Origin of the sequence: Streptomyces zingiberis (assembly GCF_012034935.1) — a bacterium.
Taxonomy (GTDB): domain Bacteria; phylum Actinomycetota; class Actinomycetes; order Streptomycetales; family Streptomycetaceae; genus Streptomyces; species Streptomyces zingiberis.
The window spans coordinates 166,790-219,934 of the sequence record NZ_JAATEN010000009.1 but is presented as its reverse complement, the minus strand read 5'-3'; the positions used below and the strand labels follow the sequence as shown (position 1 = coordinate 219,934).

45 protein-coding genes (1 of these 45 running past the window's edge) are annotated in these 53,145 nt (G+C 72.4%); 13 read left to right on the top strand and 32 right to left on the bottom strand.

The window, feature by feature from the left end:
• Positions 1–496: 496 nt before the first annotated feature.
• A complete protein-coding gene (locus HCK00_RS14675; RefSeq protein ID WP_168102350.1) occupies positions 497–2,911 on the top strand; it encodes a DEAD/DEAH box helicase in 2,415 nt (804 codons plus the stop codon).
• A gap of 126 nt (positions 2,912–3,037) precedes the next feature.
• On the opposite strand, the gene HCK00_RS14670 is transcribed toward HCK00_RS14675, so the two are convergent.
• Positions 3,038–4,087 carry an LLM class flavin-dependent oxidoreductase gene (locus HCK00_RS14670; protein WP_168102349.1) on the bottom strand — a complete coding sequence of 350 codons (1,050 nt, stop codon included), beginning with the start codon at positions 4,085–4,087 and terminating at the stop codon, positions 3,038–3,040.
• Positions 4,088–4,698: 611 nt separating this feature from the next.
• On the bottom strand, positions 4,699–5,442 hold the full coding sequence (locus tag HCK00_RS14665) for an SDR family oxidoreductase (RefSeq protein WP_168102348.1): 744 nt from the start codon (positions 5,440–5,442) through the stop codon (positions 4,699–4,701).
• Positions 5,443–5,536: 94 nt separating this feature from the next.
• Between HCK00_RS14665 and HCK00_RS14660 the strand changes: the two genes are divergently transcribed.
• Positions 5,537–6,097 (top strand): TetR/AcrR family transcriptional regulator, encoded by a 561-nt coding sequence (locus HCK00_RS14660; RefSeq protein WP_168102380.1) that lies wholly within the window; start codon positions 5,537–5,539, stop codon positions 6,095–6,097.
• 187 nt (positions 6,098–6,284) lie between these two features.
• On the opposite strand, the gene HCK00_RS14655 is transcribed toward HCK00_RS14660, so the two are convergent.
• The 6 genes from HCK00_RS14655 to HCK00_RS14630 all read right to left on the bottom strand — a co-directional run bounded on the left by HCK00_RS14655 (position 6,285) and on the right by HCK00_RS14630 (position 12,458).
• Positions 6,285–6,932 (bottom strand): phosphotransferase family protein, encoded by a 648-nt coding sequence (locus tag HCK00_RS14655; protein WP_168102347.1) that lies wholly within the window; start codon positions 6,930–6,932, stop codon positions 6,285–6,287.
• A gap of 485 nt (positions 6,933–7,417) precedes the next feature.
• Complete coding sequence (locus HCK00_RS14650) at positions 7,418–8,185, bottom strand: SDR family oxidoreductase (RefSeq protein WP_168102346.1); 768 nt, start codon at positions 8,183–8,185, stop codon at positions 7,418–7,420.
• 28 nt (positions 8,186–8,213) lie between these two features.
• Entirely contained in the window at positions 8,214–9,215 is a 1,002-nt protein-coding gene (locus HCK00_RS14645) for a transketolase family protein (protein ID WP_168102345.1), read from the bottom strand.
• Complete coding sequence (locus HCK00_RS14640; RefSeq protein WP_311765325.1) at positions 9,212–10,174, bottom strand: transketolase; 963 nt, start codon at positions 10,172–10,174, stop codon at positions 9,212–9,214. The genes HCK00_RS14645 and HCK00_RS14640 overlap by 4 nt, the downstream gene beginning before the upstream one ends.
• A gap of 25 nt (positions 10,175–10,199) precedes the next feature.
• Positions 10,200–11,558 (bottom strand): MFS transporter, encoded by a 1,359-nt coding sequence (locus HCK00_RS14635; RefSeq protein ID WP_168102344.1) that lies wholly within the window; start codon positions 11,556–11,558, stop codon positions 10,200–10,202.
• A gap of 177 nt (positions 11,559–11,735) precedes the next feature.
• Positions 11,736–12,458: a GntR family transcriptional regulator gene (locus HCK00_RS14630; protein WP_168102343.1), complete on the bottom strand. Its 723-nt coding sequence runs from the start codon at positions 12,456–12,458 to the stop codon at positions 11,736–11,738.
• A gap of 285 nt (positions 12,459–12,743) precedes the next feature.
• Here HCK00_RS14630 and HCK00_RS14625 point away from each other — a divergent pair, with 285 nt between their 5' ends.
• Together HCK00_RS14625 and HCK00_RS14620 are read left to right on the top strand one after the other, a co-directional pair.
• The gene (locus HCK00_RS14625) at positions 12,744–13,307 is read left to right on the top strand and encodes a DUF2231 domain-containing protein (protein WP_311765324.1); all 564 of its coding nucleotides are present in this window, start codon (positions 12,744–12,746) and stop codon (positions 13,305–13,307) included.
• 267 nt (positions 13,308–13,574) lie between these two features.
• Positions 13,575–13,970 (top strand): group I truncated hemoglobin, encoded by a 396-nt coding sequence (locus tag HCK00_RS14620; protein WP_168102342.1) that lies wholly within the window; start codon positions 13,575–13,577, stop codon positions 13,968–13,970.
• Positions 13,971–14,149: 179 nt separating this feature from the next.
• On the opposite strand, the gene HCK00_RS14615 is transcribed toward HCK00_RS14620, so the two are convergent.
• Both HCK00_RS14615 and HCK00_RS14610 read right to left on the bottom strand, forming a co-directional pair.
• The gene (locus HCK00_RS14615; RefSeq protein ID WP_168102341.1) at positions 14,150–14,812 is read right to left on the bottom strand and encodes a hypothetical protein; all 663 of its coding nucleotides are present in this window, start codon (positions 14,810–14,812) and stop codon (positions 14,150–14,152) included.
• Between the two features lie 790 nt (positions 14,813–15,602).
• Positions 15,603–16,115: a hypothetical protein gene (locus tag HCK00_RS14610; protein ID WP_168102340.1), complete on the bottom strand. Its 513-nt coding sequence runs from the start codon at positions 16,113–16,115 to the stop codon at positions 15,603–15,605.
• Positions 16,116–16,769: 654 nt separating this feature from the next.
• Here HCK00_RS14610 and HCK00_RS14605 point away from each other — a divergent pair.
• Positions 16,770–17,762 (top strand): site-specific integrase, encoded by a 993-nt coding sequence (locus HCK00_RS14605; protein ID WP_168102339.1) that lies wholly within the window; start codon positions 16,770–16,772, stop codon positions 17,760–17,762.
• Between the two features lie 77 nt (positions 17,763–17,839).
• Here the strand turns inward: HCK00_RS14605 and HCK00_RS14600 are convergent, their stop codons facing one another.
• From HCK00_RS14600 to HCK00_RS14590, 3 genes are all read right to left on the bottom strand, one after another.
• Complete coding sequence (locus HCK00_RS14600; protein ID WP_168102338.1) at positions 17,840–18,454, bottom strand: hypothetical protein; 615 nt, start codon at positions 18,452–18,454, stop codon at positions 17,840–17,842.
• A gap of 43 nt (positions 18,455–18,497) precedes the next feature.
• The gene (locus HCK00_RS14595; RefSeq protein WP_168102337.1) at positions 18,498–19,184 is read right to left on the bottom strand and encodes a hypothetical protein; all 687 of its coding nucleotides are present in this window, start codon (positions 19,182–19,184) and stop codon (positions 18,498–18,500) included.
• Positions 19,185–19,333: 149 nt separating this feature from the next.
• Positions 19,334–20,077: a DUF2589 domain-containing protein gene (locus HCK00_RS14590; protein WP_206320349.1), complete on the bottom strand. Its 744-nt coding sequence runs from the start codon at positions 20,075–20,077 to the stop codon at positions 19,334–19,336.
• Between the two features lie 592 nt (positions 20,078–20,669).
• On the opposite strand from HCK00_RS14590, the gene HCK00_RS14585 reads away from it, so the two are divergent.
• Positions 20,670–21,374: a hypothetical protein gene (locus HCK00_RS14585; protein WP_168102336.1), complete on the top strand. Its 705-nt coding sequence runs from the start codon at positions 20,670–20,672 to the stop codon at positions 21,372–21,374.
• A gap of 196 nt (positions 21,375–21,570) precedes the next feature.
• Here HCK00_RS14585 and HCK00_RS14580 read toward each other — a convergent pair whose 3' ends face one another.
• The 5 genes from HCK00_RS14580 to HCK00_RS14560 form a co-directional block, all read right to left on the bottom strand.
• The gene (locus HCK00_RS14580; protein ID WP_168102335.1) at positions 21,571–22,116 is read right to left on the bottom strand and encodes a snapalysin family zinc-dependent metalloprotease; all 546 of its coding nucleotides are present in this window, start codon (positions 22,114–22,116) and stop codon (positions 21,571–21,573) included.
• A gap of 328 nt (positions 22,117–22,444) precedes the next feature.
• Positions 22,445–23,740 (bottom strand): CE1 family esterase, encoded by a 1,296-nt coding sequence (locus HCK00_RS14575; RefSeq protein ID WP_168102334.1) that lies wholly within the window; start codon positions 23,738–23,740, stop codon positions 22,445–22,447.
• Between the two features lie 149 nt (positions 23,741–23,889).
• Entirely contained in the window at positions 23,890–24,912 is a 1,023-nt protein-coding gene (locus HCK00_RS14570) for a glycoside hydrolase family 10 protein (RefSeq protein WP_168102333.1), read from the bottom strand.
• 173 nt (positions 24,913–25,085) lie between these two features.
• Positions 25,086–26,726, bottom strand: a complete 1,641-nt coding sequence (locus HCK00_RS14565) for a glycoside hydrolase family 43 protein (RefSeq protein WP_168102332.1) — start codon at positions 26,724–26,726, stop codon at positions 25,086–25,088.
• Positions 26,727–27,513: 787 nt separating this feature from the next.
• On the bottom strand, positions 27,514–28,545 hold the full coding sequence (locus HCK00_RS14560; protein WP_168102331.1) for a radical SAM protein: 1,032 nt from the start codon (positions 28,543–28,545) through the stop codon (positions 27,514–27,516).
• Positions 28,546–28,668: 123 nt separating this feature from the next.
• Between HCK00_RS14560 and HCK00_RS14555 the strand changes: the two genes are divergently transcribed.
• A complete protein-coding gene (locus tag HCK00_RS14555) occupies positions 28,669–29,973 on the top strand; it encodes a type III PLP-dependent enzyme domain-containing protein (RefSeq protein ID WP_168102330.1) in 1,305 nt (434 codons plus the stop codon).
• Positions 29,974–30,104: 131 nt separating this feature from the next.
• On the opposite strand, the gene HCK00_RS14550 is transcribed toward HCK00_RS14555, so the two are convergent.
• The 6 genes from HCK00_RS14550 to HCK00_RS14525 all read right to left on the bottom strand — a co-directional run bounded on the left by HCK00_RS14550 (position 30,105) and on the right by HCK00_RS14525 (position 37,380).
• Entirely contained in the window at positions 30,105–30,935 is an 831-nt protein-coding gene (locus HCK00_RS14550; RefSeq protein ID WP_168102329.1) for a hypothetical protein, read from the bottom strand.
• A 212-nt stretch (positions 30,936–31,147) separates the two neighbouring features.
• Positions 31,148–32,014, bottom strand: a complete 867-nt coding sequence (couO, locus tag HCK00_RS14545; RefSeq protein ID WP_168102328.1) for a 4-hydroxyphenyl-beta-ketoacyl-CoA hydrolase — start codon at positions 32,012–32,014, stop codon at positions 31,148–31,150.
• Between the two features lie 41 nt (positions 32,015–32,055).
• Entirely contained in the window at positions 32,056–33,000 is a 945-nt protein-coding gene (locus HCK00_RS28490; protein ID WP_311765323.1) for a 3-hydroxyacyl-CoA dehydrogenase NAD-binding domain-containing protein, read from the bottom strand.
• A complete protein-coding gene (locus HCK00_RS14535; protein WP_168102327.1) occupies positions 32,997–34,967 on the bottom strand; it encodes an acetoacetate--CoA ligase in 1,971 nt (656 codons plus the stop codon). The genes HCK00_RS28490 and HCK00_RS14535 overlap by 4 nt, the downstream gene beginning before the upstream one ends.
• On the bottom strand, positions 34,964–35,785 hold the full coding sequence (locus HCK00_RS14530) for a crotonase/enoyl-CoA hydratase family protein (protein WP_168102326.1): 822 nt from the start codon (positions 35,783–35,785) through the stop codon (positions 34,964–34,966). Before HCK00_RS14530 ends, HCK00_RS14535 begins: the two co-directional genes overlap by 4 nt.
• Positions 35,782–37,380, bottom strand: coding sequence for an acyl-CoA synthetase (locus HCK00_RS14525; RefSeq protein ID WP_168102325.1), 1,599 nt, complete (start codon positions 37,378–37,380; stop codon positions 35,782–35,784). The genes HCK00_RS14530 and HCK00_RS14525 overlap by 4 nt, the downstream gene beginning before the upstream one ends.
• A 160-nt stretch (positions 37,381–37,540) precedes the next feature.
• On the opposite strand from HCK00_RS14525, the gene HCK00_RS14520 reads away from it, so the two are divergent.
• Complete coding sequence (locus tag HCK00_RS14520; RefSeq protein ID WP_168102324.1) at positions 37,541–38,032, top strand: MarR family winged helix-turn-helix transcriptional regulator; 492 nt, start codon at positions 37,541–37,543, stop codon at positions 38,030–38,032.
• Here the strand turns inward: HCK00_RS14520 and HCK00_RS14515 are convergent.
• From HCK00_RS14515 to HCK00_RS14500, 4 genes are all read right to left on the bottom strand, one after another.
• Positions 37,986–39,053 (bottom strand): YihY/virulence factor BrkB family protein, encoded by a 1,068-nt coding sequence (locus HCK00_RS14515; protein WP_168102323.1) that lies wholly within the window; start codon positions 39,051–39,053, stop codon positions 37,986–37,988. The genes HCK00_RS14520 and HCK00_RS14515 overlap by 47 nt on opposite strands.
• A 408-nt stretch (positions 39,054–39,461) precedes the next feature.
• Complete coding sequence (locus tag HCK00_RS14510; RefSeq protein ID WP_168102322.1) at positions 39,462–39,668, bottom strand: hypothetical protein; 207 nt, start codon at positions 39,666–39,668, stop codon at positions 39,462–39,464.
• Positions 39,669–39,829: 161 nt separating this feature from the next.
• The gene (locus HCK00_RS14505) at positions 39,830–41,269 is read right to left on the bottom strand and encodes a hypothetical protein (RefSeq protein WP_168102321.1); all 1,440 of its coding nucleotides are present in this window, start codon (positions 41,267–41,269) and stop codon (positions 39,830–39,832) included.
• 60 nt (positions 41,270–41,329) lie between these two features.
• Positions 41,330–41,806 carry a GtrA family protein gene (locus HCK00_RS14500; protein WP_311765322.1) on the bottom strand — a complete coding sequence of 159 codons (477 nt, stop codon included), beginning with the start codon at positions 41,804–41,806 and terminating at the stop codon, positions 41,330–41,332.
• A 93-nt stretch (positions 41,807–41,899) separates the two neighbouring features.
• On the opposite strand from HCK00_RS14500, the gene HCK00_RS14495 reads away from it, so the two are divergent.
• From HCK00_RS14495 to HCK00_RS14480, 4 genes are all read left to right on the top strand, one after another.
• Positions 41,900–42,940: a glycosyltransferase family 2 protein gene (locus HCK00_RS14495; RefSeq protein ID WP_168102320.1), complete on the top strand. Its 1,041-nt coding sequence runs from the start codon at positions 41,900–41,902 to the stop codon at positions 42,938–42,940.
• 261 nt (positions 42,941–43,201) lie between these two features.
• On the top strand, positions 43,202–44,662 hold the full coding sequence (locus tag HCK00_RS14490) for an aldehyde dehydrogenase family protein (protein WP_168102319.1): 1,461 nt from the start codon (positions 43,202–43,204) through the stop codon (positions 44,660–44,662).
• A 559-nt stretch (positions 44,663–45,221) separates the two neighbouring features.
• Positions 45,222–46,931, top strand: coding sequence for a SpoIIE family protein phosphatase (locus HCK00_RS14485; protein WP_311765321.1), 1,710 nt, complete (start codon positions 45,222–45,224; stop codon positions 46,929–46,931).
• Entirely contained in the window at positions 46,928–48,076 is a 1,149-nt protein-coding gene (locus HCK00_RS14480; protein ID WP_168102318.1) for a cobalamin B12-binding domain-containing protein, read from the top strand. The genes HCK00_RS14485 and HCK00_RS14480 overlap by 4 nt, the downstream gene beginning before the upstream one ends.
• A 311-nt stretch (positions 48,077–48,387) precedes the next feature.
• Here HCK00_RS14480 and HCK00_RS14475 read toward each other — a convergent pair whose 3' ends face one another.
• Complete coding sequence (locus tag HCK00_RS14475; RefSeq protein WP_240965566.1) at positions 48,388–48,804, bottom strand: YybH family protein; 417 nt, start codon at positions 48,802–48,804, stop codon at positions 48,388–48,390.
• A 114-nt stretch (positions 48,805–48,918) separates the two neighbouring features.
• Between HCK00_RS14475 and HCK00_RS14470 the strand changes: the two genes are divergently transcribed.
• Complete coding sequence (locus HCK00_RS14470) at positions 48,919–49,824, top strand: LysR family transcriptional regulator (protein ID WP_168102372.1); 906 nt, start codon at positions 48,919–48,921, stop codon at positions 49,822–49,824.
• Between the two features lie 649 nt (positions 49,825–50,473).
• Here HCK00_RS14470 and HCK00_RS14465 read toward each other — a convergent pair.
• The 3 genes from HCK00_RS14465 to HCK00_RS14455 form a co-directional block, all read right to left on the bottom strand.
• On the bottom strand, positions 50,474–51,307 hold the full coding sequence (locus tag HCK00_RS14465) for a restriction endonuclease (RefSeq protein ID WP_240965565.1): 834 nt from the start codon (positions 51,305–51,307) through the stop codon (positions 50,474–50,476).
• A gap of 89 nt (positions 51,308–51,396) precedes the next feature.
• A complete protein-coding gene (locus tag HCK00_RS14460) occupies positions 51,397–52,539 on the bottom strand; it encodes a site-2 protease family protein (protein WP_168102317.1) in 1,143 nt (380 codons plus the stop codon).
• 290 nt (positions 52,540–52,829) lie between these two features.
• Positions 52,830–53,145, bottom strand: partial view of an MFS transporter gene (locus HCK00_RS14455; RefSeq protein WP_168102316.1) — the 3' end only. It continues 1,088 nt past the right edge of the window; the window shows 316 of its 1,404 coding nt (coding positions 1,089–1,404); its start codon lies beyond the right edge, outside the window — the gene reads right to left on this strand; the stop codon is at positions 52,830–52,832.

Below are 53,145 nucleotides of genomic sequence, written 5' to 3'. Positions count from 1 at the left end.
GGCACGCATATTCCCGCGCAAGCGCGGGAATGGAATTCCGCAAGCGGAATTCGGAAAAGTGATGCAATTCGCGCAAGCGCGAATTGGGGGCGACCGCGCAAGCGCGATCACCCGGCTGGCTACGAGGGGAGGTGTATCGCGTGCGGGCCTGTGTAGGGCTTGGGGGTCCCAGCCGTCACCCCCGCAACGGAAGTGACGGATCGTCGGCCCGATCGAGTGTCGGCCTCGCCGCAGTGACGGGCTCCGCTGCGCTCCACCCGAACCCCTCCCCCACCCTCTAAACCGGCCGTTCACGTTCATCAATGCCCCGCCAGCATACCCTACGAACCGTGCCGTGAGGCAGGATTCGGTCAAGTATCACCCTACAGGGAGAAGCTGTCGCAGGGATGATGCATCACGGGTGCTGACTGTGTAGAGTCTGGGATCAGGCACCACCACCCCGGCCGGACTCTCATTCCTACGACGCGCCGCATTCGGCAAAAAAGGAGAACACGGAGTGGCCGTGAAGCTGCGTGAACACCAGATTGAGGCCGTAGCCGCCATCGTGCGTGGTCTCGATATCCCGCCGGGCGGCGTTCCCTGGAATGGTCTGCGCGGGCAGGTGCACGCCGCGTGCGGGACGGGAAAGACCATCATCGCGGCGGCCTCCGCAAAGCGGATTGTGCCCAAGGGCCGCATTCTCGTGGTGGTGCCGACCCTGGATCTCCTGGCGCAGACCGTGAAGGCGTGGCACGGCGCCGGGCACAGGGGGCCACCGGTCATGGTGTGCTCGCAGCTGGACGACCCGGAGCTGTTCCACCTGGGGGTGCGGTCCACCACGAACCCCGTGCAGCTGGCTCTGTGGCACTCCACAGGGCCGGTGACCATCTATGCCACCTACGCGTCGCTGGGCGTGCTCGTGGAGGCGTTCGAGGGCGCCTACGGGCAGAAGCTCGCCCCGGTGGACCTGGCGGTGGTCGATGAGGCGCACCGGACCAGTGGGTCGATGGGGAAGGCGTGGGCGGACATCCATGACCAGACGAAGATCCCGGCGCACCGCCGGCTGTACCTGACAGCAACGCCGCGGATCTGGGAGGAGCGGCTGAACCAGGAGGTCACCGAAGGGGTACGCGATCCGCTGCCGCGTGAGATGGCGGCCTCGATGGACGACGAGAAGGTCTTCGGACCGGTCCTCTACAAGCTGTCGCTGGCGTCGGCGGTGTCGCGGAAGCTGCTGGCGCGGTACCAGATCATCGTCCTGGAGCTCCAGGACCCCCTCGTCACGCCCGAGAAGCTGATGGGCGAGGAGCGGCACACCGAGGAGGTCCGCGGGCAGCGCCTCGGGGCGCTCCAGGCCGCGCTGCTGCACACGATGGCGCAGCACGGGCTCCAGACCTGCATCACCTTCCACCACCGGACAATGGAGGCGCAGGCGTACGCCGAGGGCCTTCAGCGCGTCGCGTCGAAGCTGCACGCCGACCAGCCCGAGAAGTACCCCGCGAAGATCTGGGCGGACTGGCTGTGCGGCGAGCACACCCCCGAGCGCCGGCGGGAGGTCCTGGGCGGCTTCGGTGCAACGGCACGGCGGGCGGTGCTTTCGAATTGTCGCGTTTTGGGGGAAGGCGTCGACATCAGGGCAGTGGACAGCGTTGCTCTTTTGGATCCCAAGGGCGCGCCGCATGACATCGTGCAGGCGATCGGCCGCGCGCTGCGTCAGAAGCCCGGAGAGGGAAAGCTCGCGTCTTTGATCGTGCCGGTATTTCTCCAGCCCGATGAATCGCCGGAGGATATGTTCACCTCGGGTTCGTACCGGCCTTTGGTGAAAGTACTTGAGGGCCTGCGGGCTCACGATGAAGAGGCCGTGGAATTGCTGGCGATCCCGCAGGAGCCTCAGAAGGACGTCGCGCAGCCCTCCGAATACATCGGTGCCGCGCCCGGTGATGACGAGGAAGAAACCCGTCTGCTGCTCCGTTTTGCGGCTCCGCGTGATCTGGTGATGGTCGCGAACTGGGTGTCCTTCAACGTGATCGACACCGAACGCCAGGACTGGGCCCGCGGCTGGGCGAAACTCAAGGACTTCGTCGAGCGTGAGGGCCATGCCCGGGTGCCGTACGAGCACAAGGAGGGCGCGTTCCCGCTGGGGACCTGGGTCGCGGAGCAGCGGCGGGTGTACGGGGCCGGGCAGATGACCGGCAGGCGTGCGGCGCGTCTGGAGAAGCTGGGCATGGCCTGGTCGGCGGCCGATGCGCGGTTCCAGGAGAACCTGGCCGCGGCCCGCGTGTACTACCAGGAGCACTGGACACTGTGCGCTCCCCGGTCCGCGGCCGCGCTCGACAAGCCCGTGGGGCAGTGGTTGAGCAACCTGCGCCGTCCCGGCGCGCTGGCCGACCACCCGGAGTGGGAGGCCGCGTTGGCGGCCGTGGACGAGGACTGGAACCCGTCGTGGCCCACCCAGTGGCAACGGCACTACACCGCGCTGCGCGAACTCGTCCGTGACGAGGAAGGACCGGCGAACGTCCTGCCCGGGGTCACCGTCCACGGTATGGACATCGGACGGTGGCTGGCCCGGCAGCGCAAACCCGAGGTATGGGAGACCCTGGCCGAAGGGCAGCGCGAGCGCCTGGAAGCCGTCGGCGTCACCCCACTCGCCCCGGCCCCGACACCGGTGGAGCCAGACGCGTCCGCGAAGCCGCCCACGGCACCCGTGAGCGCCTTCGAGCGGGGCGTTGCGGCACTGGCGCAGTACAAGACCCGCACCGGCTCTGTGAAGGTCCCCAGGGGTCACGTAGAGCGGCTGGAGGACGGGACCGAGGTCAAGCTCGGGGTGTTCCTCAGCAACAGCAAGAGCCGCCGGACCAAACTCACCCCCGACAAACTCGCCACCCTCGCCGGCCTCGGACTGGAGTGGGCCGCCACGGAAGGAGCGGCGTGACGCCCGCCCCCTGCACCGGCTGCCGCTCGGCAGCGTTGGCGGACTCGGCCGCAGCCCCGCTGTCGTCGACGTGTTCTCCTTGAACAACACCGATCGTTTGACTCCGATCGTGCTGATCGTCGCGCTTCAGGCGAACGCCGGCATGATCCGCTCGTGGATGAGGCGGAGCTGGGTGTTTACGTCGGCCGCCTCCGGGAGGTCACGGCCCGTGAACGCCTTGACCAGGGTGCGGTCGGTGATCGCGCAGATCATGTGGTTCACACCGCTGGGGGCGATGTCCCGCCCGATCCTCTCCAGGCATTCCTCCGGCGTACCCGCGATGGAGAGACGCTCGGCGATCTCCGGGGTGGTCATGTCGATGCCGCGCGCCAGGTTGCCGGCGTTGACCGCGTCGATGACCGGCTTCAGCTCCGCCGGGTCCACGCCGTTGCGGCGCAGTTGCTCCTCGGGCATGGAAGACGCGTAGATGCCGACCATGCTGCGCGCCGCCTCCTTGGCGACCACCGAGTCGGGACCGGTCGCGAAGACCACCCAGGCCCCGATGTCCAACGAACGCCAGTCCTTGCCCGCACGCTCCGCACCCCTGCGGATGTGCCGCACGGCGTAGTCGTAGGCCTCACGGGTGTAGCTCAGGGCATGGTGGCAGCCGTCCGACAGCTCGCCGGCCGCCTCGAAGGACTTCGGCCCCCGCATCGCACCGAGCTTCAAGGGCAACCGGCTCTGCACCGGCCGGGCGAACGTGAACAGGCCATCGTAGGAGTAGAACTCTCCGTCATGCGTGATGGCGCCCTCATCGAGGAACGTGCGCATCACCTGCAAGGCTTCCTTGACTCGCGACAGCGGCCTGGTATGGGCCCAGTCGATGCGATACTGCGCCAGCAGGCCGAAGTTACCGCTGGACACGACACCTTCGGCGCGTCCCCCGGACAGTTCGTCAAGCGTGGCCAGGGCCTGGGCGATCAGCGTCGGCTCGCGCAGCGTCACAGGGGAGACACTCGGACCGAGGCGGATCCGGCTGGTACGACCAGCCGCCGCCGCGAAGAGAAGCCACAGATCCTTGTGCCAGGTCTCGTCAGCGGCATAACACGCATGGAAACCGAGTTCGTCAGCGAGCTGGACAGACACCAAAGACTCGGCCAGAGGATAGTCAGGGAGCATGGCGTAACTGAACTTCACCAGCGCCACCTTCCGGTACGGACTACAGCAACCCGCTACGGGATACGGCACCTACCCCCCAAGAATGAACCTCCGGTCCACCCCTGTCCAGAGGCCCCCACTCCCCGCCCTCATACAAAACCCGGCACCCTCGAGCCATAAATGGAATGCCGATCAATGCAGTTGGATTTTGTCTCCTGGTGTTCGAAGGGAGCCCGGCGTGGCTGAACCAGATCATCACTGCCGGGAAGGGCGGTAAGGCGCTGTCATATTGTTGGGGGTGCCTGAGCCTCTTGGGCTTCCCTCGAACCTGAGATCGCCTCAGCTGCCATGCGGCACAACCCCACACCGGCATGGAACCTCCTCGGCACCAAGCTCGTCGATGACATGGTCGAGACAGCGGACGGGAAGGCGCTGACCAAGACCATCACCTGATACGGCCGATCGATCGTTTTGCGCATCGATGAGCTGGGATATGGGAAATTGAACCGTAGAGGGGGCTGAGCTGCTGCGGCCGGGGATCTTCTTGTGCGGACATCTTCGAGGGACGCTGAAATCGGCACCGCGGTGGTGACGGTGCTGGTCTGGTGTGGCCGTCCGGGTACGGGCTCGGGGAGCTCGGATGGCAGGTGTCATGCCTGGATTGTGGGGCGAACGTTGATCTCGCCGATCTCGACGTCACCGGGTTGCTCGAGGGCGAAGGCCACCGCGCGGGCGACCGCGGCCGGCGCGATGCCGGCCACGTCCATGTACTTGCGTGTCTGCTCGCGGATACGGGGGTCTGCCATGGAGTCGGCGAGATCGGTGCGGATGTATCCCGGCGAGATGGCTGTCGTGCGCACCACCCCGTCGGTGGACTCCCTGCGCAGCCCCTCGTGGATGGTGCGGACCGCGTTCTTGGTCGCGGCGTAGACAGCCATCGTGGGGGACGCGCCGTACAGGCCGGCCACCGAGACGATGCTCACCAGGTGGCCCGCTCCCTGCTCGCGGAAGACGGGCAGGGCGGCCGCGACGCCGTTGAGCATGCCGCGAAGGTTGACATCGATCATGGCCGACCAGCCTTCGGTGTCGAGGTCGGCCAGCGGGCTGATCGGGGCGATGCCGGCGTTGTTCACCAGCACATCGATACGCCCGTACTCGTCGAGGGTGGCGGAGACCAGGCGCTGCAGGTCTTCGGCCTTGGTGACATCGACGACGCACGTGGCGGCACGGCCCCCCTCCTCCCGGATGTCCTGCGCTATGGCGTCGATGCGCTCGCTCCGGCGGGCCGCGAGGACGACCGCGGCGCCGTGCCGGGCGAGCAGGCGGGCGGTTGCTTCCCCGATGCCGCCGCTCGCTCCGGTGATGGCGACGATCTTGCCGTGAAGAGAGAGCACTGCTGCCTCCAAGTAAAATGGACACGTGTCCGGTGCGCGCTTCACCTTACCGGACACGCGTCCACTTGTGATGACGGAACATCAGGAGATGCCCATGAGCGCGCCGGCACGCCGTCCGGATGCGGCGCGGAACCGGACCCGCATCGTGGAGGCCGCCCGCGCGGCCCTCGCCGAGTCCCCCCACGTCCACCTCAACGAGATCGCCAAACGGGCCGGGGTGGGACAGGGAACGCTCTACCGGAACTTCCCCAACCGCGAAGCGCTCCTCGCCGAGGTCTACCGGCGCGACGTCGAAGAACTCGTCACCGCCGCCCCCGCTCTGCTGGCAGAACACCAGCCCGTGGAAGCACTGCGTCACTGGCTCGACCAAGTGATCGACTACGCCGAGATCAAACGCGGCGTTCTGGCAGCGCTCGAGCCAACGGCGTGGCAGGACCTCGTCGTCCAGAGCCACAACCCCATCGAAGGCGCCCTCACCCACCTGCTGGATGCCGGGAAAACGGCCGGTTCCATCCGCACGGACGTGGACGCCCCCGGGGTCCTCCTGCTCATCGGCTACCTCAGCCGTCTGGAACGGAAGGAATGGAAAACCACGGCGCGGCCCCTGATGAACGTCATCCTCGACGGCCTTCGGCGACAGGACGCCGACCGGTGAGCACAGCAGACCACTGAGGGCATCCCGAAGAGCAACCCCAACGCCACCACACGGCAGGGGAAAGACACCGTCTCCCCCGCCGAGCGTTGTCAGCTCTCATCGGCATGCCGCGGCTCGCCGTTCGACGAGTGCTGCCCCAACTCGTCGGCAAGCGGTGTCCGCTCCCGCCTGCGAAGCCGGTCCGGCGTCACCCCGCCCGCAGTAGATCGCGTATCTCCCGCCAGTCACGGTCGATGGCCGCCGCCCGTTCGTCCCGCCATGCGGATGGGGGCACCACTCGGTGGCTGCGGAGTTCTCGCACGAGCAGCATGGCCCGGTTCAGGGTGAAGGCAGCGCGGACCGAGGGGGATCCGGCGGCCACCCGTTCCTCGATCCGTGGACGGGCCTCCGGAGTGGCGGCCAGGGCGATCCACAGAACCGCCAGGTCGTGACCTGGGAGGTAGTGTCCCGCGTGCTCCCAGTCGATCACTGTGACCTGTCCGCCGGGCCGGACCACGAAGTTGGCCGGCAGGGGGTCTCCGTGCCCTGGTACGAGGACGGTGCCGGCCTGGTGGAACAGGTCGGTCAGCGCCTGGTGTTCCTGCGCGGTGGTCAGGCCTTGGTGATGGTCCCGGTCCAGACGGGCGAGGTGGTCGAGGCTGCGGGTGAACGCCCCTGCGGGGGGATTCCATCGACCGAGGTCGGTCATGGCCGTCAGCATGCCGGTGACGTGGGCGGGGTCCAGTGCTCGTGGCGGGAACCGGTCGCGGCCCGGGGCCGGGGAATGGCCGCGGACGTGCTCGACGACCAGCACGTGGTGCCGGTCGTCGGCGGCGATGAAGGCGGGAACCGGCACCGGCGGGGCGCCGCGGCGAAGGTCCGGTAGGCGTCGATCTCCGTGCCGAACTTCTCGGCCCACCGTGATTCCGGGGTGGTCAGCAGTTTCGCGACGGCTGGCCCGTCCTCACAGTCCCCAGCAATGAGCAGGGACTTCTCGGTGCGGGCGAGAAACGCCGTGGGGCGGAAGTCCGGCCGTAGCCGGATGACCGGTGCGGCGGCTCCGGTGAGTTCGTCGGGCACGGGGCTCCTTGCTGTCCTGTGCACGGAGCGGCCTGGTGTTCCGGGCCGGCTCCGCGCGCAGCGGGGCGGTCTCACCGGTCCCTGATGAGAACGCTCTGATCATGCCGCCTGGCGCCCGTCCCCCGCGAGGAGAGAGGACGGGTGATCGGCACGGCGCTCCGGAAGGGAGCGGGCCGCCCGCACACATCGCGGGTGGTCCGCTCCCCGTGGAACAACTGTGCCGTTCACCTCGGTCCCGCGGTGCTGCACGCCCGTGTCAGCTCAGTGGATGTGGGATCCGCCGTTGACGTCGTAGGTGGCCCCGGTGATGTAACCGGAGCCGGGCCGTGCCAGGAACGCGATGACGTCCGCCACGTCCTCGACGCCGCCGATCCGGCGCACGGGGATCTCCGCCGTCATCGCTGCTTTACGGGCGTCGTCCAGCTTGCCCTGGGTGATGTCGGTGTCGATCAACCCGGGCGCCACGCAGTTCGCCGTCACCCCCGAAGGGCCAAGTTCCCGGGCGAGTGCCCGGGCGAAACCGAGGAGCCCGGCCTTGGCCGCCGAGTAGGCGACCCCACCGAAGACTCCTCCCCCACGCTCGGCCGAGACCGAGGAGAGGAACACGATGCGGCCGAAGCCGCGCTCGGACATGCCTGCCGCGACCCGCTGGGTGACCAGGAAGCTGCCGCGGACGTTGACGTCGAAGATCTTGTCCCATTCGCCGGGGGTGACGCCGAGGAACGGGACGGGAGAGGTGATGCCCGCGTTGTTGACGAGAGCACCTATCGAGGGCAGCGCGGCTTCCGCCTCGGTGATCGCCGCGTCCACGGCGCCGGCGTCGGCGACATCGGCAGCCAGGGCCAACGTCCGCACCCCGTGCCGGGCCGCGACCTCACGGGCGGTCTCGTCCGCAGCCTCCCTGTCCACGTCCAGGACCGCGACGTGATACCCGTCGGCGGCGAGCGCGTGGGCGGCGGCGCGGCCGATCCCGCGGCGGGATCCGGCCCCGGTGACGAGGGCCGTGCGGGGGGTGTGCTGGGTGGTCATGCGGGCTCCTGGGTGAGGAAGGTCGGGTTCACAGCTCTCGGCGGACGCGATCCTTGATCGCCTCCACGGACAGCCCGTACCGGTCGTGCAGTGTGGGCAGCGCGCCTGCGGCGAGGAATTCGTCGGGAAGGCCGATAGGGACAATCCGCGCCGTGGCCCCGGCGAAGGCCAGAGCAGAGGCCACGGACTCGGCGAGGCCCCCGATGACGCTGTGGTTCTCCAGGGTGACGACGAGGCGTCCCTTGCCCGCCTCCCGCAGCACGGTGTCGCGGTCGAAGGGCTTGATGGTCGGCACGTGCAGGACCGCGACGTCGACGCGGTCCCGTTCGAGCTCCCGGGCCGCCGACAGCGCACGGACCGTCATCAGGCCGGTGGAGATGAACAGCACGTCGCGCCCGCCGCGCAGTTCGGCGGCGCGTCCCAGCCGGAAGGTGTAGTCGTACTCGTCCAGCACGGTGGGCACCGCGCCGCGCAGCAACCGCGTGTAGGTGGGACCGGGATGGGACGCCAGAACGGGGACCGCCTGCTCGATGTCGACCGAGTCCGCCGGGTCCACGATCGTCAGGCCGGGCATCGCGCGCAGGATCGCCAGATCCTCCGTGGCCTGGTGGCTGGGACCGTAACCGGTGGTCAGACCGGGCAGGGCGCCGATCACGTTGACGTTGAGACCGGGCTCGGCGATGTCCAGGCACAGGAAGTCGTAGGCACGCCGCGTGGCGAAGACGGAGTAGGTGGAGGCGAACGGGGTCAGTCCCGACTCGGCGAGACCGGCGGCCGCGCCGAGCATCACCTGCTCCGCCATCCCCATCTGGAAGAACCGCCCGGGATGCGCCTCACGGAAGACGTGCATGTCCGTGTACTTGGCCAGGTCCGCGGAGAGACCGACGATCTCGGGGCGTTCCGCTGCGAGCCGGGCGAGGGCGTGTCCGAAGGGTGCCTTGGTGGTGCGCTGCCCCTCCTCGGCGATGGAAGCAATCATCGCCGAGGTGGTCAGCCTGCGGGTGGGCGCGGCGGCGCCGGCGGTGTTCATACGGTGTGCTCCTTGTCCGCGGTCGTGGAGGGCCCACCATCCGGGCTCTCGGTGGGCCCCTCGCCCTCCCCGGCGCGGAAGCGCTCGGCCAACTGGTCGCGGGCGATCTGCCACTCGTGTTCCTCGACCCGCATGAAGTGCGCTTTCTCGCGGGTCTCCAGCATCGGCACCCCGTGGCCGATCCGGGTGTCGCAGACCAGCACGGTGGGAGATCCCCGGTGGGCGCGCAGGTCGTCGAAGGCGGTGACGAGAGCGTCGACGTCGTTGCCGTCGACCCGGATCGCGTGCCAGCCGAACGCCTCCCACTTGGCCGTGACGGGCTCGGTGCGCAGCACGCCCTGCGTCGGTCCGTCGGCCTGCAGGGCGTTGACGTCGACGATGGCGGTGACGTTGTCCAGACCGTGGTGGGCGCAGGCCAGGGCGGCCTCCCAGGTGGAGCCCTCGTCCAGTTCACCGTCCGAGAGGAGGTTGTACACGCGGGCCGGGCTGCCCTGGTGGCGCAGTCCGAGCGCCAGGCCGGTCGCGATGCCCAGGCCGTGGCCGAGGGAGCCTCCGGAGATCTCCATGCCGGGGGTGTAGGAGGCCATGCCTGACATGGGCAGACGCGAGTCGTCACTTCCGTAGGTCTCGAGTTCTGCCACGTCCAGGACACCGGCTTCGGCGAGGGCCGCGTACAGGGCGATCGCGTAGTGCCCGATCGAGAGCAGCAGCCGGTCCCGTTCGGGCCACTCGGGGTCGTCGGGGCGGTGGTTGAGGACGTCCTGGTAGACGACGGCGAGGAGGTCGGCCACGCCGAGCGCCTGCCCGATGTAGCCCTGGCCCTGGACTTCCGCCATGTTCAAGGCGTTCAGCCTGATGCGGTACGCGGACTCGTGCAGGGCTCGCAGGCGCTGTGCCCGGGGCGGGGGGGGGCCGGTCCGCCCGCCGAGGGTGGGGGTTGTGGACGGGGTGGGGGTCACATCGCTCCTTGTTCTCGGTGGTGGGTCAGTGGAGTGGGGTGGCGGGGACGGCGGTGGACGCCGCGGCCCGCGCGGTTGCGTCGGCCTGCCGCCGTTCGGCCGTGCCCCAGGTCTCCCGGGTCAGCAGGGCGGCGACGAGGCCGAGGAGTCCGTAGAAGCTGAAGAGGAGGGCCGGGCCGGTCCACCCGACGACGGAGTACAGGGCGGTGGCGATCATGGGTGTGAAGCCGGAGACGACCGCGGAGAGCTGGTAGGCGAGCGAGGTTCCGGCGGTGCGGGTCCTGGTGGCGAACAGCTCACAGAACCAGGCCCCTTGGACGCCGGCCAGCGAGTTCTGGCAGATCGTGTAGCTGATGACGAAGGCGACCAGGACAAGAGCGGCGGTCGCGGTGTTGACCAGCAGGAAGAGCGGCACACCCCACAACAGGGTCACGGTGCAGCCGAGCAGGTACACCGGCCGGCGTCCGACACGGTCCGAGAGAAGGCCCCAGCCGGTGGTGGCGGCGATACCCAGGGCGGCGGCGGTGACCAGGGCAGTGAGGCTCACCGCGCTGGTGACGTCGGGCGCGTTGCCGTCACTGAGGTACGACAGGACGAAGGTGACCGACACGGCGTATCCCGCGGTCTCGGCGATCCGCAGACAGAAGGCGCGCAGCAGACCGCGCCAGTCCTCGCGGACCACCTCCCACAGGGGGTTCTTCGCGACCTCGCCGGCTTCCTTCAACTCCTCGAACTGGGGCGACTCGTCGATCTTCAGCCTGATGAGGATGCCCACCACGATGAGGACCGCACTCAGCAGGAAAGGCACGCGCCAGGCCCAGGAGTCGTCCAGGGTGTTCCGGCTCACGAGGAAGGCGAGGTTGGCCAGGAGCAGACCGACCGGGAACCCGGCCTGGGTGATGCCGGTGTAGAGACCTCGCTGCCGCCACGGGGCGTGCTCGAAGGTCATCAGGATCGCGCCACCCCACTCGGCGCCGAAGGCGAGTCCCTGGACGACACGCACGGCCACCAGGAGCACCGGCGCCCACACGCCGACCATCTCGTAGGTCGGCAGACAGCCGATCAGGACGGTCGCCACGCCCATCAGCAGCAGCGAACCGACCAGCACCGGCTTCCGTCCGACACGGTCACCGAGGTGGCCGGCGATGATCCCGCCCAGCGGGCGGGCGGCGAAGCCGATGCCGAGCGTGGCGAAGGACAGCAGGGTGGCGGACAGCGGGTCGGAGTCGGGGAAGAACACGTCGCCGAAGTAGAGCGCGGCGGCCGTCCCGAAGCCGATGAAGTCATACGTCTCGATGGTCGCGCCCACGCCACAGCCGACGGCGACTCTCATCCGCTCGGGCGAGCCCTGGGCCGACTGCGCAGGGGCCGGGGAAGCAGCCATGCCGATCCTCCTTGATCGCTTACGGAGTGGTTCGTCCTCACCACCCACTGTTGGCTGTCGACTGTTAACAGCCGCGACACATGATGCTGGGGAGTGCGCGGACCGGTGTCAACCCTTGGGGCGCAAAAAGAAGGCCCACCGGGTCTTCCCGGCGGGCCTTCGCGAAGGAGGAAAGTGTCAGCTCCCGGCTTGATCACCATCCACGGCGCCGAGCTGGTCGACGGCAGCGGCCATGTGCACGTGCAGCACGGCCTGCGCCCCAGCTGTGTCGCCCCGCTCGATCGCCTCCACGACCGGCAGATGGGCCGACGCGGCCATGGCCACCTCGCGACGCTCGGTCGAGGCGCTCATGATGACCACACGGATCGGCCCCTCGAGCTGGCGCCAGGTCCGGAGCAGGACCGTGTTACCCGACAGCTCGCACAGCAGGAGATGGAAGCCCAGGTCAGCCTCTACCTTGGCCTCCAGATCGGCGCCCGACGCGACGGCCTCCCGCAACCGCTCCACGGCCTGCCGAAGCGCCCGGACGGCCTCCGCCCTCCGCGACGACTCGATGATCTGCCGGACGGCGAGACCCTCCAGGACCTCACGAACCTGAAAGAGCTCACGGACCTCGGCCGGCGACAGCTGAGACACCCTCAGCATTCCCCGGGCCCCGGGGGTGACCAGCCCCTCCTGCTGGAGATGGCGCAGCGCCTCGCGCACGGTCCCGCGACTGACGGACAACCGCTCCGCGATCTCCACCTCGCCCAGATGATCACCGGGACGGTACCGGCCGCCGGTGATGGCCGCTCGCAACGCTTCGAGCGCCTGCTCCCGCAGGGTCGTCGAACGGGTAAGGCTGGAAAACGCCGGACCAGTCACGGACGAGGCCTCCTTCGTAACTCCAGGGAGGCTCATCGTAACGAACCGCGTGTCATCTGTTGACAGTCGGCACCACACCGGTCCGGTCCGGCCGCTGCCGGCGTACGTCGCGTGTGAGAGCCACGCCGGGATGCCCTGCGGACACCGGGAAGGCACCGCACCGCTCGGGCGGTGGACGGCGGGGCAGCGACGCGCGTGCGGGGGCCGAGGCGCTACTCCGTCTGCCTGTGCCACCGCGCCGACCGGCGGCGTGTTCTCGCACAATGCCGGAAGGAGCGAACCCGTCCAGGTTCGCCCGGCACCCCTGTCGAGGAGGTCCAGGTGATCGGTGTTGTCAATGGCGTGCCCGGTCATGTGCTCTTGGTCCACGGCGCCGTCGTCCTGGTCCCGCTGACCGCCCTGTTCCTCGTCGTCTGCGCCCTGTGGGCGTCGGTGGCACGACGGCTGAGCTGGCTGGTACCACTGCTGGGCCTGATCACTCTCGTCCTGGTGGTACTGAGCACCGAATCCGGCGAGTGGCTGGAGGAACGGGTGGAAGAAAGTGCGCTGATGGAACGGCACACCGAGTTGGGCGGTGGGCTGACCCCCTGGGCGGCCGCCCTCTTCGTGCTCACTCTCGTCGTCTGGTGGGTGGGACGCGCCGTGGCCCGCCGGCCGCCAGGTGCGGGGGGACGGCAGGACGTGCCGGAGGACGACAGGCCGCGCGGCGGCGGTTCCGGGGCGGCCAGGACCGTCTCCTCCCTCCCGGTACGTATCGTCGTGCTGCTGGGCGCGCTGGCTGTGGCCGTCGGCGCGACCGTGCAGGTCTACCGGATCGGTGACTCCGGCGCCAAAGCTGTCTGGGAAGGCAACTTCTCGCAGAGCCAGGGCGACGACAAGCGGTGACGGGAAAGCCCGCTGCCGCGCGCCGGCCTCACGCAGAGCCGTGCACACAGCGCGTGGCGGGTATCAGGGCAGGGGGCCCACCACGGCGATGGCAGTCCCCGCCTTATCACAGGGCACGTCATTCTGCCGGCCGGAGCACCCGCGACTCGTGTCATCACCACGTTACGAAGTGCTCGCGGCGACGGAGAGTGGCTGGGTGAACCTCTTCTCACGACGGATTCACCACGGCCTGACCTCCCGGCAAGAGAACCGCCCGATGCTGGCCGCATGACGGAAACGAAACCCACCCCGCCGGCCCAGACCGCAGCGCCCAGCCTCTACGAGCAGCTCGGAGGGGAGCCCGCGGTCGCCGCGGTCGTCGACATCTTCTACGACAAGGTGCTCGGCGATCCTGAGCTGCGTCCCTACTTCACCGGTGTCGACCTCGACCGGCTCAAGGCACATCAACGGCGATTCGTAGGACAGGCGCTCGGTGCCACACGCCCCTACTCCGGCCGCTCCATGCGCGCCGCGCACCAGCACCTCGCGATCACACCGGCCGCCTTCGAACGTGTCATGGGCCATCTCGCCGCGTCCCTCGCCGACGCCGGGGTCGAACCGTCGGTGATCGGCACGATCGCTGAGGCTCTCCAGCCACTCCGCGAGGAGATCGTCACCGCCTGATCCCCGGCCGCGGCAGAGCTTCCCGGCCGGCCGGGACCGCCGTACCCGCGGATGTGAACGGTGGTGCGGGCGTCGCACGTGCCTGTACGGGGCAGCGCGGGCGGAGGCCACGGTGGTGGCGTGCCCCACCGCGTCAGGTGGGGCCGCGCCGGGTGCACCTCGCACCGCGGATCGGTCTCCTATGCGGACGGCGAGGGTGTGCCGGGGCCGGTGGAGGACGACCCGGCCGGTGGCGGCATGCTCGTCCGGACCGGGGCGGGGACGCTGCCGTCATCGAGAGTGATGGTGACCGGCTCGCCGTCCGCCCCGAGACTGGCGAGCCCATCCTTGATCCGGTCGTAGAGCACGGCCGCCAGTTCCTGGTCGCCCTCCCCCGGTTCAGCGGTATGGATCGTTCTGTAGAGGCTGGCGAGAACGGCCGTCAAAGACCGCCCGGAGAGAGTCGTGCCGACGCGTTCGCCCTCGTCCCCGCTGATCTGCATGGGCGCCTGGAAGTGCGCATGGTTTCCGGCCTGCGCGGTGAGGAAATCCCACATGTCGCGGTGGAGGACCAATTCGGCTGACGAGACGCGCGCGGCCTGCCGCATCAGGGAACTGTGGGCTTTCGAGACCCGGATCGCGCCCTCCGCGCCCGGCGTCGGTCGTTGCTGTGGACCGGAGGATGGGGGCAGCTCAGGGCTGTCGACCGCCGAGGGTATCTCAGGCCTGTACCCCGGTTCCTCCGAGATATGAGCATTCACCGTCGCCGATTCCTCCTCTCGTAGACCGCCACAGGCCGACAGGGTGCCGGCAAGGAGGAACACGGTACCGGCCAGAAGGGAGAGAACACGTTTTCCGAGCATGATGACCTCCCAGTCAGGACCCCCGGGACCGGGGGCATCTTCAGACTTCCGTCACCGCGGTCTTTCCGTACGGTGTCCGGGGTGGTCGCGACCCTGGGAATGCGACGGTGGAGCGGGGTCGGTTCGAGCACCTCCTGCGGGTCACCTGCGACAGGCACCGAGCACACGGTCATCCAGCTTTCCGTCAGTTACTCCATTTTCGCGGGACACCGACCGGCTTCATGAATTCCTTGGCTTCATCGCCGCCCCATCGGATTGAATTCGGACGGTTCCGAGGGGGACGCGAGTTTCAGACTCCTCCGGGAGGACAGCCCCTCCACCGCCATGTGGGAAGACCTCCCGGACCCGGTGACCGCGGAAATCCCTCAAGGGGGACTCTGGATTCCGGAAACCGAACGTGCTCGGCGATTACCCGAGGCGCGTATCGATACTGCGGAACAATAACGCTATCCCGTGCAACAAGTTTTCGCATACCAAGGCGCGATATGAGCTGTTCTCCGGACTCCGGCTTCGCGGCGGCTTTTCCAGGAGGGGTGGCGTGCCGCCCGCCAAGCCTGCGGAGTCCGCGGCTCCCCGCCCGGCCTGCGGGCCTTGTCTGACCGGCCGCATCGGCTTGCTCTTGTCCGGCCGTGCCGAGTCCGGCGCGCAGGACGGCCGCTGCGGGGGCCGTCGCCACCTGCCTTGCGGACACAGGGGGCAGGGGGGCCGGGGCCGTCCGTGTTCGCCTCGTCGGGACGGACACGAGGGGTACATCCCGCCTCCGCCGGCTCGCGCCCCGGTGCTGCGGCGCTCACCGCTCGGGAGACAACGCGGTACTCTCACAGACCGGCTCCCAGTGGCCGGCGAGGATCCGTCCCGTGACTCTCAGCACTTCGGTGAAAGTGCCGGTCACAGGGCCCGCCATGGCAGCGGCCAGGCAAGCTCCGGCCATCTGTCCGGCCCGCTCATCCGTACGATCGGCCGGAGTCCCCCAGCGCCCAGGGGCGGTGCAGGGCCGATCCTCCCGGTGGGCCACGTGCCGGAGAGGGCGATTCCCCCATTCTTCGATCTCTCCGATGGTCCGCAGCGACCTCCCTCTCCGCCGGAGCTCGCCCTTCTGGCACCGGGCGATCACACTCGGACCGATCGCCGGAAAATCCACCTGAATCTCCTCAACTCCCCAGACACCGGCGATTTCGGCGGCAACGCGCACCAGAATAAATTCAAGGCCGACCGCTTCAGGATACGTCTCCATATTTTCGGCGAGCAACGCACGCCTGCCACGTCTGACCGTCAGACGGCCTCGCCATTTCTCGTCGTTCAAACCCAAGGCATTCCACCGCAGACCTACGACAGGATTGACGAGAGCCACGACTTCGACGACTTTCCCTCCATAGGGTTCCCCTCTTTTTGCAAATTTCCACCGGGACATTCTTTTCCCCTTACGACTGGCACCAGGCCGGGCGCATGGAACGGCGCTGTCTGCCATCAGTAACTACACGATCCCGATCACCACGCAAGTCGTGGTGGCAGCGGTACGGAACACAGCCGACGCCAGGGCCCCTACTCGTGGGGATCGCGTACCCACCCCGGGGCGATCGGACGGAGTAATTCTTCACCCCCCCCCTGGAAACCGGCTGCCGCAGGCCTCTGCTCCTGTTATCTCCCCGGGCCGGCCGCCCGAGGCATCCCACCACTCCGCCGACATGCCGGAAGCGGGCAATTCGCCCCACCATCCTTTCGCGATTCGCCACGGCCGGGAACGCCGAGAAGAATCCTCCCCGAAGAAACTTCGTATTACGACAATCGGCTATTGTTCGGAAGAGATAACAGCGGCGAGCCGGAAACGCTCCCGGACGAGGGGTTTCCCTTGGCGGTCCCGTTCCACGCTTGACGCGAGAATTTTCCTCTGCTGTTATTCCGCCACCAGGCACTCGCACCGGCCGGGGCACTCGGCGGGCAAATCCATACTCGGCGCATGAGCGCCCGTTCAGGTGTGGCATGCACCGTCATCGACGAATTCCTCGGGACCCTCTCCGGTAGTACGCGCGCACAACGGCGAACCTACCTGCACGAGTATGTGAACTATCTCGAGTCCCTACGGTCCTGTGAAAAGAGCCAGCTGAGTGTGGCGGACTTCCTCGACCCGGCGAACATCAGCTCCTGGCTGGCCGCCGCTCACGAGGGCGCGACGCGACGGCGCGCCGGTGCCGAAGGCCCCCGTGCCATGGCCGCGCCCAACTCCATGGCCGCGCGCATCGCCACCCTCAACACGTTCTCCCGGTTCTGCGGGAGCCCTCTCAGGCTGTCACGCCCCAGGCCCCAGGCCGCCGAGCGTCTCACCCCGGTGGAAGCTCACCGCACGGTCCGGCTGTTCGCCGGCTGCCAGCCACCCCGCATGACCACGGAGACCTGGGAGCGCTCGGTCGCCGTGGTGGCGCTGGCCGTGTGCACCGGACACGGCCTGTCCGACCTCCGCACCATGCGGCTCCGCGATGTGGAGCTGGGATACCGGCTGCCCCGGGTCCGGGTGGCAGGCAGTTGGTATCCGCTCGACGCCTTCACCAGAGGTGTCCTCGCTCGTTGGCTCGTCACGCGCGAGGGCCTCGTGCCATGCCGCGTCACCGGCCGGCCGGACGGCAGTCTCTGGGTTACCACGAGCCACGGACGCACCCGGTCCGGTTACGGCGGCCCGCCATCGGGGGCGCAGCCGGCCACGGTGCGCACCCTGGTGTCGGCACACCGCAATCTGACCACCCAGCTCCTGGGTTTTCCGCTCCGTCTGGAGCAGTTCTGCGGCCGGGAAGACGGAGGGCGCCACCCGTACCAGGCGGTGCCCGCACCGGCGTACCCGTCCCCGATCACCACCGCGGCGCGACCGGGGCGCCGGTTCGGGGAGCGGGGTCCGGTGGGCCACGGACACTCTTTCCTTCCGGGGCGGAGGCCTCTCGGTGGCCCCCTCGGGCGTTGAGGTGGGCCGAACGCCGTCTGTCGTCGCCCCGTCGGGTGGCCCACGGTGTGGCCACCCGACGGGGCCGGCCCGACGGGTCAGGTTCCGGTTGTGCCGGGGTGCTCCTCCCGCCGGTCCGGGTCACCGGCCGCGGCCAGCAGGTTCTCCAGGACCTCACCGAGGAGGGCGAGGACGTCGCCGCGCGCCATGGCCGCGTTGAGATAGGCGTGCATGCCTGCCGTTTCCTTGGTCCCGGCCATGCTGTCCCACACCGATCGCAGCCATGCGTCACGTGACCGGCCCTCGCCGGCCGGGATCGGCTCGGCGTTGGAGGCGACGGCCAGGAGCTGGGCCATTTTCTCCCGGTACCCGTCGAGTTGCCGGTCGATGCTCTCCACGACGTCCCGCAGGGACGTCTCGACCTGACGCAGCGCGACGGCTGTCGCGGCTTGTTGTACCCGGCGGGTGCTCGCCGGCGGGGAGAGTTCTCCACCCCGCCGGTGGTGGCCGTCCCGCGCGGCGAGGACCTCGCCCCGGGTGGTCGCGATCAAACCGGTCAGCGGGTGGCGGAGCCGGAGGAGGGTCTTCTCCACCGCCGCCAGCCAGTTCAGGCTCCCGTCGACGAACCCCGCCTCCCGGGCGGCGTAGGCATCGACGATCCCGGGGAGTTCCATCAGGTGCTGATGGAGCAGATGGCGGTTCATGAAGAGCATGAGCACTCTCCGGCGGGCCGGGGGCGAGCTCGTTCAGTAGATCTCATTCGGGCCCCAGCCTGCTTCTTGTCGTCCCGTCACCGGACCGCGTGATCTCCCATTCGAGACCTTCCTCCTTGATCGCGAGGCTCAGCCGGGCGACCACACCGGGAGAGACACGCTCCTTGACGTCGCCCGAGATCGGGTTGACCCGGACGAGTGGCGCCTGCCCGGCGTCCTCTTCGGAGCACTGGTTGACCCGGTGACGTACCTCGTCCATGATCGCGTGCAGTTGATCGGTGTCGAGCTTGCCCGAGAGAGCCGACCGGTCGAGCACGGCACGGCTGGTCTTCTCCGCCTGCCGGACGATGTCCTCCCTGTGGAGGGTCTCCCCGGGTTTTCCCAGGGTGTGACGGAGATTGGCGCGGAGGCGGTCCGTCAGCTTCTTCCGTACGTCCGGTGGCAGTTCCATCTTCCACACGCCGAGTGTCTCGGACACGGCGGTGACCACCTCGTGCACGATGGCTTTCGGGTCCCGGAACCGGACGGGAGAACCCTCGGCCACCCCTTCGATGAGGACCGGGAGGTCGATTCGGAGTTCCGGAAGCCGCACCCGGGGCACGCTCAACCCCTCCAGCAGGGCGTTCTCCCGGTACTGCTGAGCGATGACGGCCGTCTGGACATCTGCCATCTGCCGCGCTTTCGACACGCTTGCCAGGAGCGTGCCGAGCAATTCGGAAAGATCTGTCACCTCTGTTCCTCACCTCTCGTCGGATTGGCTCTCTTCTCACGGCTCCCGGGGCTGTTGTCCTGACGGGGGAAGCCTGCGCCGTCCGCCGTCCGGGGCCGGTGCCCCGCCCCGAGGAGCGGGGCGCCGGCCCCCTGGACAGCCCGGGGGCGCTACCCTGCGGACGCTCCCGCAGCCGCGGGCTCCGGTGCTGCCGCGCCACCGCCACCGGTACCTCCGCCGCCACCGGCGCCTCCGCCCCCGTCGGCGGGGACCTCCTTGATGCTGTGCTCGAGGATCCCGAGAAGCCGCTCGGTACCGGCCGGCATCTCGTCCTGAACGGCCTTCACCCTGACCTGCAGCGAGTAGGTCCGCTCGACCTTCGACCCCTCCGTGGTCGACTGCTGATGGGAGAAGCCGACCTTGAGCTGGGCGGAGAAGGGGCCCCACCCCGCCGAGGCGTCCAGCGACGCGTTCAGCGAGCTGGACGACGCCGTGGTCGACTCCTGTACCGAATTGATCTTCGCGTTGAACTCGATCGTCGTCTCGGCGATCCTGAGGAACGGCGTCGGCAGCATCGTCAGGATGGGGACGCTGAGGGTGAACTTCTTGTGGTCGACGCCGGTGACGACGCCGTTCTCGTTCTTCTTCTCGACCGGCCGGTCGTAGGAGAAGCTCACCATGGTAGGGCTGCCGTTCTTGTCGAACCCTACCGATTTGATGAAGTCAACCGACGACTGTGCCGATTGCGCCTGCGCCTTGACGACCGCGGTCAGCGGTCCGCCGATCATCGACGAGAAATCCAGACTGGACAGCTCATCACCCAGAGCCATACAGATCACCCCTTGATCCGGGAAACGGGACGGATGGAATACCGCACGACTCACCGGTAATTCCTTCCGGTCGTCCTGCGGCATCTCAAGTCTGGAACAGCCCGGGCCGCAGCGAAAGTCGATCAAGAATCAGGCCCTCCGCTCATCTTCCAGGCTCGCCAGGATTTTCGGGGGAACGACCCCGCCGCGCCCTTCTCTGTTATCCGCGAAGCATCGAGAAGAACGTTTCCGCCATAATTTTGCGAGCTGCACCTGAGGCAGGTGGATAATATTTTTCCCGGCAATCGAGGAGCGGGGACGGCCACCCGGACGCGGTGCGGGAAACTCCGCCCGATTCGCCGGAACGGCCCACCCCACGGGGCGGCGGGCCGGCCTCCGGCGGCGCCCGTTACGCACCGGGCGGCCAGGGGGGACATCGGATCGACGGCGACCGGCAACAACAGAACGATGGCTGGATGAAGCGGGCGGGACGAACGGCCCAGGCCCCCGGCGAAATTCATGAGCACCTGTGGCGGGATTTTCTCTTATCACTCTGCGACCTGCGTTCCACTCGCCCTTCGGATAGCGTTGCGGCCCGCACCGGTGAATCGATCGGCACTCGCGCCATGATTCCGGAGGAATCCCGGCGGTAACGGAGGCCTCCGGAACGCCGCGCCTGCCGGAGAAGGAGAAGAGAATGTCCGAGGCCGCACCGCAGCCGAGACACTGGAAGAGCAGAATCAAGGAGAACATCTACTGTCAGCTGACCCCGTCACCCGTCGCGGAAGCCGGGCGCTTGGCGGTGAAGGCACAGGGCTGCGGTGTCTCCGGATCCGTGGAAGCCGAGCTCAGGGGACAGGAGCTGGAGATTCACCACATCGCGGGCGAGCCTCCCCGCATCGGGGTGGGGTCTCTTCTGCTGCTCACCCTTCTCGACGCGGCGCCGGCCCACCGGCTGACGGCGATTCGGATCACACGGCCCGCGCCCGCGGCCCTCCGGTTCTACGCGGTGGCGGGCTTCCACCCGGACAAGAACGGGCTGGCGTCCTTCGTGCGGATCTTCCAGAAGGCCGAGCCCGACGTGCGGCTCGACGTACCGTTCGCCCTCGGTGCCTGGCAGGAGGCGAGGCTGGACGCGCTGGGAGCCGACAACGAGCTGCTGACCGAGGCGATCGATGGGGCCGGGTCCCAGGCGCTCGCAGGGCAGTCGCACCCTTCACCGGCCGTGCGGGAGGCGCTGGAGGCCGCGCGTGGCTCGGGCGACGGCCGGCCCGCCTGGCAGAAGCTCCGTGAACTCGCCTACGCACGGAAGGCCGCCCAGCTCTCCGAGGTCACCGGGACGCCGGAGGACGTCCGTGCCGCGGTGGACGCGCTCGTGGCGAGGAAGTGGAAACCGTGCTGAATCGCGGCGGCCGGGCCCGGGCCACGACCGGCCGGGAGTTCCGGCGGGCCGGGTGGCCTGGGCAGTCCGGTCCGTCCCGGCACCGGAAGCGATATCGCGCTGTGGGTGACGGGCGGCCGGGGCCGGGAACCGCCGCGCGGGCGTGGCGGGGCTCCCGCCGCGGCGCCGGAGTCGCGGCGGGAGACCTTCGCCCCGGTCAGCGCGGGCTTGTCTCCGCGCGCCCGAGCGCAGCGGCGAACTTGCCCTCCACCTCGGACTTCTCGGCCGCGTTGGGGTACGGGTTCGTGCAGGTGGTTCCGGCGCTGGAGCCGGACATCAGGCTGGAGCAGGGACCGGGCTTGCGGTCGGGCAGTCCCAGGATGTGGCCCAGTTCGTGGGAGGAGATGCGGATCGTGCTGTGGCCCTCGTCGACCGCCTGCCGGCCGATGTAGACCGTCCCGTTGCCCAGGCTGGTGGTGACTGCGCGCGGCCAGCCGTTGTCCGCGACCACCCGGATGTTGGCCCGTTGCCCGGCCGCCACGGGGCGCAGCTCGACGTTGCCGACGCTCTCGTTCCAGATGGCGGCGCCTCGGTCCACGGCCGCCTTGAACTCCGCGGAGGCGCCGGCATCGTAGGTGACGACCCGGGCCGCGAGGGCACGGTCCGGTGCGGCGGCGGGCGCGGCCGACGCGGGGGCGGCGGCGACGGTGAACGTCAGGGTCAGCGCCGCGGCCGCCGCGCGGGGGAGCATTCGTACGGGCATGAGCAGCCTCCATGTGGGGGGAGCCAGGGACGTACGTGTCCATGACACGCACGGACCATGCCCATCCGGGGTCCGAACCAATCCGTTGATTCTCCCGGCCTTCGCGGGGGTTTCCGCGGCGCTCTCCCCCGCGTACGGCGTCATCCTGCGCCGGCGGTCTGCCGCCGGCGCAGGATGACGCGTCGGTCGCGCCCCCGGGTGAAGCGCCCGGCTCCACGAGGGGAGGAGAGGCCGGATACCGTTTCGGCCCGGAGACCGCACACCACGTACGGTGCCGGCGACCGCACGTGGGTGCCGGGACGGGGACCGCCCCGGCACCCACCGGACGTCAGGCCGAGTCGCAGGCCGCGCCGTTGAGGGCGAACGAGGCCGACTTGGCGGTGTTGCCGTTGTGGTTGGCCTGGTAGCCGATACCGACCGAGGCCCCGGGGGCGATGGTGGCGTTGTGGGCGACGTTCCGCGCCGTCACCTGCCCCGAGCTGGGCGAGTAGCTCGCGTTCCAGCCCGAGGTGATGGTCTGGCCGCCGGGCAGGGTGAAGGTCAGGGACCAGCCGTTGATCGCGGTGGTACCCGTGTTGGTGATGGTGAGTTCGGCCGTCAGGCCGGAGTTCCACGCGTTGACGGTGGAGGTGACCCGGCAGGCGCCGTTCCCGGCCGGCGGGGGCTCCTCGTTGCCAGGGGGCGGGGTGCCGGTCCCGAACTGTGTGAAGAACTTCCACACCTCGGCCGGGACCCAGGTCCGGGAGCCGCTGTCACCGCGCGCCCCGTCCTGGGGGGCGGCGATGTGCCCCTCGTCGAAGGCGGCCCAGGCGACGGGATATCCCGCCCGGCAACCCGAGTAGTAGGTCACCCGGTGGGTGAGGCTGCCCTGCGCCGGCTCGGGTGGGTTCTGGGCGGTGCAGCCGTTGTTCCGGACGAAGCGGTCACGCATGGACCGGCCGCCGGAGATGTTGAGCACGCTGTCCCCCAGTCCGTGGATCCCGAGGTACGCGATGGGCTGGTTGCCCCCGTTGCAGCCGCTGAGCACCCCTCCCGACTGGACGGCCACCGCGCGGAAGACCGTCGGCCGGGAGCACGCGAGGGAGTAGCTCATGGCACCGCCGTAGCTGAAGCCGACGGCGAAGCGCTGCGTCTCGTCGACGCAGAGGTCCGCGTCCAGGCGGCGGATGATGTCGTCGACGAGGGTGACGTCCTCGCCGCCGGAGTTGGCCCAGCCGTTGTTGAGACCCTGCGGTGCGACGAAGATGGCACTGTTGTTCGCCAGACGCTGGAGCCCGTAGTAGGACCAGACGTCCCGCTGGACGGTCTGGCCCGTGGCGACGTCGGTGGCGGTGCCGCCGAGCCAGTGGAACCCGAAGACCACGCGGTAGGGGTGGTTCCGGTCGTAGTTGTCCGGGAGCTTGAGGATGAAGTTCCGGTTCTTGCCGCCGCTCTGGATGGAGTGGGTGCCGCTGTTCAGCGTGGGGGCCTTGCCGCAGCCGGGGGTGGCGGCGGCCGCCTGGGGCGCCGCCGCCGCACCGGAGTCACGGGGTGCCGCGGTGGCCGTGGCGTGGGTGGCCGGCACGAGCAGCGCCGCGGCCGTGACGGCCCCTAGGAGGGACGCGAGGAATTTTGGTCGTAACATGTCATACAGCTCTCTCTGCCGGTGTGCGCACCGGCGTCCGGGGGCGGCGGTGCGCAGGTCACGGGGTGGGGCCGCCCGGTCCACGGGGGCGGAGGGCAGGCCGTCACGCCCCCCACCCCCGGTGGGACGTGACGGCCCGGCTCCGGGTGTTACGCGCCGCCGAGCACGGACATCACGGAGTGGTAGGCGGGCTTCTTGTTGCCGCCGTTGTCGAAGAGCAGCGGGTTCTGGCCGGTACGCCAGGAGTCGCTGTCGCGGACGCCCCACACGGTGATCCCGGTGCAGCGGGCGACGTTCATGCACGCGCGCACCGCGCTGGAGTAAGCGGCCTGCGAGGCCCCCTCGATGTCGAGCTCGGTGAGCTGGACGTCCACGCCGAGCGCCGCGAAGCTGGAGATCGTGGTCTGGAAGCTGGCCGGCGGACCGCCGGTGCCGAAGTGCGACTGGAGACCCACGCAGTCGATGGGCACGCCCCGCGCCTTGAAGTCGCGCACCATGCGGTAGACGCCCTGGGTCTTGGCGTCCGTCCAGTTCTCGATGTTGTAGTCGTTGTAGCAGAGCTTGGCGCTGGGGTCGGCCTGCCGGGCGGTGCGGAACGCCTCCTCCAGGAAGCCGTCGCCCAGGACGTCCCGGAAGACCGAGCCGCGGAGCCCGCCGCTGCCTCCGTCCGCGAACGCCTCGTTCACCACGTCCCAGGAGTGGATCTTGCCCCGGTAGTGGTTCATCACCGTGGTGATGTGGTTGTTCATCACGGTGCGCAGGGTGTTCGCGTCACGGGTCGAGTTGACCCAGCCGGGCAGCTGGGAGTGCCAGACCAGGGTGTGACCGCGGACCTTCTGGCCACGGGCCAGGGCACGGTCCGCGATCCGGTCGCCGGGGCCGAAGTTGAACGAGCCGCGGGAGGGTTCGAGGGTGTCCCACTTCATCTCGTTCTCCGCGGTGACGCTGGAGAACTCGCGGTCCACGATGCCCGCGTACGTCGAGTCGCCCAGCCGGCCGGCGGCCACGGCGGCACCGAAGTAGCGCCCGGACAGGGCCGCCTGCGCGCCGAGGGTGTCGGCCTGCGCCGTCGCGGGCGCGGCGGCCGCCGCCTGGGGCAGCGCGAGCACCGCGGCGGCGAGCAGGGCCAGGGCCGGTAACCGGCGACGGCCGGATCGGGGGGATGACCTCATCTGTCTCTCTCTTCCGGAAGGGGAGGCAGGGCCGCGGCGGCGGGACGGAAGGTGCCCGCCGCGGCCGGAGCGCCGGTGTGGGGGATGGTGGGGATGGTGGGGATGGTGGGGATGGTGGGGCCGGTACCGGTGGAGGCGCCGGCCTCCGGGGCGTCCGTCCACGCCCCTGACGGTCAGGGGGTGGAGAGTTCGAACCGGGCCACGCGCACCGAGCCGCCGAGCGCCTGGGTGGCGTAGTTGAAGATCGCGTAGCGGTAGCCCATGAAGAACTGCCAGTTGTTGCCCATGGTGAAGGCGGGGCCCAGGCCGGTGAAGGTGGTCCCGTTGGTGCTGTAGGAGAAGGTCCCCGGGCGGGGTGCTCCGGGACGGATGTCGGCCTGGGCGCGCAGCCAGACCCGGGTGCCGGAGATCGCCGCACTCGCCACCTCGCGGCCGGTTCCGGTGGTGTTCCAGTTGCTGTCCATGGTCAGCCCGTCCGTCCTGACCAGGCGCGTCGTGCCGCCGTCCCGCCGGACCCCGATCCATGCCGAGGAGTCCCGCAGCAGCGCCAGCCCGGCCCGGTCGCCGTCCCGCATCCCCGCGAAGTCGAGCTCGATCGTCGCGGTTGAGGTGGGGCCCTGGATGCGGTGGGTGAGGGTGTTACGGGCCCAGTACAGGTCGCCGGTCACGGTCGCCGTGCGCAGGGTGAGCCCGCCGCCGGCGGACCACTTGCTGTTGTCCGGGTTGTGGTTCCACTCCCATTTCGGCTTCAGGGTGGCGCCGTCGAAGGTGTCGACGCCCGTCATGGGCGCGACCGGGCGGGCCGGCAGGGTACTGTCGTAGGAGGTGCCCCAGGCGCCGCCGGACAGCTGGATCTGCGGCCAGCCGTCGCCGGTCCAGGAGACCGGCGCCAGGACGGGGATCCGGCCGCCCGGATAGGCGTCCACGAAGGCCATGTAGAACCAGGCGCCGTTCTGGGTCTGGACCAGACCGCCCTGGTGCGGCACGCCGCCGCCGGCCACGGGTCCGCGCAGGTCGAGGAGGACCTGCCGGAGGGTGTACGGCCCGAAGGGACCGCTCGTCGACTGCAGGATGTACTGGCCGTTGGCCGGGCGGGTCAGGAAGATGTAGTACCTGCCGTTGATCTTGTAGAAGCGGGAGCCCTCCAGCGTCCCGATGTTCGACGGGGTGGAGAACACCTGCTGGTTGCGGACCTGGCTGCGGCCGTCCGCGGACAACTGGGCCACGCTGATGGCGCCGTTGCCGTAGGCCACGTACAGAGTGTCGTCGTCATCGACGAGCAGGCCCGCGTCGTAGTAGACCTGCGGGAGTTCCGCGTGCCGGGTCCAGGGGCCCTCCACGGAACGGGCGGTGTACAGGTACGTCCGGGCGAAGTCGATCTGCCCGAGCCAGTAGAAGGTGCTGTTGCTGCGGCGGTAGGCCAGGGACGAGGCCCAGACCCCGCGGACGTACGCCCGCCCGCCGTTCAGGTCGTACTTGGACCCGAAGTCCAGCGAGGGCAGCGAGTGGCCGGCGAACTCCCAGTTGACCAGGTCGTACGAGCGGAGGATCGGGGCGCCCGGCGAGTAGTGCATCGAGGACGCCGAGTAGTAGTAGGTGTCCCCGACGCGGATGATGTCGATGTCGGCGAAATCCTGCCAGAGGACGGGGTTGGTGAATGCGGCAAGGGTTCCGGCCGGGCCCTGGGCGGCGGCGGGGAGGCCGGTGCCGGCCGGAGAGGCGGCGTACGCGCCGGGAGCGGCCGCCGCCACCGCCAGACCCGTGGCGGTGGTGAGCAGCCCTCGGCGGCTCAACGGGTGGTGGAGCCAGGACATGGGTGGCGTCTCCTTATATGGCGGAGGGGGAGCGCGGGCCCGGGAGACCACGGGCCGGGCCGGCGCCGCTGAGCGCGTCCGTCAGGCGGGTCCCGCCGACCGGGCGGTGGGGCGGGAGGGCGCGCGGGGGGTCCGGTGACCGGGGCGGGCGGCGGGTGTGGGCACGCCGGTGTCCGCCCCGGCAGCGCCCGGAGGTGGAGAGCTGGGCCGTTCTCCGTACACGGAGGGCTCCTGTGGGGGGTGAGGGAGCGTGTGGGGGCGCGCGAGGTGACTCGGGGACGGGGCCGGCCGGCGGGGTTCACCGCCCGTGGTGGAACGGGCGTGGTGGTCCCCGCTGCTAGGGCAGCGCCGTGCCGGGCGGACGGGTGCGTGTCCTGCCGCCGGGACGGGGACCGGCGCGGACGGCGGGTGCGGGCATACCGGGCTCCAAGGGGCGGGCAGGGCCCGGCCGCGGGGCACCGGGCAGCCTTGCGACTCCGGCACAGTGACGCGTGGGGGCCTTACCGGAACGGATGTTGCGGGTGCGGTCGTCCTCGGCCCGGACGGTGGGGCAGCACGGGCCACGGCGCTCGGCGTTCGACATTGCGAACGCCGGTCGTATCTTCGGACAGTCAAGGATGATAGAAGCCTCACGGACTTCGTCAATACCTCGCGCGGGACCACCGGCGGCCCGTCCCGTCCCGCGCCACCCGGGCGGAATCCCGGAGGGAGTCGGCGCCACGCGCCGGCGGAGCGCCGCACTCGGGCCACCGCCGGCTGGTCTCCCCCGCGGTGCCGCGCGAGGCGCCTACGGCCGCACGCGCGGCACCGGCAGGAACGCAGGCCCGCGCGAGGCGCCGCGCCGCTCCCCCGGCCGGTCACAGTGACGGAAGCAGGAGTGGGTCCCCTCCTCGTGCTTGCCGCGGACGAAGTCCCGCAGCCGGGCGCTGGTCCGGTACAGCGTGAGCAGATCCTCCTCGAAGACGTTGCCGATGACCTCGGGGCAGCCCAGCTCACAGATCAGGACGTCGCCGTTGGAGTGCAGGTGCAGTTGCGCCTTGCCCTCGACGCAGTCGGCCCGCACCACACCCGGGTCCCGGAAGAGCGGTGCCAGACGGGACCAGTGCGCACCGCCGGGCGGCAGATGCGCCGACAGGCAGCTGACGTAGAGGGTGCAGCGCGGATCGCGGGCCTCCACCAGCCGGGCCACCGCCTCGCAGAGCCGGTCCTGGCCCAGGGTTCCGGTGTAACCCTGGTGCACCCCGGGGATCTCCATCTGGATCTCGTGCCGGCGGACGCCCAGACCGGCGGCGAACCGGTGCACCTCCGGGAGGGTCGCCTCCGTCTCGTCGAACAGGACCGTCTCCACGACGGTGTCGATGGAGGACGAGGACACGGAGCGCTCCACCGCCCGGACGATACGCGGGAACATCTTCTCCGACACCCGGTAGAAGGCGGCGTGGGCGGCCGTCTCCACATGGTTCAGCGACACGTGGAGCACACCGAGCCCGGCCGCCTCCAGCCGCTCGAACTTTTCCTCGTCGAGCAGTGTGCCGTTCGAATTAACCTGGGTCAGGATACCGCGCGAAGAGCAATATCCGATGATCTGCTCACAGAGATCGAATTCCAGCAGGACTTCCCCGCCGGACAATTTGACCCGTTCCAGATCCGGCAGCGCCTCGATGACCCGCACGACGTCGGCCGGGGAGAGGACCTGGCGTTCCAGCAGGTCGTAGGCGCCGCAGTAGGCGCAGCGGAAATTACATCGGGACGTCACGCCGATTTCGAGGGACCGCAGCCGGCCGTATTCGGCACCGCAGGTCTCCAGGGATTTGAACACGACAGCGCCCCTCCTGGTCGCGGACCCGGAAAGGCCCTCCCGCAGATTACACCGCCACCGGTTTCCGGGGAACGATTCCCGGGCAGCGCAGAAGCGGGTATTCACCGGAGAAAGGAACGGGTGGTGCGGCGCGGCGAACTCCTCCGGCACGCACGGCGGTACGGCACCCCGCTCTACCTCTACGATCTCGCCGAGGTGCGGGAGCGGGCCGCCGAGCTCCGCGCCGTCCTGCCGCCCGGCGCCCGGCTGCTGTACTCCCTCAAGGCCAACCCCCTGCCGCCCGTCGTCGGTGCGGCGCGCGGGGCCGGGTGCGGGGCTGAGGTCTGCTCCACCGGGGAGCTCGAGGCGGCACTGGCCGCGGGGTACCGTCCCGGCGCCGTCCTCTACGGCGGCCCCGGAAAGACCCGGGCCGAGGTCGACGAGGCCGTCGCGCGCGGGGTCCGCACCTTCTCCTGCGAGTCCCGCCACGAACTCCCGCTGCTCCGCGCCGCGGCGGTGGCGCGGGGGCGCCGGCTGCGGCTGTTGCTGAGGCTGCGGCCCGGTGACGGCCCTCCGTGCGGACTGTCCATGGCCCGGGGCCGCCCGTTCGGCCTGAGCGCCCGGGAGGCCGCCGCCATCTGTCTCGACGCGGGCCCCGCGGACCCTTGGACCGTCGAGGGGTGCCACCTCTACCTGGGCTCCCAGCTGCCGGACGCCGACGCCCTTCTCGACGGTTTCGCGCGCGCCCGGGCGGCGGTGACGGCGCTGCAGCGGGCCACCGGGTTCACACCACGGGTGGTGGACCTCGGTGGCGGCTTCCCCTGGCCGTACGCCGCGCCGGGCCACGGCTGCGATCTCACCCCGCTCCGCGCTCCGCTGGCCGCTCTGACCGCCGGGTGGGACCCGCCCCCCGCGCCACGGGTCTGGTTCGAGAGCGGCCGGCGCCTCATGGCCGCCTGCGGAACGCTGCTGGCCACCGTCCTCGACGTCAAGGAGGTGCCGGGCCGCCCGCTGCTGGCCGTCACCGACGCCGGCGTCCACGTCCTCGGCGGCATGACCGGGCTGGGGCGGCTGCTGCCGCCGGGCGCCGGGCCGGAGAACCTCAGTGCCGCTCCCGGCTCCCGGCCGGAGGTCACCGCCGACATCGCCGGTCCGTTGTGCACCCCCCTGGACCAGCTCGCGTCCCGTACCCGGGTCGCCCGGCCGGACGTCGGTGATGTGCTGTCCTTCCCCAACGTCGGCGCCTACGGGCTCACCACCGGCCTGACCGCCTTCCTCAGCCGGCCGGCCCCGCTCCAGCTCGTCCACGACGGCGGCGCCCGGCCCGCGCTCTGGCGGCTCACCACCCGTACCGCGCCGGTGGCCCCGGGGGGTGGCGGCGAGCCGGACGGAGCGGACGCGCCGGTGGCGGTGGAGGACGGCGAGGCCCCGTCAGGAGCCCGCCGGTGAGCGCGGGACGGCTGGGCGCCGGTCCCCGGGCGGGCGGCTCCGCGCGCCGGGGGGCCGTCCGTACGGCCGGCCGGCCGGGGACGGTCCGGCGGGAGTCCCGGCCGGGCCGTCCCCGCCGGCCGGCGCGCCCTCTACTCGTTCAGGCCGCAGGTGCTCAGCGCGTCCAGCCCCGCGGGCCGGTTGCCGCCCGCCCGCTCGAGGGCCTGGCCGATGCGGTCGAGCACCGCCGCCCGCTTGTCGTCGAGCGGGCCGAGGATCGCGTTCTGCACGAAGTTGGGACCGCCCTGCCCCTGCGTGTTCACGATGCGCTCGTTCGCCTCGGTGATCTGCTGCTCCAAGGCGGCCAGTTCGCGGTCGACCTGGGCCTGCGCCCCGCCGGGCACGGCGGCGAGCTGTCCGCCGACGTCCGGGCAGGCGACGGTGGCGACGCCCGCGGGCGCGGCCCCCTCGGCCCCGTCCGCCGGTTCAGCCGGGCCGCCCTCGGCCTCGCCCGCGCCGGCCGCCGGTGCCTGCGCCGTCCCCCCGGCCCCGTCCGCGAGGGTGCAGCCGGCCAGTGCCTCCAGTCCGTCCGGCTTGTCGGCGAAGCGGCCGATGGCCGTCTCGATGCGGTTGAGCGCCGCGGTGCGCTTGTCCGCGAGCGGGCCGAGGATCGCGTTCTGCACGAAGTTCGGACCGCCCTGCCCCTGCGTGTTCACGATGCGCTCGTTCGCCTCGGTGATCTGCTGCTCCAAGGCGGCCAGTTCCCGGTCGACCTCGGCACGGGCCTGTTCGGGGACCTGCGGCAGGCTGCCCTCGGCGGAGGGGCAGCTGATCACCTGGGCCGCCGTGGGGCGCCCGGCCGTCCCGCCGTCCTCCCCGGCGAACGCGCCGCTCGTGGCCACTCCCCCGGCGACCACCGCGGCCCCCGCCACCCCCAGGGCCAGGATGCGGTACTTGCGGTTCTTGCCTCGTGCTCGGGACATGCTCACCTCTCGGCTCCACGGTGGACTCTTCACGCGGGAGACGTCCTCGTATCCGCGGCGCGGGCAGATCCCTCGTCCGGCGCGTCTCCCGCGTGCCCGGCGGGCCGGGCGCGGCGGAGACGTCCGCCGGCCCGTTCACCGGGTCACGGCCGGGAGTACGTGGCGGAGGGGCGTGGCGCTCAACCGGGCGGTGGGCGCGGCCCGCCGGGCCGTCAGGCCAGGCCGAGCACGCGCGCGGCGTTCTCCTTGAGGATCAGCGGGCGTGCCTCGTCCTTCAGGTCCAGCCCGGCGAAGTCGGCGAGCCACCGCTCGGGGGTGATCAGCGGGAAGTCGGAGCCGAAGAGGACCTTGCGCCGGAGGATGCCGCCCGCGGCGCGGACCAGCTGGGGCGGGAAGTACTTGGGCGACCAGCCGGAGAGGTCGATGTAGACGTTCGCCTTGTGCGTGGCGATGGAGATGGCCTCGTCCTGCCAGGGGACGGAGGGGTGGGCGAGGACGACGGTCAGCTCGGGGAAGTCGGCGGCGACGTCGTCGAGGAGCATCGGGTCGGAGTAGCGCAGCTTGATGCCGCGGCCACCGGGCAGTCCGGCGCCGATGCCGGTCTGGCCGGTGTGGAAGAGGGCCGGCACGCCCGCCTCGGCCAGCGCCTCGTAGAGCGGGTAGTACCGCCGGTCGTTGGGCTCGAACGCCTGGAGGCTGGGGTGGAACTTGAAACCCCGCACCCCGTACCCGGAGACCAGGCGGCGGGCCCGGTTCACGGCGGCCCGGCCCGCGTGGGGGTCGACGGAGCCGAACGGGATGAGGATGTCGGTGTGGGCCGCGGCGGCCTCCGCGATCTCCTCGCTGGAGAGCGCGGGGTGGCCGGTGGCGGCCGTGGCGTCGACGGTGAAGACCACCGCGGCGATCCGGCGGGCGCGGTAGTGACCGGCGATGCCGTCCAGGGTGGGGGTGCGGTCCCGGCCGGACTTGAAGTAGGCGGCCGAGGCGTCGAGGAGTTCCTGGTCCAGGGCGCGGCGGCCGTGGCCGTCCTGCTCGACGTGGACGTGGGTGTCGATGGCGTCGAGCGCGTCGAGATCCATGCGGGCCTTCCGTGCGGGTGGGGTGAGCGGTCCGGGGCGATTCAGGGCAGGTCGCTGTCCGCCTTGGCGGTGAGCAGGAGGTGCAGCAGGGCGTCGCGGCGTGCGACGAGTTCGTCGTGCGGGAGCCCCGCGAGTTCCTCCTCCACCCCGGCGACGAGTTTCGCCACCAGCGCGGGGGTGAGGGACGGGTCGCCCAGGTCCCGCCACCAGGCCTCGGTGGGCGGGCCGAGGTGTTCCAGGACGTGGGCGAGCCCGCCGGGGCCGCCGGAGAGATGCTGGTTGGCCAGCGGGCCGAGCAGGGCCCAGCGCAGCCCGGGGCCGTGCGCGACGGCGGTGTCGATGTCGCGGACGGTGGCCACGCCACGGTCGACGAGCGAGTAGGCCTCCCGCCACAGCGCGGCCTGGAGCCGGTTGGCGACGTGCCCGGGCAGCTCCTGGCGGAGACGGATGGGTTTCTTGCCGGTGGCGGTATAGAGGGCGAGAGCGCGCAGGGTGGTCTCCTCGTCCGTCCGCTCGCCGGGCACCACCTCCACCAGGGGGATGAGGTGCGCGGGGTTGAAGGGGTGCGCGACCAGGACGCGCTCGGGGTGGCGCGCGCAGCCGCGGGCGATCGCCGTGGCGGCCAGGCCCGAGGTGGAGCTGGCCAGGGGGACGCCGGGCCGGGCGGCGGCGTCCAGTTCGGCGAAGAGGGCCTGCTTGAGGTCCTCCCGCTCGGGCCCGTTCTCCTGGACGAAGTCGGCGCCGGCGGCCGCGGCGGCGGGGTCGGCGGTGAACGTCAGCCGGTCCGGGGAGGCGCCCGGCGCCAGGCCGAGGCGGCTGACGGCGGGCCAGTGCGCGGCGACGTCGGCGCGCAGCCGTTCCTCGGCGCCGGGCGCGGGGTCCGCGGCGGCGACGTCCAGGCCGTGGGCGAGGAAGTGCGCGGCCCAGCCGGCGCCGATGACGCCGGTGCCGACGACGGCCACCCGGGCGATGCCCGCGGCCGTCACCGGGCACCCCCGCGACGGGCGGCGGCGTGGGCGGCGAAGGCGTCCAGTGCGGCCGGGTCCGCCAGCGCGTCCCGTTCCGCCACCTCGTGCGGCGGGGCTCCCTGGAGGATGCGTTTGACGGGCAGTTCGAGTTTCTTGCCGGTGCGGTTGCGCGGCACGGCCGGTACGGCGGCGACGGTGTCCGGGACGTGGCGGGGTGACAGGGCCCCGCGCAGTGACCGGGTGATCGTCTCGCGCAGCGTGTCGTCGAGCCGGGCCGGTTCCCGGACGACGACGTAGAGCAGGAGTTCGCCGTTGCCGCCGGCCGGGTCCTCCAGGTGCACCACCAGGCTGTCCTCGACCTCGGGGAGTTCCTCGACGACGCGGTAGAACTCGGCGGTGCCCAGCCGGACCCCGCCCCGGTTCAAGGTGGCGTCGGAGCGGCCGGCCACGACGCAGCTGTCCTCGGCGGAGAAGCGCACCCAGTCGCCGTGGCGCCAGACGCCCGGGTAACGGTCGAAGTAGGCGGAGCGGTAGCGGGAGCCGTCGGTGTCGCCCCAGAAGGCCACCGGCATGGACGGCATCGGCTCGGTGATCACCAGTTCGCCGAGGGCGCCGGTGACCTCCCGGCCGTCCTCGTCGAAGGCCGTGGCCGCGACCCCGAGGGCGGGGCCGGATATCTCTCCCGCCACCACGGGCTGCCAGGGCCCGCCCTGCACGATGCCGGAACACACGTCGGTGCCGCCGCTGCCGACGTTGAGCAGCACTCCCGGCCCGAACTCCCCGGCGACCCAGCGGTATCCCTCGGCCGGCAGCGGGCTGCCGGCGGCGCCGATCTGGCGGACGCGGCTCAGATCGTGGTCGCGCGCCGGTGTGAGCCCTTCGCGGCGGCAGGCCATGAGGAACCCGGGGCTGGCGCCCATCAGGGTGGCCCCGGTGCCCGCGGCCAGTTCCCACTGCGCGTCCAGGCCGGGGTGGAGGGGGTTGCCGTCGGCGAGGACCGGAGCGGCCCCCACGAGCAGCGCGGAGACCAGGGCGTTCCACATCATCCAGGCCGTGGTGGTGTACCACAGGAGGCGGTCGCCGCGGCGCAGGTCCCAGCTGAGGGCGTGGTTCTTCAGATGTTCCAGGAGGATGCCGCCGTGCCCGTGGACGATCGGCTTGGGGCGGCCGGTGGTACCGGAGGAGAAGAGCACGTACAGGGGGTGGGCGAAGGGCACCGGCTCGCAGCCGGGCTCGGGGGCGCCGGCGAGCAGTTCCTCCCACCGGACGGTGTCCGGCAGCGCGCCGGGACCGTAGTCCACGGAGACGACGTGGCGCACCGTGGGGAGCGCGGCCCGGACGGCGGCGACCTCGGTCCGGCGGTCGATGTCGCGGACGCCGTAGCGGTAGCCGGGGACGGCCAGCAGCACCGCCGGCTCGATCTGGGCGAAGCGGTCCACGACCCCGCGGGCGCCGAACTCCGGGGCGCAGCTCGCCCAGACCGCGCCGAGGCTCGCGGTGGCGAGGAAGGCGACCACCGTCTCGGGGATGTTCGGCAGGTAGGCCGCGACACGGTCGCCGGGCCGGACGCCCAGCCGCCGCAGACCGGCGCGGGCCCGGGCGACCTGGTCACGCAGCTCGCCCCAGGTGAGCGCGGTGGCCGGGCGGGTCTGCGAGTGGGCCAGCAGGGCGGTCTCACCGTCGCCGGAGCCGGCGCCGCGCAGGGCGTGCTCGGCGTAGTTGAGGGTCGCCCCCGGGAACCACTCGGCGCCGGGCATCTCCCGGCGGCCGAGCACCCGTTCGGCGGGGGTGGTGAAGCGCACGCCGAAGGCGTCGCTCAGGGAGGACCAGAATCCCGCCAGGTCCGTCACCGACCAGCGGTGGAGCTCGGCGTAGGAGGAGAAGCTCAGGCCGCGTACCTCCGCGAGGAACCGCAGGTGGCGGCCGAGCTCGGTGGTCTCCCGCCAGTCGGGGGCGGGGGCCCGCAGCACCTCGGGGGCCGTCACGGCCGCCCCGCCTTCCGCGCCCGGCCGTCGAGGAACGCGCGCATCCGGTCCTGTGCCTCGGGGGTCGCGGAGGCGGCCGCCGCCATCAGCGATTCCAGGAGTGATCCCTCGTCGGGACCGGCCTCGGCGATCCGGGGCAGGGCCTGGAGCACGGCGAAGTTGGTGACCGGGGAGTTCCGGGCGATGGTGGCGGCGAGTTCCAGCGCGCGGGCGGTCCCCTCCCCCGGCGCCACCAGGTACTGCGAGACACCGAGCCGGTGTCCCTCCTCGGCGTCGAGGGCCCGGCCGGTGAGCATCATGTCGGCCATGCGGTGGGCGCCGATCAGCCGGGGCAGCCGGACGGCCGCGCCGCCGCCGGTGAACAGCCCGTGCCGGCCCTCGGGGAGGGCGTAGTAGGCGCCGGTCTCGGCGACCCTGATGTGGGTGGCGCAGGCCAGTTCCAGGCCGCCGCCGATCACGGCGCCCTTGAGGACGGAGACGACGGGGACGCGGCCGCGTTCGACGCGTTCGAAGGCGCGGTGCCACATCCGGGAGTGCTCCAGACTCCGGAAGGCGTCCCGCTCCACCAGTTCGGCCAGGTCGAGCCCGGCGCTGAAGTGGTCGCCGTCCGCGTCCAGGACGACGGCGCGCACCCCCTCGGGGGGGTCGGTGAAGAACGCCTCCAGCCCCAGGACGGTCGGGTCGTCCAGGGCGTTGCGCTTCTCGGGGCGGGAGATGCGGAGCACGGCGATCTCCCCGTGCTCTCCCTGCCGCTCCCACCGCAGGGACGGCGGCAGGGGCACGGAGTCGCCGGTCGGCCGGGGGCGGGGGTGGGTCATCGGGGTCCTTCCGGGGTGGGGAACGTCTCCGCGGCTCGCTGCCGCAGCTCCACGCGGCGGATCTTGCCGGTGGCGTTGGCCGGCAGTCCGGGGACGAAGACCAGGTGCCGGGGGATCTTGTACCTGGCGAGCCGGCCCGCCAGATGGGCGCGGAGCGCCTCCTCGGTGAGGCGGGCGCCCTCGCGCAGTTCGACGTAGGCGACGCCCACCTCGCCCCACCGGGGGTCGGGGACGCCGACGACGGCGGCGGTCACCACCTCGTCGAGCTGGTGGATGACGGCCTCGACCTCGGCCGGGTAGACGTTCTCCCCGCCTGAGATGATCATGTCCTTCACGCGGTCGACCACATGGGCCCGGCCCTCGCCGTCCACGCGCAGCACGTCGCCGGTGCGGAACCACGCGTCGCCGGTGAACGCCTCGGCGGTCTCGCCGGGACGGTTCCAGTAGCCGGGGAAGACGTGCGGCCCGCGGACGAGCAGCTCGGCGGGTTCGCCGGTGAGCGGGGCGGGGTGGCCGTCGCGGTACGCGGCCAGGTCGGTGAAGAAGTGCGGTACGCCGGCGGAGAGGACACCGCCGGGCGCCTGGTCACCCGGTTCCGCCGGTTCGGCGGGTTCCATGCACACGCCCGGGGCGGCCTCGGTCATGCCGTACCCCTGGCGCACCCGCACCCCGCGGTCGAGCCAGGCCCGCGCCACGCGCTCCTGTACCGGGGAGCCGCCGTAGACGACGGTGGTGAGGGAGGTGAGGTCGGCGGTCTCCCAGGCGGGGTGCTCGCAGAGCATCTGCAGCATGGTGGGAACGGCCGAGAAGCCGGTGATCCGCGCCTCGCCGATGCGGGCCAGCAGCGCGCCGGGGTCGAAGCGGGGCACCGGTTCCACGCTGCCGCCCTTGAAGAGCGTGGGAAGCGTGATCTGCCCCAGGCCCACGGCGTGGAAGAGCGGCGCGATGCAGAGCACCCGGTCGCCGCCGAGGATGTCGAGGTGGGCGAGTTGGTTGACGGTGTTCCAGGTGAGGTTGGCGTGGGTGAGCACCGCCGCCTTCGGCCGCCCGGTGGTACCGGAGGTGTAGAGGAGGAGGGCCGGGTCGTCGAGGGCGACCGGGGGCGGGGGGTCGAGCGCGGGGCCGGCCGCGATCTCCGTCTCGTAGTCGAGCCCGCCGGCCGGTCCGCTCCCGGGGTGGCCGACGGTGACGACGCGCCGCACCTCCGCGGGGAGCGGGGAGGCGGCGGCGACCAGGGCGTCGGCGTCGGGACTGTGCACCAGTGCCGCGGCTCCGGAGTCCGCCAGCATGTAGCGGATCTCCGGGCCGGAGAGACGGTGGTTGAGGGGGACGGCGACCGCGCCGAGCAGCCAGGTGGCGAAGAAGGTCTCGAAGACGCTCACCGCGTTGACCCCCAGCTGGGCCACGCGGTCGCCGGGCCGGACCCCGAGCCGGGCCAGGGCACCGGCCAGCCGTGCGGTGCGGTCGGCCAGCCCGGCGTAGCTGAGGGTGCGGTCGTGTCCGGTCAGGGCGGTGCGGTCGGGCGAGATGCGGGCGCGCCGGGCGGGCCAGCTGCCCAGGCCGAGGTTGGCGCCGCCACGCGCTGCGGTTCCCATCGTGTCCCTCCGGGCGGGGGTCGATGACAAGGTTCCTGATCTCTCGAATGACAAGATCCCTTATAACAGGGAACCTTATATAGTGTCGAGGGCCGGGACGACCGGTTCACCAGGGCAGGAGCGACGGCCGGACAGCGGACGGCCGGAGAAGGAGGCGGCGATGGCGGCGCGGACCGCGGCGGGCGAGGTGCCGGGGACGGATCCGGATCCGGAGGCCGGACCCACGCCGCTGCTGCTGTACGCGGTCAAGCAGGTGGAACTGGCCGTCCGCGCCCGGCTGGACGAGGTGCTGCGCCCGGCGGGCATCACCGTCCCGCAGTACACGGCGCTGAGCGTGCTCGCCCGCCGTGACGGGCTGACCAACGCCGAACTCGCCCGCAGCTCGTTCGTCACCCCGCAGGCCACGGGTGATCTGGTGACGGCGCTGGAGCGGCGCGGGCTGGTCGCCCGCCGGGCCGACCCGGCCCACGGCCGGCGGCTGCTGATCCGGCTCACCGAGCGGGGACGGGACCTGATGGCGGGCGTGGACGCCGAGGTACGCGCCCTGGAGGAGCTGATGACCGGCGATCTGTCGGCGCGTGAACGCGGCGCCTTCCGCGACTACCTCAACCGTGCCCGCACGGCGCTGACCGGCGGGCCACCCGCCGGCTGACCACCGCCCCGAGCGGACGGCCGGAGCGGCCCGTCTCCCCGGTGGCCCCGGCCCCCTCGCCCCCGGGCCCCGGGTCCGGGTGGACCGGTTCGGTGATCCCGGCGCGCGCCGCCTCCAGCTGGGCGGCGAAGGCCAGGCCGAGGAAGAGGGCCACACCGGTGAGGTTGGCCCACAGCAGCAGCGCGACGAACGCGGTCAGCGGCCCGTACACGGCGCCGAAGGTGCCGCTCTGCCCCACGTAGAACGCCAGCAGCCAGGTGGCGCCCACCCACAGCACGAGGTGGACGGCCGAGCCGAACGCCAGCCAGGTGTAGCCCGGCTGGTCCCGGCGGGGCGCCCAGCGGAAGATCACCGCCGATCCCATCCAGGCCAGCGCGATCCCGGCGGGTATCTCCAGCGCCTTCCACCACCCGAGCCAGCCGTCGGACCAGCCGAGGGCCTCCACCACCGACTCGCCCACCGCCTCCCCCGCCACGAGCACCAGGAAGCCGAGGGCCATCGGTACCCCCGCCGCCATCGCCAGCAGCAGCGCACGGCCGTACTTCCGCAGGAAAGGGCGGTCCCGCTCGATGCCGTAGATGCGATTGCCGCCCCGTTCGACCTGCGCCATGGCCGAGGCCAGGTTCATGACGGCCACGGTGAGGCCGGTCCACAGGGCGACGGCGTTCCCCACCCCCGAACCGGCGGTGCGCCGCGTCTCCTCCAGCGCCTCCTCCACCACGCCGGCGCTGTCACCGGGCACGATCCGCGCCAGCGTCAGCTCCACGACCCGGCCGACACTGTCGGTGTGCACCGTCGCCGCGACGCCGACCAGCGCGATCGTGAACGGCACCATGCCCAGCACGATCTGGAAGGCCAGGGAACGGGCCTGGCTGAAGCCGTCCGCGTAGCGGAACCGGGCGAAGGCGTCCTTCACCAGCTTCCGGCCGCCGTAGTGGCGCAGCGCGGCCAGTGCCTCGTCGCCGGAGAGTTCCTCCCCCTCCATGTCCCGCGTCTGCGGGACCTGCACAGCGGTTCCCATCGGTGTACGCCTCCTCCTCCGGCCGCCGCGCTCCGGCGGCGCGCGGCCCGGACCTCCTTCTCCCCCGCCGCCGGGACCTCACGCCCACCGGGAGGGCGCGGCGCACCTCACCGCCCGCCCGGTGGCGGGTCAGGGCCGGACGGGGCGCGACGGAGGGCCGGCGGGTGAGCCGCGCCGGCCGGGCGGTGACCCGGCTCAGGAGTTCGAGGCGGGGCGAGCGCCGGAGGGCCGGCCCGTCCCCGTCGCGGAGGAGGTGACCGGGGGCACCGGCGGCCGCCGCCTCCGGGGGCGCGCCGGAGGAGGTCAGGCCCGCCCGTCACCGGGCCCGACGGCGGATTCTCCGGCGCCCAGGCCGGGGCGGCCCGCGGCGGCACCGCGGGCGGAGGGGAGGGCCGGGTCCGTGCCCGCTCAGCGGCGGTGGCCGCCCGGTTCGATGATCTCGTCCAGCACCTCCCGCACCGCCGAGAAGGCCGCGTAGTTGAGGGAGGCGGCGAGGGCGCCGGCGTCCCCGCCGTCCTCCGCCTGCTCCCGGGACCCGGCCTCCTGCTCGGCCGCCCAGTCACGGGCGGCCCGGATACGGCGGAGGAGTTCGTCTGCGTCCACGACTTCGCTCATGAGCGGAACCTACCCATCCGCCGCGCCCCGCAGCCGGGCGGAACGCGGCGCGGCGCGGCGGGAGGGGCCACGGCGGCGTGCCGCGCCACGCCCGGCCCCGGAGCACCCGGGTCCGGTGCGGCCGGGTCCGGTGCGGCCGGCAGCGGTGCCCGGCTTTCCCGTCAGACGGCGCCGGGCACGGCGCCGCCGGTGGAATCCGGACGGCCGGCCCGATCACCGGCCCGCCCGTCCCGTGGCCGGGCCGAGGCGAGAGCGGGCAGCCGCAGGACGAGGGCGAGCGTGACGGCGAGGGCGGGCCAGTAGACGTACCGGTAGTCCGCGATGGGCACCACCGGGAAGTAGCCGAGCACGTAGGCCGCGGCGCTGACGCCCAGCGCCCGGACCGGCCGGGCGAACCGTCCGTCCCCCGGCCGGACGGTCAGGGCCAGGGCGGCCGCGAGCCAGAACCAGCCCGCGAAGAGCGGCGGCAGGCTCCTGGCGGAGCCGGTCACATAGGTCTCCAGGGTGTCCTCCAGCCGCGGGTGGGAGACCTTCAGCCCGAGGTCGTTCCCGCTGATCCCGGCGTGGTAGCGGTAGTCCGTCGCGAAGAGCAGCCGGGTGAAGACCTGGAGCCGGTAGGAGAGGTATCCGGGCAGGTGACGGGGCATCTCCGTGAGCCACAGGGAGCGCAGTTCGTCCGCGTCCGGGGACAGCCCCCGGGGGGAGCGCGGGTAGCAGGCCCAGTAGGCGTCGGAGACGGCCCCGGTGTCCTTGCACCGCCGCGCGGCGGTGGCCAGCCGGCCGCGGAGGTCCGCCGAGACGGGCGCCGAGCGCAGCTCGTCCACGGAGAGCACATGCACCAGGTCGTCGAGGAAGATCTGGGAGACCTGGCTGGTGTGGACGGGCCGGGCGGCCAGCGCGACGGTGGCGGCGGGGACGGCGATCGCCGCGGCGAAGGCAGCCGTCGCCACCAGCCAGCGCCGCCGTCCGGGCCGCCGCCACAGGGCGAGGACGAGCAGCACGAAGACGGGCACGGCGGCGAGCACTGCGTTCTTGCGGACCAGGACGGCGTAGGAGAGGAGGAGCACGCCCAGCACCAGCAGCGCCCACCGTGCCCACCGCGCTCGCCCGCCCCACCGCGGCCGGAGCGCACCGGGCCGGCCGTCCTCCCGCAGGCACCGGCCGGTGAAGGCGACGGCGCAGGTGGCGAGCAGGGCCAGCGCCAGGTGCACGTCCTTCCAGATCACGCCCGCGAAGGTCAGCACCTGGGGCGCGGCCCCGATCGCGAGGACGGCGAGGGAGCCGCCGCGGCTGCCCGCCGCCGCCCAGACGCAGGACGCGATCACCCACAGCGCTCCCCAGAGGACGACGGCCTGCAGGACGGCGAGGGTGGCGTAGCTGCCCGTGACGGCGATGAGCGCGCGCCAGGTGAGGCTGAGCACCGGGGGGTGCCAGTCGCTGAGCGGGGCGCGGCCGGTGGCCTGTTCGAACTGGGAGAGGCTGTCAGGGCTCATGTAGCCCGGGGAGAAGACGACGGCGGTGGCGAGCGCGCAGACGGCGGCGAGCGCGCCCAGGACCCCGATCCAGCGCCACCCGCGGAGGGAATGGGCGATATGTCCCATAAGCCGGGATGGTAGCAGTGGAGGGGAACCATCCCCGCGCGGTCAGGACGGCCAGGCCGCTCAGGGCGCGGTGAAGACGTAGCCGCGGTAGGCGACGAAGCGGAAGACGGTGGCGATCAGCCAGCCGGTGATCCGGGCGGTGTTGTCGCTCAGCACCGAGTCGAACCCGAGCAGCCGCCGCGAGAGGAGGACCGTGCCCGCCGTGATGGCGATGCCCACCACGTTCACGGCGGTGAAGAGCAGCAGCTCCCAGGCCATGTTCTCGCGGCGCCGGTGCCGGTACGTCCAGTAGCGGTTCCCGGCCCAGGAGAAGAGGGTGGCCGCCGCGGTGGCCAGCACCGACGCCTGCACCGGAAGCGACCGCATGGGGCCGCCGCCCCCACCGGGGAGCCCGAAGACCAGCAGGGTGTACCCGCCGTTGTCGAGGACGAAGGCGAGCGCCCCCACGGTGCCGAACCGGGCGGCCTCCACCCGGACCCCCCGTGCGGCGTCCCGCAGCCGCAGGCTCAGCGAGGAGAGGACCGAGACGACGGACACAAAAGTGACGATATCGGGCGCGGTGTGCCTTCCCGCCCCGCCCCCGCCCGTGTCGCACCATGGGTCGGGGCCCGTCCAGCCGAGGGAGACACCGTGAGCCCGACGATCGCCTGCGTCGTGCCGTGCCACAACGAGGAAGCCGCCGTCTCCACGGTGGTCCGCGACCTGCGCGCGGCGCTCCCCGAGGCCGAGATCTACGTCTACGACAACAATTCCACCGACCGGACGGCGGAGGTGGCCCGCACGGCCGGAGCCATCGTCCGGGAGGAGCCCCGCCGGGGCAAGGGCAACGTCGTCCGCCGGGCGTTCGCGGACATCGACGCCGACGCGCTGCTGATCGTCGACGGCGACGACACCTACGACGCCTCCCGGGCGCGGGAGATGGTGGACCTCCTCTTCCAGGGCCCCTACGACCAGGTGCTGGGCGCTCGCCGCGAGGCCGGGGGCGGCGCCTACCGGGCGGGCCACACCCTCGGGAACCGGCTGCTCACCGGTGCGGTGCGGGTGCTGTTCGGCAATGACGTGACGGACATGCTGAGCGGCTACCGGGTGCTCTCGCGGCGTTTCGTGAAGTCCTTCCCCGCCCTCTCCCGGGAGTTCGAGATCGAGACGGAGATGACCGTCCACGCGCTCAACCTGCGGCTGCCCACCACCGAGGTCTCCATCGACTACCGGGGGCGGACCGCGGGGAGCGAGAGCAAGCTGCGCACCTACCGGGACGGCTGGCGGATCCTCGGGGTGATCCTCAATCTCGCCCGCCGGGAGCGGCCCTCGCTGGTCCACGCGGCGGCCGCCGGGGCGCTGGCCCTGGCCGCCGTGGTGCTCGGACTGCCTGTGGTCACGGAGTTCCTGCGGACGGGCACCGTGCCGCGGTTCCCCACCGCGATCCTCGCGGCCACCCTCATGACCATCGCGGCTCTCGTGCTGCTGGTGGGGTACATCCTCGCGGCGGTGATGCATCTGCGGCAGGAGCACTCCCGCCTCGTCCACCTGGCCTACCCGGCACCGGGCCCGGCCCGCCCCGGCCCCACGACCGCTCCCGCCCTGCCGCCCGCCGGCGACGGACCGGCCCCGGGCAGCGGCCCTCCCCCACCGCCGGCGGACCGGGGCCCGGCGGCGTCCGGGACCGTCTGACCGGGCCGGATCGCCGCCCGCCCGGCCCGCCCTCGCGCCGCCGGAGCGGTGGGCCCGTCCATTGACAACCTCCACCCGCCCCACGAGACTCTTGCGCAGTGAACCATTGTTCGCATCGCGAACGACCGCTCCCGTCCGGCCCGGACGCGCCCGTCCCGCGCGGCACCGCGCGCCCGCCCAGCGGGGCGCCTCCCGGCCGCGCGCCGTGGACGGGTGGCGGCGCGCGGCCCCTGTCCCGAGCCCCGTGAGGAAACGCACTCCATGCCCCTTTCCCGTCAGCTGCTGATCGGCGGTGAGGACGTCCCCGCCGCGTCCGGCCGCACCACGTCGGATGTGAACCCCTGGAACGGTGAGGTGTACGCCACCGTCGCCGCCGGCGGAGCCGCGGACATCACCCGCGCGGTGGACGCCGCCGACGCGGCCTTCGAGGCGTGGGCCGCCCTCGGCCCGGGCCGGCGGCGCGCGATCCTGCTGGACGCCGCCGACCTGCTGGAGTCACGCAGTGACGAGGCGGCCGCGCACATGGCCGGGGAAGCGGGCGGCACCCGCCCGTGGGCCGGTTTCAACGTGGGGCTGGCCGCCTCCATCCTCCGCGAGGCGGCCGCCGCCGTGACCGCCCCGCGCGGTGAGGTGCTGACCTCACAGCAGGGGGACGCCCTCTCCCTCGCCGTGCGCGAGCCGGTCGGCGTGGTCGCCGCGTTCTCCCCGTGGAACGCGCCGGTGATCCTGGGGGTCCGCGCCGTGGCGGCCCCGCTGGCCGCGGGCAACACGGTGGTGCTCAAGCCCAGCGAGGACGCGCCGCTCGCCTGCGGCCTGTTCGTCGCCGACGTACTGCGGGACGCCGGGCTGCCCGCCGGGGTGCTCAACGTCGTCACCAACGACCCCGCCGACGCCGCCGAGGTGGCCGAGACGCTGATCGCCGACCCGCGGGTCCGGGCCGTCAACTTCACCGGCTCCACGGGCGTCGGGCGCGTCATCGGCGTGCACGCCGCCCGCCATCTCAAGCCCGCCGTGCTGGAACTGGGCGGCAAGAACGCCATCATCGTCCTGGAGGACGCCGACCTCGACCACGCGGTGGACGCCGCCGCCTTCGGCGTGTTCATGAACTCGGGCCAGATCTGCATGTCGGGCGACCGCGTCCTGGTCCACGCCTCGCTGGCGGAGGAGTTCACCCGCCGCTTCACCGCGAAGGTCGCCGCGCTGCCCGCCGGCAGCCCCGAGGAATCCACCTCCGTGATCGGCCCGCTGGTGACCGCCGACTCCGCGCGGCGGGTCGCCGGGCTGGTCGAGGACGCGGTCGCCAAGGGCGCCACCGTCCTGACCGGCGGCGGCGAGCCCGAGGGGGCGGTGTACCCGGCGACGGTCCTCACCGATGTCCCGGAGGACGCCGAGCTGTACCACGGGGAGGTGTTCGGCCCGGTCTGCGTCGTCGCCACCTTCGCCGACGACGACGAGGCCGTCGCCCTCGCCAACGACTCCGAACACGGCCTGACCTGCGGCATCATCACCGAGAACGGCAGCCACGGGCTGCGCCTCGCGCAGCGGATCCGCACCGGCATCGTGCACGTCGGCGACCAGTCGGTGGCGGACGAGCCCCAGGCCCCGTTCGGCGGGTTCAAGGCCTCCGGCTACGGACGGTTCGGCGGCCGCTGGGGGATCGAGGCGTTCAGCAACACCCGCTGGGTCACGATGGCCACCCGCCGTCCGCACTACCCCTTCTGAGACCTGCCCGGCACCGGCCCGTGCCGCGCCCGCACACCGGGGCGCGGCACAGGCCGGTGCCGGTACCGCGGGGCGCTGCCGGCCTCACGCGGAGGAGCCGCCCGGCGCCTGCGCCGCGCTGATCGCGGAGAGCCGCCCGTCGCTCCGTTACGGGCCCCCGCCCAGCGGTGCCCGCCTCCCCCTCCCCCGGCCGGGTCGCGAGGCACGGCTCCCGCGCCCCTCTCGCGTGCCACGGCACCGTTCCCCTACGTCACGACACGCCCGGCGCGGGAGGCGGACCACTGTGAAACCGCCCACCACGGGCCCCGGCCCCCCGGCGCCGGCGCCCGGCCCCCGCGACCTGCCGCGGACGGGCAAGGGCCGGGCGCCGGCCCGGGCTTCCCCGCGGAAGCCGGGCGGAGAGGAGTGGCCGCGGGCGTCCGGGGAATGCAGGGGAAATCCGGGTGCCCCAAGGGAGATTGCCACCGGAGGGAGAAGTGGGGGATGGTGGCAGAAGGGGTATTACCCTGATGTTTTCTGTCGGAAAGGCGGTGGGGCTCGCGCTGCGGGGCCTTTCGGTGTGGAGAGTCCAATCTGTTCCCAGAGCCCGGCCGGGGCGGACGCCGGTGCCGGTACCGGCGTCGGCGGTGCCTGGCTCGCCGCACCGTGCCCGGTGCTGGTCGTCGACCGCTCGGGAACGGTACGCGGAGTGAACCGCGCCGCCGCGGAGCTGCTGCCCGCGGTGGTGACCTGCGCCCCGCTCGCCGCCGCCGGGCCGGCCTGGCTGGCGCTCGCCCACCAGCGTCTCGTGACAGCCCCCGGCGCCGGTTCGCCCGGCCCCGCGAGCGGGCAGGCCGGCGAGCGGTGGCTGGAGGCACACCCCTCGCCCGGCGAGAACGGCGCCGTGGTGTGGTGGCTGACGGACCTCACCGACCGGCACCGCGCCGAGGAGGCCGAACGGGCGGTGCGGGTGGAGCGCCGGCGGACCGCGTTTCTCGCGGAGGCCTCCAACCAGCTGCTCGCCTCGCTCAACCCGCACCGCTGCATGGAGGTCACCGCCCAGCTCGCCGCGCGCCACCTCGCCGACGCGGCGGTCGTCGTCGCACCGGAGACGGACGGCCGGCTGCCGCTGACGTACTGCGCCCCCGAGGGCCGGGTGAGCCGGGGCGACATCCCGGGTGATCCGCGGCTGATGCCCGGTCTCAGCGAGGCCCTGCAGGGCTTCCCCCCGGTGCCGTCCCGGTGGATCGACCCGGCGTCGGCCCCGGCGTGGGCGGTCCCGCCCGGGTTCGAGGGGCCGGTCGGCTCCATGGCCGTCACCCCGCTTCCCGGGCACGGGGTGCCCGCGGGCGCGCTGATCCTGGTCCGCCGCTCCGACCAGGCGTGCTTCAGCGAGAGCGAGGAGCTCCTCGCCCGGGTCTTCGCCGCCCGGGCGGGTGCCGCGATGTCCGCGGCCCGGCTCTACGCGGAGCAGGCCGCGATCACGTCGGTGCTGATGCGGGAGCTGCTGCCGCCCTCGCTGGGCCGGCTCCGCGGGATCGACTTCGCCGGCCGCTACCGCCCCTCCGACGACAGCGAGCGCATCGGCGGCGACTTCTACAACGTCCACCCGGGTCCGGGCGGGGACGAGGAGTGCCTCGCCGTCCTCGGTGACGTCTGCGGCAAGGGCCTGGAGGCGGCGGCGCTCACCGGCAAGATCCGCAACACGGTGCACGCCCTGCTGCCGATGGCCACCGACCACCTGCGGCTGCTGAACATGCTCAACAGCGCGCTGCTGGGCTCCGGCGTGACCCGGTTCGCGACGCTCGTCCTGGCCTCCGCCGTACGCCGGGGCGGCGCGGTGGACCTCCGGCTGACCAGCGCCGGGCATCCGGCGCCGCTCGTCGTCCGCGCCGACGGCGAGGTCGAGGAGGCCGAGACGCGCGGATGCCTGGTGGGGGTCCTGCCCGAGGTGCGGGCGCGCACCGCCACGGCCCGGCTCGCGCCCGGCGAGACCTGCCTGCTGTACACCGACGGCATCACCGAGGCCAAGGGCGGCCCGTTCGGTGACGAGCAGTTCGGCGAGCAGAGGCTGCGCGCGGCGCTCGCGGAGTGCGCGGGGGCGCCCGCGGAGGCCGTCGCCGAGCGCGTCCAGATGCTCGCGGCCCAGTGGGTCGGCTCCGGCCGCCACGACGACATGGCCGTGGTGGCGATCGGCGCCCCGCGGGCCGGCCTTCCGGGCGGGCCGGGGTCCCCCATCCCCTGCGGTCCGCCACCGCCCCACGCCGACCAGGAGAATCGCCCCGGATGACCGCGTCCCCCCACTCCCCCCACTCCCCCCGTCCCGAGCCCGCCGCCCAGGAACCCGAAGGCGGTGAACCGCTCGCCGAACAGCTGTGGCGGGCGGTGGCCGACGGTGACGAGTACACGGCGGTCGACGCGGTGACGCGGGCGCTCTCCGCGGGGACGGACCCGGAGAGCGTCCTCCTCGACGCCGTCGCACCCGTGCAGGCCCGGGTGGGCCAGGAGTGGGCCGCCAACCGCATGACCGTGGCACAGGAACACGCGGCCACCGCCGTCAACGACCGGGTCGTCGCCGCCGTGGCGCTCCACCCGGCGAGCCGCCGCCGGCCCGTGCGCGGCGGAATCACCGTGGCCTGCGTGGACGGCGAGTGGCATGCGCTGCCCGCCCGGCTGCTCGCGGAGGTGCTGCGGCTACGCGGCTGGAAGGTCGACTTCCTGGGCGCCCAGGTGCCCGCGCCCCATCTGATCGCGCACCTCCACCTCACCGGGCCGGACGCGGTCGCCCTCTCCGGGTCGATCCCCACCCGGCTGCCCACCGCGCACGCGACCATCACCGCCTGCCAGGCGACCGGCGTGCCGGTGCTGGCCGGGGGCGCAGCGTTCGGCCCCGACGGCCGGTACGCGCGGCTGCTCGGCGCGGACGCCTGGGCGCCGGACGCCCGCCGCGCCGCGGACCAGCTCGCCCGGGGCCTGGCCCCGGCCGATCCCGCGGTCTCCGGGCGCCACCCCGTCGACCTCCTGCCCCACCTCGCCGACCAGGAGTACACCCTGGTCAGCCGGACCTCGACCCAGCTGGTACGGGACACCCTCGCGGCGCTGGAGGCCCGTATCCCGGCGATGCGCGACTACACCGACCGGCAGCGGCAGCACACCGCCGAGGACATCGCGCACATCGTGGACTTCCTCACCACCGCCCTCTACACGGGTGACGCCGGGCTCTTCACCGGATTCCTGGTCTGGACCGGCTCCATCCTCACCGCCCGCGGCGTTCCGGCCACGACGCTCGGGCCCACGCTCGATGTACTGGCCGGGTTGCTCCACAACTTCCCCCGCGCCCTCGGAATGCTCGCCGAGGCCCGCCGGGCGCTGGACACCGCCGCACCGGAGACGGACGCGCCCGGGGCGGGCACCCCGGCCACCGCCGGGACCTGACACCCCCGCGGACGGCGGGCCACCGGAACGGAGGCGGCCCGGCGGGCACCGCTCGATGAGCCGGCGGCCCGGGCCGCGCCACCGGGTGGGCCGGTGGCGGCGCCGGGGCCCGCGTGCGTCCGGCCGGGGAGGTGACGTGCCGCGACCACCGGCAGGGCCCACCGGGTGTGCCGCGGGCGGCCGCACCGGCCCCGGCGGCCGCCCTTGGGCGATCGCCCACACCCCCGGTGTCCCCCTCGCCGGGGACGGCTCCCTCACCCTGCCGGACTCCGGCACCGCCTGACCGATCCCGCGGGGCGCGGCCGGCCCGGTCAGGAGGACTCCGGCACCTCCGGACGGTCGATGACCCGCAGCCAGCTCCCGTCCGGCTCACGGCGCACCACCTGCACCCGGACGCCGGAGCCGTCCCCGGACCGGGTGGAGGTCAGCGCCAGATCGCCACAGCGCACCGTGGGCAGCGGCGCCTCCCGGAGGAAGGGCAGCGGCACGTGACGGAGCATCTGTTCGCAGGCGGCGCGGATCGCCTCCCGGCCCACCGAGGGGCTTTCCGGCGGGTAGGCGAGCACCGCGTCGGTGGTATACAACTCGGCCAGCCCGGCGGCGTCCCGGGCGTTGGCCCGCTCCACGAACAACCGCGTCAGGTCCTCCGGGGTGGTGGCGCGCTCCCGCGTCCGGTCCCCCGCGCGCGTCTGCTCGCCGTGGGCCGCGTCCCGCATGTCGTCCCGCATCTCTGCTCCCGTTTCTCGATCTCGCCGGATCCCGCGCCCGGCATGCACCAGCCTCTGCCGGGGCGGCAGCAGAAGTCCAAGACCGGTTTGGTCTCGGCTCTAGAATTGCTGCTTATGGAACTGCGGCGATTCGCCTACTTCGTGGCCGTGGCCGAGGAGGGCAACATCACCCGCGCCGCCGGCCGGCTGCATGTGGCCCAACCCGGGGTCAGCGCGCAACTCCGCCGTCTGGAAAGGGAGCTGGGGGCGGAGCTGCTCGACCGCTCCGGGCGCGGAATCCGGCTGACCGAGGCGGGTGCGGCCGTCCTCCCGTACGCCCGGGCGGCACTGGCCGCCGCCGAGGGCGCCCGGCTCGCCGTCGAGGAGCTGACCGGTCTGCTGCGAGGTCGCGTGGCGGTCGCCACGGTCACCTCGCACACCGCCGATCTGCCGGGACTGCTGGCGGACTTCCACCGTCGCCATCCGGCCGTGGAGATCACCCTCTCGGAGGGGGCCAGCGATACGCTGGTGGACGGCGTGCGGACGGGGCGGCTGGACGCCGCGGTGGTCAGCGTGGGCGCCGAGATCCCCGGTGACCTGGCGTACGAGGTCGTGGACGACCAGCCGATCGTGGCCGCCGTCGCTCCCGGCCATCCCCTGGCCGCCTCCACCGGTGTGACGCCGGCCGGCCTCCTGGACCACCCGCTGATCTGTCTGCCGCCGGGCACGGGGGTGCGCGCCCGGCTGGACGAGGCGTGCGCGGCGGCCGGCGTCTCCCCCCGGATCGCCCTGGAGGCCGGTGACCCTTCGGTGGTGGCCGAACTGGCGGCGCGCGGGCTGGGGACGGCGGTGCTGCCCGGAATCTACGCGGACACCCACGCGAGCCGTCTGTGGACCCTGCCGATCACCACTGAGGACGGTGCGGAACTGCGGGGCCGTCTGGCCTTCGTCTGGCGGGCCGGCGGCCCGACAGGCCCAGCGGGGCGGGCACTGGTGCGCCGCGCCCGTGAACATCTGCGGGCGGGGACGGGAACCGCGTGACGGGTTCACCGCGCCCTGGCCGGGTCGCCGCCGCCCGGCCGACGGCGGAGGCCGGCCGCCGGCGGTGAGCCGGCCGGCGCTCCCGGCCTGATCGGGGCGGGAGTTCCGTTCGCCTTGGATGCACCGTCCGTCGCCGGCCGGGGGCCTGCCGGCGGGCCGTCCCGCGCCGGGCCGTTCCACCGCCGTGCACGGCCGCCGGTTCGCGCGACGCGCGACGAGGGGCTCCGGTGCCGTGCGGCACCGGAGCCCCGAGGGAAACAACACCATCCACCGGCTCAGGGACAGCCGGTGTCTCTCTTTTTCCGTCACCCGGCCGCGTGGCCGGGGGCACGGGGATCGTTGACTGCTCGACCGAGGACCACCTTGCCCTTCCTGGGTCTTGCCGGATCCGGGCCGGCGGGGAGGGGCGCCGCCCGGGTGATCCCGATGGTGATGCGCTCCTCTCTCACGGTGATCTTCGAAAGCCGCACCACGGCGGCGTCCTGCGGCGCGCATCGTTTCTCACACGCCGTGCGCGGTCGTCGTTGCCGCGCTGGGGCTGCTGGCGTGAACCACTGGTCACACCAGAAACGTTAGCCCCACCCCTTCCGGATGTCTATAACGGCCGAAGTAGTTTTTCTCCCGTGTATGACCATGGGCGGTGGGCCCGTCACTCCCAGGGGGGTGGGCAGGCCTGGTCCGTCCAGGCGGCCAGGGCCTCTCCGTCGACGCAGCGGATCCCGGTCCGCCCGGCGTAGTCCACCGCGGGTCCGGTGAAGGAGCTGGTGGTCACCAGGACGGCGATGTCGGCCTCGTGCACGGTGAAGCAGGTGCCGCCGAACCGCTGGAGGTCCTCGGAACCGACCTTGTTCGTGTCGCGGTATCGCTTGCACTGGATGACGACGCGCCGTCCGTCGGGACAGACGGCCAGCACGTCGGCGCCGAGGTCGCCCGCCCCGCCGGCGACCGAGACCTCCCGGCAGCCGTCACGGACGCACAGCGCCGCCACGGCCTGCTCGAAGGCGTAGGCGTCCATCGCGTCGTCGACCGCGACGAGTTCCGGCCCCGGCCCGGCCGGCGTCCGGGCCCACTCCCCGGGGTACGGCTCCGCGCCGGGCCGGGGGTGCAGATCGGGCAGGAGTTCCACCAGCGCCTCGGCCTCCGGTATCTCCCCCTCCTCCGGCCCGGCGGCCACCGTCCGCCGCCTCTCCCGGCGCCTGCCCCACGTCAAGGCGGCGGCCAGGGCGGCGAGGAGCACGCCACCGGCGGCGATGGCCGACCGCCCCGACGGGGCCTGGACGAGTTGCCACAGCATCAGCCCCGCGCCGCAGACCAGGATGACCACCAAACCCAGCGGAGCGGCCAGCCGGCCGAGCGGCACCGGCCGGCCGCGGCGGGCGGCGGATCCGGCGGACCGCACGGACGGGACGAACCGGTCCGATCGGTCCGATCGGACCGGCCGGACGGACCCGGCGGCCGGGTCACGGCGTACGGGTGTGGCCATGCACGAACTCCCCCCTGGAGTGCCGATAAAGATCATTTACCCCCTCCTGCCCAGGCCGGGGCGGTTCACCCGCGCAAGGTGAGGCTCCGTCAGCGAGGGGTCCCGCCGGGCGCCGGAGAGGTCAGCCACGCGGTGACCCGGCTGATGTCGGCGGAGGAGACGATGCCCACGAGCCGTCCGTCCTCCAGCACCAGCGCCCGGCGGGTGGGCGCGGCCTCCAGGCGCGGCAGGAGCGCGGCGAGCGGATCCCCGGGTGCGGCGGTGGGGACCTCGTCCAGCGGCAGCATCGCCTCGGTGAGCCGGACGGAGTCGCGCCGCTCACCGGGGATCTCCCGGGCCCGGTGGAGCGTCACCAGCCCCACCGGCTCCCCGCCGTCGCGGGTGACGGGGAAGGCCGAGTGCCGGTACCGGTACGCGGGGCCCTCCAGCAGGTCGGCGACGGTGGCGGAGGCTGGGGCGGTGACGGGGTCCCCGCTCATCGCCTGGCCCACCGAGACCCCGGAGAGGGTCTCCCGCAGGCGGGCCTCTCCCCCTTCGGCCGTGGCGGCAGCGATCAGGAACCAGCCGATCAGGGCGAGCCAGAGGCCACCGAGACCGCCGCCGGTGAGCACCAGGAAAAGGCCCAGGGCGACCAGCGCCCAGCCCAGCGCGCGGCCCGCCGTGGTCGCGGCGAGGGTGGCACGTACCTGGTCACCCGTGCGCCACCAGACCAGTGCGCGCAGCAGCCGCCCGCCGTCCAGCGGCGCCGCGGGAAGCACGTTGAAGACGGCGAGCAGCACGTTCATCGCCGCGAGCCAGGCCACCGCGTCGGCGGCCAGACCCGGCCCGGAGGCGATCCGCAGCAGCACCGCCAGTCCGGCGAACAGCCCGCCGAGCACCAGGCTGACCAGGGGACCCGCGCCCGCGATGCGCATTTCGGCCCGCGGGTCCGGTGCCTCGCTCCGCAACCGCGCCACCCCGCCCAGGAGCCACAGGGTGATGCTGTCCACGGCCACAACGTGCCGGCGCGCCACCACGGCGTGCGACAGCTCGTGGGCCAGCAGGGAGAGCAGGAAGGCGACGGCGGTGAGGGCGGCTGCCACCCAGGCCGCCCAGGCGGGGGCCTCCGGGTGGGTCACGGGGAAGCGCCCGCGGGCGAGGCCCACGGTGATGAGCGCCAGGATGACCAGGACGCTCCAGTTCACGCCGATGCGGACACCGGCCAGCCGTCCCAGCGTAAACGTCTGCCCCACGGCGGTGACCTCCGGTTCCCAGACGGTCGGCGGAGGTCCCGGGTACCCAGGGAGGCCGGACGAACCCCGCCGGCGCGCTCCGCCCTCGCCAGGGTCCGGCCGGAGCGGACGCAGGGCGGGGTGCGGGGGCGGTCGCGCCGCGGGGCCGCTCACCCGCCGCGCCCGGCTCGGCGGGTGCCTCCCCGCCCGGGGCGGGAGGCACCCGCGGGACGCGGACCGGGGCACCCACCGGCCCGAACCTGGTAGGTGCCCCGGAGCGGGCGCGGGGCGGGACGGCGGCCGCCGTCCGGTCAGTCCGCCGGCCGGACGAGGTCCGCGGGGGTGCCCGCGGCCCCGGCCCCGGCGTTCTCCCGGTCGTCCAGCGACCGGCCGCCGGTCTCGTGCAGCAGAGCCACGCTGACCACGGTGAGAAGGCAGAAGCCGGCCATCACCAGGGAGATCAGGGTCCCTCCGCCGCCCGAGGAGGCCCGCTGCACCTCGGCGAAGATCAGCGGACCGAAACCGGCCCCCATGCCGGCGAGCTGGTAGCCGAGCGAGGCACCGGTGTACCGGCTGCGGGTGGAGAACAGCTCCGTGCAGAGGGCGGCCAGCGGGCCGTACATCATC

Coding starts and splice junctions, on each gene's coding strand:
- HCK00_RS14660 (WP_168102380.1), top strand. CDS start 5,537: ATGAGCGCGCCGGCACGCCGTCCGGATGCGGCGCGGAACCGGACCCGC.
- HCK00_RS14650 (WP_168102346.1), bottom strand. CDS start 8,185: ATGACCACCCAGCACACCCCCCGCACGGCCCTCGTCACCGGGGCCGGA.
- HCK00_RS14645 (WP_168102345.1), bottom strand. CDS start 9,215: ATGAACACCGCCGGCGCCGCCGCGCCCACCCGCAGGCTGACCACCTCG.
- HCK00_RS14635 (WP_168102344.1), bottom strand. CDS start 11,558: ATGGCTGCTTCCCCGGCCCCTGCGCAGTCGGCCCAGGGCTCGCCCGAG.
- HCK00_RS14630 (WP_168102343.1), bottom strand. CDS start 12,458: ATGAGCCTCCCTGGAGTTACGAAGGAGGCCTCGTCCGTGACTGGTCCG.
- HCK00_RS14620 (WP_168102342.1), top strand. CDS start 13,575: ATGACGGAAACGAAACCCACCCCGCCGGCCCAGACCGCAGCGCCCAGC.
- HCK00_RS14615 (WP_168102341.1), bottom strand. CDS start 14,812: ATGCTCGGAAAACGTGTTCTCTCCCTTCTGGCCGGTACCGTGTTCCTC.
- HCK00_RS14605 (WP_168102339.1), top strand. CDS start 16,770: ATGAGCGCCCGTTCAGGTGTGGCATGCACCGTCATCGACGAATTCCTC.
- HCK00_RS14600 (WP_168102338.1), bottom strand. CDS start 18,454: ATGCTCTTCATGAACCGCCATCTGCTCCATCAGCACCTGATGGAACTC.
- HCK00_RS14590 (WP_206320349.1), bottom strand. CDS start 20,077: ATGCCGCAGGACGACCGGAAGGAATTACCGGTGAGTCGTGCGGTATTC.
- HCK00_RS14585 (WP_168102336.1), top strand. CDS start 20,670: ATGTCCGAGGCCGCACCGCAGCCGAGACACTGGAAGAGCAGAATCAAG.
- HCK00_RS14580 (WP_168102335.1), bottom strand. CDS start 22,116: ATGCCCGTACGAATGCTCCCCCGCGCGGCGGCCGCGGCGCTGACCCTG.
- HCK00_RS14575 (WP_168102334.1), bottom strand. CDS start 23,740: ATGTTACGACCAAAATTCCTCGCGTCCCTCCTAGGGGCCGTCACGGCC.
- HCK00_RS14570 (WP_168102333.1), bottom strand. CDS start 24,912: ATGAGGTCATCCCCCCGATCCGGCCGTCGCCGGTTACCGGCCCTGGCC.
- HCK00_RS14565 (WP_168102332.1), bottom strand. CDS start 26,726: ATGTCCTGGCTCCACCACCCGTTGAGCCGCCGAGGGCTGCTCACCACC.
- HCK00_RS14550 (WP_168102329.1), bottom strand. CDS start 30,935: ATGTCCCGAGCACGAGGCAAGAACCGCAAGTACCGCATCCTGGCCCTG.
- couO (WP_168102328.1), bottom strand. CDS start 32,014: ATGGATCTCGACGCGCTCGACGCCATCGACACCCACGTCCACGTCGAG.
- HCK00_RS14530 (WP_168102326.1), bottom strand. CDS start 35,785: ATGACCCACCCCCGCCCCCGGCCGACCGGCGACTCCGTGCCCCTGCCG.
- HCK00_RS14525 (WP_168102325.1), bottom strand. CDS start 37,380: ATGGGAACCGCAGCGCGTGGCGGCGCCAACCTCGGCCTGGGCAGCTGG.
- HCK00_RS14520 (WP_168102324.1), top strand. CDS start 37,541: ATGGCGGCGCGGACCGCGGCGGGCGAGGTGCCGGGGACGGATCCGGAT.
- HCK00_RS14515 (WP_168102323.1), bottom strand. CDS start 39,053: ATGGGAACCGCTGTGCAGGTCCCGCAGACGCGGGACATGGAGGGGGAG.
- HCK00_RS14510 (WP_168102322.1), bottom strand. CDS start 39,668: ATGAGCGAAGTCGTGGACGCAGACGAACTCCTCCGCCGTATCCGGGCC.
- HCK00_RS14505 (WP_168102321.1), bottom strand. CDS start 41,269: ATGGGACATATCGCCCATTCCCTCCGCGGGTGGCGCTGGATCGGGGTC.
- HCK00_RS14490 (WP_168102319.1), top strand. CDS start 43,202: ATGCCCCTTTCCCGTCAGCTGCTGATCGGCGGTGAGGACGTCCCCGCC.
- HCK00_RS14480 (WP_168102318.1), top strand. CDS start 46,928: ATGACCGCGTCCCCCCACTCCCCCCACTCCCCCCGTCCCGAGCCCGCC.
- HCK00_RS14475 (WP_240965566.1), bottom strand. CDS start 48,804: ATGCGGGACGACATGCGGGACGCGGCCCACGGCGAGCAGACGCGCGCG.
- HCK00_RS14470 (WP_168102372.1), top strand. CDS start 48,919: ATGGAACTGCGGCGATTCGCCTACTTCGTGGCCGTGGCCGAGGAGGGC.
- HCK00_RS14465 (WP_240965565.1), bottom strand. CDS start 51,307: ATGGCCACACCCGTACGCCGTGACCCGGCCGCCGGGTCCGTCCGGCCG.